Source organism: uncultured Sphingomonas sp., assembly GCF_964250165.1.
GTDB lineage: Bacteria > Pseudomonadota > Alphaproteobacteria > Sphingomonadales > Sphingomonadaceae > Sphingomonas.
This window is the reverse complement of sequence record NZ_CAXUEK010000017.1, coordinates 1-50390: the sequence shown is the minus strand read 5'-3', so window position 1 is coordinate 50390 and position 50390 is coordinate 1. Positions and strand designations below refer to the sequence as shown.

The following is a 50390-nucleotide window of genomic DNA, read 5'->3' as shown; positions in this document are numbered from 1 at the left end:
TCGGCTCGAAGCTCGCCGGCGTCGCGCCGGTGATGTCGTTGTCGATCTCGTCGAGGGTGTAGCCGACCGCCAGCTTCGCCGCGACCTTGGCGATCGGGAAGCCGGTCGCCTTGGACGCCAGCGCCGACGAGCGGCTGACGCGCGGGTTCATCTCGATGACGACCAGCCGCCCGTCCTTCGGATTGACCGCGAACTGGACGTTGGAACCGCCTGTTTCTACGCCGATTTCACGCAGCACCGCGATGCTGGCGTTGCGCATGATCTGATATTCCTTGTCGGTCAGCGTCAGCGCCGGCGCGACGGTGATCGAATCGCCGGTATGGACGCCCATCGGATCGACATTCTCGATCGCGCAGATGATGATGCAATTGTCCGCGCGGTCGCGGACCACCTCCATCTCATATTCCTTCCAGCCGAGCAGCGATTCCTCGATCAGCACCTCGCTAGTGGGGCTGGCGTCGAGCCCCTTGCGGACGATGTCGAGGAACTCCTCGCGGTTATAGGCGACGCCGCCGCCGGTGCCGCCGAGCGTGAAGGAGGGGCGTACGATCGCGGGCAGCCCGACCTTGTCCAGGCCCGCCAGCGCCTCGGCCTCGTTGTGCGCGATCGCGGACCTGGCGCTCTCCAGCCCGATCCGGTCCATCGCGTCGCGGAACTTGAGCCGATCCTCCGCCATGTCGATCGCGTCGGCGTCGGCGCCGATCATCTGCACGCCGAACCTGGCGAGCGTGCCGTCGCGGAACAGCGCCAGCGCGGTGTTGAGCGCGGTCTGGCCGCCCATCGTCGGCAGGACAGCGTCCGGCCGCTCGACCTCGATGATCCGCGCGACGACCGCGGGCGTGATCGGCTCCACGTACGTGGCGTCGGCCAGCTCGGGATCGGTCATGATCGTCGCCGGGTTGGAGTTGACCAGGACGATGCGATACCCCTCCTCGCGCAGGGCCTTGATCGCCTGCGTGCCTGAATAGTCGAACTCGCACGCCTGGCCGATGACGATCGGCCCCGCGCCGATGACGAGGATGGAGGAGATGTCGGTGCGCTTGGGCATGTATCTCAGGACTTCGAAGGGGCGGGAAGAGGCTGATTGTTTGATGGAAGCGGCGGGATCGGAGGAGAAAAGTAGGGAGTGTTGCGAGGAAACTTTGGGTTTCGACGACGCTCCGCTGCTATCATCGCCGTAAGTTTCCCTTCTAGCTCACCTTGCAAGGGCGTCGTCTCGGCGATGTAGGCTTCGGCTTGCACGGATGTGACCTGAGCGGACTGCTCAGTCATCACCTCTCGTGTGGCACGCTGAAGTGCAACGAACGCCGCTTTCGGCAAAGCCCCGAGGGCAATGTCTGACGGTGTGCCCTCTAATTGTGTGTGATCGGCAAAGCACGCAGCCGCCTCAAGTCCCCGATCGCCCACCATCACTGACCAATAAACCCGGCCGTCTTTCGACGTCGCAGCCAAAGTCTCGTGAGGTTGCACATTGATGTTGTATATCGGACCTAGGCACGGGTCGGTCGGTGGCCCGTCGAGATGAGTCCATGCTGACGTCTGCCTCGAACCCTTAACAGGAGAGCTTGCACCAGTCATGCACAACAGAGCTACTATTGCTGCTGAGCCAATCCGGGCTCTCATATCGCCGGCTGCCTCAGCATCCCCACAAACCGCTCGAACAGATAAAGACTATCCTGCGGCCCCGGGCTCGCCTCGGGGTGATACTGGACGCTGAACGCCCGCCCGCCGTCCAGCTCCAGCCCGGCGTTGCTGCCGTCGAACAGCGAGACGTGCGTCTCGGTCGCGCCCTCGGGCAGGCTCCCGCGTTCGACCGCGAAGCCGTGGTTCATGCTGGTGATCTCGACCGCGCCGTCGCTCAGCCGCTTGACCGGGTGGTTGGCGCCGCGGTGGCCCTGGAACATCTTGGTCGTGCGCCCGCCCACCGCCAGCCCGAGCAGCTGGTGGCCGAGGCAGATGCCGAACAGCGGCTTGCCCGTATCGAGCATCGCGCGGATCACCGGCACGGCATATTCGCCCGTCGCGGCCGGATCGCCGGGGCCGTTGGAGAGGAAGAAGCCGTCCGGCTGCAGCGCCATGATGTCGGCGAAGGAGGCGGTCGCGGGCACCACCGACACCCGCGCGCCGGCCAGCGCCAGGTGGCGGAAGATGGTGTGCTTCGAGCCGTAATCGACCGCGACGACGTGGGGGCGAGTTTCTCCCCTCCCGCTTGCGGGAGGGGTCGGGAAAGGGCTTGTCGAGAGGTCGGCTTCTGCGGACACGCCCTCCCCTAGCCCCTCCCGCAAGCGGGAGGGGGACTCGTCGCCGTAGCCGAACCCGAGCCGCCACACGCCGCCGTCCCAGCCGTAATGCGTCTGCGTCGACACCCCCTTCGCCAGGTCCATCCCCTCCAGCCCCGGCCAGGCGTCCGCCATCGCGCGCAGCAGGTCGAGGTCGAACAGGCCGTCGGCAGCGTGCGCGATCACGCCGGTCGGTGCGCCGCCCTCGCGGATCCGGCGCGTCAGCGCGCGCGTGTCGACGCCGGCAAGGCCGATCCGGGCGTGCCGCCTCATCCACCCGTCGAGCCGCTCGACCGCGCGGAAGTTCGACGGCGCGGTCGGCGCCTCGCGCACGATCATGCCCAGCGCGTGCGGGCCGTCCGCCTCGACGTCGTCGGGGTTGGCGCCGACATTGCCGATATGCGGGAAGGTGAAGCAGATCATCTGGCCCGCGAAGCTCGGGTCGGTCATGATCTCCTGATAGCCGGTCATCGCGGTGTGGAAGCAAACCTCCCCCACCGCCTGCCCTTCGGCGCCGAAGCCGTGGCCCCACACCACCTCGCCCGACGCCAGGACCAGGCAGCCGGTCGCGCCGTGGGGAGCTTTGGCGCGCGCGCGCGGAGAGACGGTGTCGGCCATAAGGAGGCTGGCACTCCGTTCGAGGTCACGATGTCACTAAGCCCCGGCCGCTAGCCCGCGCTTTTGTATAGGTCAACCGCACCTTCCGGTTCGCAAGAACCGGACTAAAGATGCCATCATGATTCGAGATACCATCAAGCACGCCCAGATCGCCGCCATGAAGGCCGGCGACAAGGAAAGCCGCACCGCCATCGGCCTGATCCAGGCCGCCGTGAAGAACCGCGACATCGAGGCGCGCACCCAGGCCAACCCACCCGACGACGACGCGCTGGTGGTCGAGGTGCTGCAGAAGATGGTGAAACAGCGCCGCGAGTCGATCGAGCTGTATCGCCAGGGCGGCCGCGAGGAGCTGGCGACGGCGGAGGAACGCGAGATCGCGGTGATCGAACGCTTTCTCCCTGCGCAGATGAGCGAGGCGGAGACGCGCACGGCGATCGCGGCGATCAAGGCCGAGCTCGGCGCGAGCGGCATGAAGGACATGGGCCGGGTGATGGCCGCGCTGAAGACGCGCCACGCGGCGAGCCTCGACATGAGCAAGGCGAGCGCGCTGGTGAAGGCGGCGTTGGGGTGAGGACTCCCGCTCCTCCACCGCGCTAGCGGGGGAGGGGGACCGCTCGCGAAGCGAGGGGTGGAGGGGGCTCGCGCGACGCTGAGGTTTGCGCGAAACCCACTCCGCCACGCGAGCGGGCTCGCGTGCCACCTCCCCCGCTATCGCCGTTGAGGAGCAAGGGAGGCGAGCGCGTCAAATAGTTGATGGCGGCTGGCGCGACATTGCAACAGACACGATGTGGTTCAGCACGGCTTCCAGCCGGCGAAACACGTCCTGGGCGGTGAACCGCAAGGTAAGGACGCCCTGCTCGGCAACCCACGCATCGCGGATCGCATCGCGTTCGGGCTGATCGCCGCGATCGTGGAATTCGCCATCGACTTCGATGGCCAACGCGGCGGGAGCGCAGTAAAAATCAAGGTCATAGACGCCGGCCGGATGCTGGCGACGGAAGTGGAATCCGGCCGGTGATTTGCGCAGTTCCCGCCAGAGCGCGACTTCGGCGGCGCTCATTGCTCGACGCGCTACCCGAGCGCGCCTTCTGGCGCCGTCGCTTCCTTTCAGGCGCATGGCGAGCCCCCTCCACCACCGCTCAGCGGCGGTCCCCCTCCCCCGCTAGCGCGGTGGAGGAGCAGGCGACAAGCCTACCGTACGGACGCGCTTTGCGGCATACCGAATCGTCGCCATGACCCTCACCCCCGCCTTCCTCGACGAGCTTCGCGCCCGCACCGGCCTTTCGGCGCTGATCGGGCGGACCGTGAAGCTCACCCGCGCCGGGCGCGAGGTGCGCGGGTGCTGCCCGTTCCACAACGAGAAGACGCCCTCCTTCTACGTCAATGACGACAAGGGCTTCTACCATTGCTTCGGCTGCTCCGCGCATGGCGACGCGATCCGGTGGATGACCGATCAGCGCGGGCTGCCGTTCATGGACGCGGTGAAGGAGCTTGCCCAGGCGGCCGGGCTGGAGGTGCCCGCGCCCGACCCGCGCGCCGCAGAGCGGCAGGAACGCGCCAAGGGCCTGCACGAGGCGATGCAGGCGGCGGCGGACTGGTTCGCGCAGCAGCTCGCCGGGCTGGACGGCGCCGAGGCGCGCGCGCTGCTGAAGCGCCGGGGCGTCACCGAGGCGACCGCCCGCGCCTTCCAGTTCGGCTTCGCCCCCGACGCGCGCGGCCGGCTGCGGGGGGCGTTGAAGGAGTATGGCGATCCGCTGCTGATCGAGGCCGGGCTGCTGATCCAGGTCGAGGAAAAGGAGCCGTACGACCGGTTCCGCGGCCGGCTGATGATCCCGATCCGCGACCCGCGGGGCCGGGTGATCGCGTTCGGCGGCCGCGTCATCGGAGAGGGCGAACCCAAATACCTCAACTCGCCCGACACGCCGCTGTTCGACAAGGGTCGCACGCTGTTCAATCTCGATCGCGCCGCCGCCGCCGCACGCGCGAAGGCGCGCGTGGTGGTGGTCGAGGGCTATATGGACGTGGTCGCGCTCGCCCAGGCCGGCGTCGCGGAAGCGGTCGCGCCGCTCGGCACCGCGCTGACCGAGACGCAGCTGGAGCGGCTGTGGCGGCTGGCCGACGTGCCGCTGCTCTGCCTGGACGGCGACGCCGCGGGTCAGAAGGCGGCGCTGCGGGCCGCGCACCGCGCGCTGCCGCTGCTCCAGCCCGGCCGCAGCATCGCCTTCGCGACGCTGCCGGCGGGGCAGGACCCGGACGATCTGGTCCGCGCCGGGGGGGCGACGGCGCTCGACGCGGTGCTGCGCCGGACGGAGCCGCTGGTCGAGCGGCTGTGGACCACGGAGCGCGACGCGCAGCCGCTCGACACGCCCGAGCAGCGGGCGGGCCTGCGCCAGCGGCTGACCGACCTCGCCGGCGGCATCGCGCATCCCGGCGTCCGCACCGAATACACCGCCGAGTTCCGCCGCCGCTTCGACGCCCAGTTCCACAGGGCGTTTGCCGCACCGCGTCGCGCCTTCGTGCCCCGCGGCCCGCAGCCGCCTGGAAACCGCATGGCGCGCGGCTGGAAGGAGCCGCTCGCGCCGGTGACCGCCGACGCCAGGGCCGTCCGGGACGGCGGCATCGACCGCATCCTCGCCAAGCCCGTGCTCGCCGGCCTGATCCGCCATCCGGGCGAGATCGCCCGGCATCTTGACGTGCTGGGCGGGCTGCGCTTCGCCGACGCGGAGCTCGACCGGCTCTGCGGCGCGCTGGTCGACCTCGCCGCCGCCGATCACCGCGACGCCGGCCAGCTGCGCATCGCACTAACGCGCCATGGCTGCGACGCCGCCGCGACCGCGCTGCTGCGCGGCGACGCGACGCCCTATTCCTTCACGCAGGCCGGCGGCGATCCCGTCCGCGCCGCCGCCGATCTGGACGAGGCGATCGCGATCATGGTCGCCGCCCCCGAGATCGAGGAAGCGCTCGCCGCGGCGACGCACGCGATGCAGCGCCATTTCGACGACGACGCGTTCGCGCGTCAGATCGGCCTCGTGCGCGAGAAGCAAGCCTTGGAAATGCGGCTTGCAAACCTATGTGATGCGGCCGAAGACGCGCGCGCGTCTCTCGCTTGAGGATCATTGATGGCGGCGAAAGCAACACTGGCGGCGGACACGGCCGAGGCGCCCGAGACGACGGATGCCCCCCTTCTGGACCTGTCCGACGCGCAGATCAAGAAGGTGATCGCCCGTGCCAAGAAGCGCGGCTACATCACCTATGACCAGCTCAACGAAGCGCTCCCCCAGGGCGAGATGACCTCCGACCAGATCGAGGACGTCAGCGCCGCGCTGTCCGAAATGGGCATCAACATCGTCGACAACGACGAGGCCGGCGAAGAAGGCGACGCCGAACCCGAAACGCCGGACGACGAGCCCGATGTCGCTGACGCCGAGCAGGACAATGCCCCCGCGCTGGAGACCAAGAAGAAGGAGACGATCGATCGCACCGACGATCCGGTCCGCATGTACCTGCGCGAGATGGGGGCGGTCGAGCTGCTGTCACGCGAGGGCGAGATCGCGATCGCCAAGCGCATCGAGGCCGGCCGCGACACGATGATCCTGGGGCTGTGCGAGAGCCCGATCACCTTCCACGCCATCATCGACTGGTCGACCCAGCTGAACGAAGGCTCGATGCAGCTGCGCGAGATCCTCGATCTCGACGCGATGCTCTCCAAGGGCCCGTCCGCCGAGCAGGTCGCGGCGTCCGAGGACGACGATACCGGCGAGATCAGCGAGCAGGCCGCCGGCCCGTCCTTCAAGGAGGAGGAGGACGTCAAGCACGAGGCGCCCGCCGACGAGGAGGAGGACGACCTCACCGAGCGCCGCGCGCCGCGCCCGTCCGACGACGAGGAGGAGGACAACACCCTCAGCCTCGCGCAGATGGAGGAGCAGCTCAAGCCGCAGGCGCTGGAACGCTTCGCCAACATCACGGGCCTCTACAAGAAGTTCAGCAAGGTCCAGCAGCACCGCCTCGACGCGATGGGCGCGGGCGGCGACCTATCGGCCGCGGACGAGCGCAAATACCAGAAGCTGCGCGAGGAGCTGACCGCCGAGGTCGAGAGCGTCCAGTTCCACAACGCCAAGATCGAGTATCTCGTCGACCAGCTCTACGCCTTCAACCGCCGCCTGACCGCGCTGGGCGGGCAGATGCTGCGCCTGGCCGAGCGCCACAAGGTGCCGCGCAAGGCGTTCCTCGACAGCTATGTCGGCCACGAGATGGACGACAGCTGGCTCGCCTCGGTGGGCAAGACCGACAAGAAATGGACGGCGTTCGCGACCAACGAGGGCGCGGCGGTGGACCGCATCCGCATCGAGATCAGCGAGATCGCGCAGCAGACCGGCATGGCGCTCGGCGAGTTCCGCCGCATCGTCAACACGGTGCAGAAGGCCGAGCGCGAGGCGCGCATCGCCAAGAAGGAGATGGTCGAGGCGAACCTGCGCCTCGTCATCTCGATCGCCAAGAAGTACACCAACCGCGGGCTGCAGTTCCTGGACCTGATCCAGGAGGGCAATATCGGCCTGATGAAGGCGGTCGACAAGTTCGAGTATCGCCGCGGCTACAAGTTCTCGACCTATGCGACGTGGTGGATCCGCCAGGCGATCACCCGCAGCATCGCCGACCAGGCGCGCACGATCCGCATCCCGGTGCACATGATCGAGACGATCAACAAGCTGGTCCGCACCAGCCGCCAGTTCCTCCACGAGCAGGGCCGCGAGCCCACGCCCGAGGAGATGGCGGAGCGCCTATCCATGCCCTTGGAGAAGGTCCGCAAGGTGATGAAGATCGCCAAGGAGCCGATCTCCCTCGAAACGCCGATCGGCGACGAGGAAGACAGCCACCTCGGCGACTTCATCGAGGACAAGAACGCGGTGATCCCCGTCGATGCCGCGATCCAGGCGAACCTGAAGGAGACGGTTACGCGCGTCCTGGCGTCACTGACGCCGCGCGAGGAGCGCGTGCTGCGGATGCGCTTCGGGATCGGCATGAATACCGACCACACGCTGGAAGAGGTCGGCCAGCAGTTCTCCGTGACGCGCGAGCGCATCCGCCAGATCGAGGCCAAGGCGCTCAGGAAGCTCAAGCATCCCTCGCGCAGCCGCAAGATGCGCAGCTTCCTGGATCAGTAGGCGGAGCGCGGGGGCCATTGTCCCCCGCCCGTCCCCACCTCTCGCGCACCTCGTCCAGACTGCGCGGAGGTCCCCCGGGGGTGCTACGCTGCCCGGATCAGCTGCCGGTTCATCAGGTCGGTGACCGCCATTCTTTCGGCCGGCGCAAGCTCGGGTCGCCAGAGATCGGCGATCAGGACGACCCGATCCTCCTGGCTCTTGTTCCAGGCTTCATGCTCGATCGTGTCGTCGAAGATCAGTGGCGTGCCGATCTCCCATTGGCGGGTTTCGCCACCGACGCGGAAGGCACAATCCGACGGCACGATCAGCGGGATGTGCAGGATGACATGGGCGTTGGTGATGCCAGTATGCGGTGCGATGTGCCCCCCGGCCTTCAACACGGAAAACCAGACGCTTGGCGCGATCAGCGCGATGGCGGGGCTCGCCAACCGGCGCACGAGGGCCATGGTCCTGGGACAGTGATCGGCGAACTCGTCGACCGTCCGGCCGCTGCGGATCAACGGTATCATCGACCAGCGTCGCACATCGGCGTTCAGGTCGGTCTGATCGGCATGTTGATAGACATTCCCGAAAGCGCCCGCCTTCGCGTCGATCAAGTCGAGGAATTCGCGGCGGATGCTGTCGGTCTCCGCCAGCAGGTCCTCGATGCCGGCAAACTCGTCCTTCTCGAAATACTCGCGATGCGGAAGGCCCGGGATGATGAACCTTGACGGATCCAGCGGGCCACGGGCGAAGTTTTCCAGCACGCTGGTGCGGAAACCGTCCACGCGCGCGCGCGCATGATCGTCCAGTCGCGCTTCGGGACGCTCGCCCCATCGGACGACGGACTGCTGCCAGTCCTGGTCCGCAGCGGCGCGCTCACGTGCCCGGTCGAGCTGATGTCTGATGGGGGGAGACAGCGCCGAGTCCGGTGGTGCGTAGCGCAAGGCGGCGCGATAGGTCCGACCGGCAAGGTCGAGGGCATCCGTGGCCTGCAGCAGGTCTGCGCGCATCAGCAGGGCGAGAAAGTTCGTCTGGTCTGCCTTGATCGCGGCCTCGGTTACGCTCAGCGCCGCCTCGATCTCGCCGAGGGCGCGCCGGACGACCGCCAGGCGAAGCAGGATCGCGCTGTCGTGCGACTGGCCGACCGCCTCTTCGAGCAGCGTCGCCGCCTGTTGCCGCTGACCCGCGCGCAGCGCCGCATCGGCACGAGCGACGATGGACGCGGTTGCGCTTGACGACTGCATGGCCGGCTCATGAACGTCCGATCGAAATGACACTACTGATCCAAATCAACTTTGCGAGGGATTTGGTGGATCCAGGCAGGACATGACGCGCCGCCAGCCCGACCGGCAACCATGGTCGCGGTCTGGCCAGCGGACGTCGCCCGCGCCTCAGGCCGCCGCGAGCCCGCCCTGCCCCGCCGCCGCACCGCGCCGGAACGGCAGCACCTGTCTGGCGATGATCGAGCGCCAGGCCCATTCGACCGGCGCGATGGCGAAGCGCTTCACCCACCAGTTCGCCAGCGCGAGCAGCAGCAGGTCCACCGCCGACGCCGTCAACATCAGTCCGGCCCAGCCCTGTCGGCCGTAGAGCGCCAGCCCCCAGGGCGGGTAGAGTACCCACAGGCACAGCAAGGTCTGCGCGACATAGATCGACAGCGCGGTGCGTCCCGCCGCCTCGAACGGCCGGAGCAGGCGCGCGCCGGCGGCGGTGCCGAACAGCAGGTTGACGAGCCCGAGATGGCCGAGCGTCGTCGCCAGCCGCGCATATTCGCCGGTCGCGTAGACCAGATAGGGCCAGTCGTCGAAGCGCGTGACGGCCCAGGCCTCGCCCGCGCGCAGGCTGAGCCCGATCAGATAGGCGAGCACGGTCAGCCGCAGGTAGACGGCGCGCGAGCGACCGCCCTGGATGATTTCCCAGCGATAGAGCGCGGCGCCGATCAGCATCGTGCCGGCCGCTTCCCAGATCGCGAACAGCTCGAATCCGCTCTGCTCCAGATAGATCATCACGTGCCAGGCGGACCCGATCCAGCGCGCCGGCCCGGCGGTGCGCGCCCGGTTCTCGGCGTCGATCTCCTTCTGGTCGGCGGCCTTGCCGCGCGCGCGGGCGGACCTGCGCTGCTCGAATTGCGCCAGCCGCTGGCGCTCGGGCTGGGTGAGCCCCGGGCCGTGATCGCGCTTGACCAGCAGCGCGGCGCCGTCGGCGCGACGATGCTGCGCCTGGATGATGGACGTCCCCGCCCCACCAATCTGCACCGTCGCCATGATGAGGCCGATCGCGAGCAGCGCGCGCGGCGGCAGCCGCCGGAACAGCATCGCGACCAGCGCCGCCAGGCCATAGGTGTGGAGGATGTCGCCCGGCCACAGCAGGACGAAGATGTGGACGAGCCCGAACAGGAACAGGACGATGTTGCGGAAGGCGTAGGCGCCGAGCACCCGCCCCTCGCCGAGCCGGGTGGCGGCGCGATCGGTCAGGATGACCATCCCGACCCCGAACAGCATCTCGAGCAGGCAGCGCGCGGTGCCGTTGGCGAGGACCTCGCGCAGCCACCACGCGATCCGGTCCGCGCCCGTCCAGCCCAGCGCGCGCGGGAACTCGCCGCTGCCGATCAGCGAGCCGCCCATGTCGTTGACGTTCATGAACAGGATGCCGAGGATCGCGATCCCGCGCAGGATGTCGAGCAGCGCCAGCCGCGGCGCGCCGTCCGGCTCCGCCGGGCTCGCGACCGCGGTGGTCATCACCAGGTCCGCCATGATCGCCCCTCCCTGCCGCCTGTGTTATCTCAACAACACAGCATCGGCAAGCAAGGGAGGCGACGGACTATTCGGCGGCGACGGTGCCCTTGGCCGGGCGCGTGTCCCGGCGTTCGGCGATCCGCGCCGACTTGCCGGTGCGGCCGCGCAGGTAATAGAGCTTGGCGCGGCGCACGGCGCCCTTGCGCACCACCTCGATCGTGTCGATCGACAGCGAGTAGAGTGGGAAGACGCGCTCGACGCCCTCGCCGAAGCTGATCTTGCGGACGGTGAAGGACGAGCCCATGCCCTTGTTGGCGCGGGCGATACAGACGCCCTCATAGGCCTGGACGCGGGTGCGCTCGCCCTCGACCACCTTGACGCCGACCTTGAGCGTGTCGCCGGGGCGGAACTCGGGAATGGGGCGCGCTTGGGTCAGCTTCTGGATCTGCTCGGCTTCGAGCTGCTGGATCAGGTTCATGGTCTATCCGTCCGTCTCGCGCCGCGCGCCAGAGGGCGACGGACCCCGAGCACCCCCATGGCGCTCCCAAAGGTCCGGCCGCCTTAGCCTTGTATCGGTCGCGGCCTGCTGCTTGCGCCAGGCCGCGATCCGCGCATGATCCCCAGACCGCAGCACCTCGGGGATCGAGCGCCCTTCCCATTCGACGGGTCGGGTATAATGCGGGTATTCGAGCAGCCCCGTTTCGAAGCTCTCGTCCACGCCGCTGGAGGGTGCGCCCATTACGCCGGGCAGGAGGCGAACGCAAGCGTCGAGCAGTGCCAGCGCCGCCGGTTCGCCCCCGGAGAGGACGATGTCGCCGAGCGATACCTGCTCGATGGCGCGCGCCGCGAACAGTCGCTCGTCGAAGCCCTCGAAGCGGCCGCAGAGCAGGATCACGCCCGGCCCGGCGGCGAGCGCCCGCACCCGCGCCTGGGTCAGCGGCGTGCCGCGCGGGGTGAGCGCGATCGCGGGGCGCCGCAGGTCTTCGGCGTCCGCGACGCTGTCGAGCGCGGCGGCGAGCACGTCCGCGCGCAGCACCATCCCCGCACCGCCGCCGGCCGGCGTATCGTCCACCGAACGGTGCCGATCGGTCGCGAAGTCACGGATCTGCACCGCTTCGCACGACCAGCGCCCCTCCCCCAGCGCCCGGCCGGCGAGCGACACGCCCAGCGGCCCGGGAAACATCTCGGGGTAGAGGGTGAGGACGGTCGCGGCGAAGGTCACCGGACCCAGTTTTCCACCTGCAGCTTTGGTATCTCGACAAAGTCGCGCTCGTTATCGGTCACGAGCGTCACATCCAGCGCCAGAGCATGGGCGGCGATCAATTGATCGTAGCTTGCCCGCCGGAACCCCAATGACGCGTACGCCGTGGCGGCGGCCCGGTCGAACTCCAGGACGGGCACCTCCTCCACGAACGCCCGCAAACGATCGATCGACGGCGGCTTGTCGCGTACCGACCCGTGCAGCACCTCGGCATAGACGATCGCCGACATCACGAGGTCGCCATCATCACACGCGGCCATTCTGCCGCGCAGGACGTTGTCGCCGGTACCAAGGGCCGCGGCAATGACGATATTGGAATCGAGCAGAAACTTCACGTTCCGCTGCCGTTCCTGGCCCTCCACTCCGGGTCTTCCCAGAGCAGCGGCCGATGTTCGAAGACGCGATCGTCGGACTGGATCGGCTGCAGCCCCGAGCCGGCGGCGCAGCCCCACACTTTGTCGATGTTGAACTTGCGTTTGGATCGTCCGACGGGCTCGAACGCGAACTTGCCTGCCTCCTCGCGCACCACCATCTCGGTCCCTTCCGCGATCCCCAAGGCCTTGGGCAGGCGCAGCGCGACCGAGTTGCCGGACTTGAACACCTTGGCCCTGTATTCGTTGGTCATCACGAACACTCCTGTAGATACAGGACGTATATACATCGAGGCGGCTGCGCAAGACGAATGGACGACTGCATCATCATCGGCGGCGGCCCGGCCGGGCTGACCGCGGCGATCTATCTGGCGCGCTTCCACCTGCGCATCCGGCTGTTCGACTGCGGCTCCAGCCGGGCGGCGCTGATACCGTGCACGCGCAACCATGCGGGCCATCCCGACGGCATCCCGGGCATCGACCTCCTGCTGCTGATGCGGCGGCAGGCGGAACGGTTCGGCGTCGTGCGCGAGGCGGCGGCGGTGGAAGCAATCGAGCTGGAGGACGGACGATTTACCGTGGTCGTCGGCGGCGCGCGCCACCCCGCGCGCGCCGTGCTGCTGGCGACGGGCGTGGTCAATCACCGGCCCGCGATGGACCCGGCGCTGCACGATCGGGCGCTCGCGGCGGGGCTGCTGCGCTACTGCCCGATCTGCGACGGCTATGAGGTGACCGACAAACGCGTCGGCGTGATCGGCACCGGCGATCACGGCATGCGCGAGGCGCTGTTCCTGCGCGGCTACACGCGCGACGTGACGCTGATCGCGCCGGACGGCGCGCATGGGCTCGATCCGGCGTGCGAAGCCAAGCTCGACGAAGCGGGCATCCGTCACGTCGATGGGCCGTGCGGCGGCTGGGCGATCGAGGGCGAGCGGCTGGCGCTCGACACCGCCGAGGGGCGGCAGGACTTCGACAGCATCTATCCCGCGCTCGGCTCGCACATCCGCTCCGAACTGGCGGTCGCGGCGGGCGCGCGGGCGAGCGACGAGGGCTGCCTGGAGGTCGACGACCACCAGCGTACCAGCGTCCCGGGCCTGTTCGCGGCCGGCGACGTGGTGAAGGGGCTGGACCAGATCAGCCACGCGATGGGCGAGGCCGGGGTGGCGGCGACGGCGATCCGCAACCTGCTGGCCGAGCAACGGCCATTGTGGCGGTGAGGACAAGGTCACCACTTCGCCCGCGACACGCCGGCCGGGGGGCCGCTGCCCTATGGACTTCGATGTCGGGCAAATGCCATAGGGTTTCATTCCGATCGAGAAGGTGTGGATCGCCTTCATCGCCGTTCGTCGTCGGGCGTGGCGGCGACTTCGCACGTTCAGACTAAACGGTTCTGGCGGATCACCTCCCGATACCACGCGGCGCTGAGCTTGGGAGTGCGTCGCTGCGTCGCGAAATCGACATGGTGGATGCCGAAACGCTTGCCATAGCCATCGGCCCATTCGAAATTGTCGAGCAGACTCCAGAGGAAGTAGCCGTGGAGCGGATAGCCCTCCGCGATCGAACGGTGGAACTGGCCGAGATAGTTGCGCAGATACATGACGCGATCGGCATCGTCGATGCGGCCATTGACCACGGGATCGTCCGCCGAAGCGCCGTTCTCCGATATGTAGAGCATCTCCGGCTTCCACAGGTCGCCGACAAGGCGGACGCCCCAATAGGCGGCCTCGGGACCGACGACGAGCCAGGGCGATGCCATGCGCGGCGACGAGGCCAGGTGGGGCACGATCGCATAGCCCTTCGGTCCATCGTCCGCTCGGACCCATTCGGGCGCGTAGATGTTGAGCGCCACGAAATCGAGCGGGCTGCCGATCGCGGCCATGTCGCCGGGCTTCACCTGCGGGGCGTCGGCACCCGCTTTGGCCAGATAGCTGTCGAGGTAACGTCCTTCCATGATCGCGGTCAGGAACATGGCGTTGTTCTCGCGGAAGGCCGTTCGCGCGGCGGCGACGTGCTCGGGCGTCTCGATCGCGGGCACGTAGACGGTGGCGTTGTCGGCAATCCCGACCTGAGTGCCGGCCCGCCCGTGCGCACGGATCGCCTGGACACCTAACCCATGCGCAAGCACGCCGTGATGGCGGACCTGGTTCACCTCCCGTGCGGCGAGCTTGAGGCCGGGCGCGTGGATGCCCGTGAGATGACCCAGGTCGGTGAAGCACCGCAACTCATTGACAGTCATGAAGCTACCCACGCGATCGGACAGCTTGCCCGCCATGAAACCCGCGTAGTCGGCATAGGCAAGGGCGGTGTCGCGGTTTTGCCATCCGCCGGGCAGGGCGGCCGGCAAATCCCAGTGGAACAGGGTGAGATACGGCTCGATGCCGGCGGCAAGCAGCTGGTCGACGACGCGGCTGTAATGATCCACGCCCTTCTGATTGGCGCGACCACGCCCCTCGGGAAAGATGCGCGACCACGCGACCGAAAAGCGGTAGCTGTTGACCCCCAACGCCTTCAGCAGCGCGACGTCCTCCGCGTGACGGTGATAGCTGTCGCAGGCGACGTCGCCCGTATCGCCGTTGGCGATCTTGCCGGGGGTGTGAGCGAACACGTCCCAGTTCGTCTTGCCGCGTCCATCCTCGTTGACCGCGCCTTCGATCTGATAGGCCGCGGTGGCGCAGCCCCATCGGAAATCATTCGGAAAGGCGCGACTGATCGGCTCCGCGAACGCCGGCCGGTCGCCAACGACGAGACCTGCGCCCAGCGCAAAGCCGCCACGAACAAAACCGCGCCGATCCATCAGCCCTCCTCCTTGTGAACGTTCACATTGGGGAGACTATGCCCTCGTGATGCTGGGGGCAAGTGCCCGAATGATGGTGCAAGGAAAGCCACGACGACCTGCGTTGTCCGGCATGATCGACCGTGGTCTGGACCGTCGAGATTGACGGGTCGCCACAGCCGCCTCCCCGGCGGCCGGAGTCCCGGTGCGAGCTTTGATGCTGGTCTCGACCTCCGCCTGGGAAGCAAAATAGTCCGGCGTCAACGCGCCGGACCCCGAGGTCAGGCGTCGATCCAGGCCGGATCGATCACCAGCCGCTCGGCGCTCCAGTCCGGCACGGCGGCCGATCGCAGCGGGGCCATGAGGCGCTTGCCGCCAACACGCCCGCCGCTAGGATAACGGCGAAGCCGGGGGGCGCGCGATGGCCGATCTGTTCATATCGTACAAGGCGGAGGACCGCGGGCGTATCGCGCCCTTGATCGCGGCGCTGGAGGCCGACGGCGTGGCCCTGTGGTGGGACGCGCATATCGGCGGCGGCTCCGCCTGGCGCGACGCCATCGAAAGCGAGTTGAACGCCGCCCGCTGCGTGCTCGTGGTGTGGAGCCAGCGCTCGACCGGGCCGGACGGCAGCTTCGTCCGTGACGAGGCGACGCGGGCGCTGCGCCGCGGTGTCTATCTCCCCGTTCGCATCGATTCGGTCGAGCCGCCGCTCGGCTTCGGCGAGACGCAGGCGCTGTCGCTGATCGGCTGGAAAGGGAACCGTACCGATCCCCGCTATGTCGCGGTGCTGGCGGCCGTGCAGGCATCGATTGCCGGCAAGCCGCGCCCGAAACCGGCCGCCTACCAGCCCAAGCGCAGCGTCGACCGGCGCGTCGTCCTCGGCGGCGGCGCAGCGGCGGTGGCCGTGGCCGGCGCGGGCGGCTGGTGGGCGCTGCGCCGAGGCAGCGCGCCCGGCGACAGCGTCGCCGTCATGCCCTTCGCGAACCTGAGCGGCGATCCCGCCCAGGCCTATTTTTCCGACGGCATCGCCGAGGAACTGCGCGACGCGTTGACGCGCATCGTCGGACTGAAGGTGGCGGCGCGGACTTCGTCCGAGCTGATGCGCGACGTCGATGCGGCGACCGCGGCGGCAAAGCTCGGCGTCGCCAACATCCTGACGGGCAGCGTCCGCCGCGGCGCCGGCACGATCCGCATCAATGCCGAGCTGGTCGACGGCCAGACCGGACTGGCTCGCTGGTCGCAAGCCTATGATCGGGGCATCGGCGACGCGCTGGCGATCCAGACCAACATCGCCGACAGGGTCGCCGACGCGCTGCAGATCGCGCTCGGGCGTGCACAGAAGGCACTGCTGTCGATCGGCGGCACGACCAACACGGCGGCGCAGGATGCCTTTCTGCGCGGTCGCAACCTGGTCCGGCAGAACAAGGTCGATCTGGGGCTGAAACAATTCGATGCGGCGATCGCCGCTGATCCCGCCTACGCCATGGCCCATGCCTTGCGGGCCTCATACACGGTCGACATAGCGCAACGAACGCTCAGCGGCGCCGCGCTCCGCAGCAAATTGTCCGAGGCGGAGACCGAAGCACGTCGCGCGATGGCGCTTGCTCCCGGCTGGGGCCTGCCATTCTCGGTCTTGGGCATTGTTCTACAGATTAGCCTCGATCTGCGGGGTGCTCGGGACGCCTTCGCCGCGGCGTACAAGGCGCTTCCCGGCGACGCTTCGGTGCTGCGCACCAAGAGCGGCTTCGACTCCCTGATGGGCGATGACGACGCGATCGCCCTCTGCCAACGCGCGCAGACGCTCGATCCCCTTCGGCCCGGGAATCCGCTCAATCTGGCTAATGTTCAACTCAACCTCGGACGATTCGACGATGCGATTGCCGCCGCGCGGGATGGCCTTGCGCGCTTTCCGAACAATGCCGAGGCGCTGGTAACGCTCGTGCAGGCGCTGCTGGCCAAGGGGCGGTCCGGCGAGGCGATCAAGGCTGCAGTGCTGGTGCCGCCCGACAACTTCGACCGTCCGTTCCTCGAAAGCGTGGCCACTGCCGCGACGGATCGTGCCGCATCCGATCGCGCGCTCGCGACGCTGGTCGAGAAGTTCGGCGATGTTGCGCAATATCAGATCGCCGAGGCGCATGCGTGGCGGCATGAGCCCGACCTCGCCTTCGCTGCCATCGCGCGCGCCTGGGACCTGCTCGATCCGGGGCTGCTGCAGTTGAAGACCGACCCGCTGCTCGCGCCGCTTCGCCCCGACCCGCGATTTGGTGAATGGCTCCGGAAGATCGGCTTCCCGCGATAACGTGAACCGGACGGCAGGCGCGCCCGTCATCGGGAGCTATGCCGCCAGAGCGGCGCCAGCCGCCCCGGATCAGGTCAGGCGTCGATCCAGGCCGGATCGATCACCAGCCGCTCGGCGGTCCATTCCGGCACGGCGATCGGTTGCAGGGGCGCCATGAAGCGGTTGCCGGTCGACCGCTCGATCTCGATCACGTCGCCCGCACCGAAATTCTCGATCGCGACGACCCGGCCCACGGCCGCGCCGTCCGGCGTGACGACCGGCAGGCCGATCAGGTCGGTGTGGTAATATTCGCCGTCGCCCAGCGGCGGCAGCGCGGCCCGGGCGACGGTCAGCGTCGTGCCGCGCAGTGCCTCGGCGGCGGTGCGGTCGCGCACCTCCGCGAAGCGCGCGATGTTACCCCGCAGCGCCGCGAGCGTCAGGGTGCCGTCGTTGAAGGGCGAGTAGCGCGCGAGATCGTCGGTGAAGAGCCGCAGCTTCACCTCGCCGCCGATGCCGTGCGCGCCGACTACCGCGGCGAGCGTCACGCCGGCGGGCCCGGCCCCGGCCGGATCAGCCGGCGGGAGAGCCGGGCTGCTCGCCGGGGGCGTCGTCGCCGCCCTCGGCGGGCGCTTCGGCCGAGACGCCGGCGTTCGGGAGCGTGGTGGCGTCCTCGTCGTCATCGGCGGCGGTGCGGGGATCGGGTGCGATCGGCGGGGTCGAGGCCATCATGCGCTCCTGCGGCTATGCCCCGATCGAACGCATGACGGCCCGAACGGATCATTGCTCGGCGGTCGCCTCGGCCACCTGATCGCCCTCGGCCGTTGGCTCCTCGGTCGCCGCCTCGACCTCGGTCGCGACCGTCGCTTCGGCCTCGGCCTGGCGTTGCGCCGCGAGCTTGGTCTCGCGCTCCTCGGCGCGCTCCTTGGCCTTGTCGCCCGGCGCGCCCTTGGTGGGATTGTTGCGGGCGACGCGCTCCTTCACGCCGGCGACATCGAGGAAGCGGGCGACGCGGTCGGTCGGCTGCGCGCCGACGCCCAGCCAGTGCTTCGCCCGATCGGCGTCGAGCTGGACGCGCTGCTCGGAGTCCTTGGCGAGCAGCGGGTTGTAGGTGCCGATCTTCTCCAGATACTTGCCGTCGCGAGGGGAGCGCGCGTCGGCGACGACGATCCGGTAATAGGGCCGCTTCTTGGAGCCGCCGCGCGACAGGCGAATGGAAAGAGCCATCGATAGTTTCCTTTGTTCTGCTTGAGCTTATTTCTTGGTCTTGGTCTTGGCGAAGTTCATGAAGCCGGGGGGCAGGTTCCGGCCGCCGGGCAGGCCGGGCAGACCGCCGCCCGGGCCGGCCATGCCCTTCATCATCTCGCCCAGCTCCGGCCCGCCCATCGCGTCGCCCAGCCCCCCGAGACCGCCGCCGGGACCGCCTTTGCCGAGCATGGCCATCATGCCCTTGATCCCGCCCATCTTCTTCAGGCGCTTCATCGCCGACGCCATCTCCTGATGCATCTTCATGAGCTTGTTGACCTCCTGCACCGTGGTGCCGGAGCCCTTGGCGATGCGGATCTTGCGCTTGGCGTTGATGAGCTCGGGCCTGGTGCGCTCCTTGAGCGTCATCGAGCCGATCATCGCCTCCATATGGACCAGGATCTTGTCGGAGCCGGGCACGGCGTTCATCGCCGCCTGCGCCTTCTTCATCCCCGGAATCATGCCGGCGAGCGCGCCCAGGCCGCCCATGCGCTTCATCTGGCCCAGCTGCGCGCGCAGGTCGTTCATGTCGAACTGACCCTTGGCGAGCTTGAGCGCCATGCGCTCGGCGTCCTCGGCCTGGATGCTCTCGGCCGCGCGCTCGACCAGCGACACGACGTCGCCCATGCCCAGGATGCGGCCGGCGACGCGCTCGGGATGGAACGCCTCCAGCGCGTCCATCTTCTCGCCGACGCCGACGAACTTGATCGGCTTGCCGGTGACCGCGCGCATCGACAGCGCCGCGCCGCCACGGGCGTCGCCGTCCATGCGGGTGAGAACGATGCCGGTAAGCGGCACCTGTTCGGAGAAATTGGTCGCGACGTTGACCGCGTCCTGACCGGTCAGCGCATCGACGACGAGCAGGATCTCCTGCGGCCGCGCGACATCGGCGACGGCCTTCATCTCGTCCATCAGCGCCTGGTCGACGTGCAGCCGGCCGGCGGTGTCGAGCAGGAGGACGTCGTAGCCCTGCAGCTTCGCGGCCTGGAGCGCGCGCCGGGCGATGTCCACCGGCTGCTGGCCGGCGACGATCGGCAGCGTCTGGACCTCGGCCTGCGTGCCCAGCGTCGCCAGCTGCTCCTGCGCGTTGGGACGATTGACGTCGAGCGACGCCATCATCACCTTCTTCGCGCCGCGCTCCTTCAGCCGGCGGGCGATCTTGGCGGTGGTGGTGGTCTTGCCCGAGCCCTGCAGCCCGACCATCATCACGATCGCGGGCGGGGTGACGTCCAGCTCCAGCTCGCTGGCGTCCGCACCGAGCGTCGCGATCAGCTCGTCATGGACGATCTTGACCACCTGCTGCCCCGGCGTGACCGAGCGCAGCACGTTCTGGCCGATCGCCGCCTCGGTGGCGCGATCGGTGAAGGCGCGCGCGACCGGCAGCGCCACGTCCGCTTCCAGCAGCGCCACGCGCACCTCGCGCATCGCCGCGCGCACGTCCGCCTCGGTCAACGCGCCACGGCCGCGCAACCGGTCGAAGACCCCGCCGAGACGGTCGCTCAGGCTATCGAACATCGCTTGCCAACTCCCATCGCCCGCGCCACGCAAAAAGCGCCGGCGGACGAAACCTCGTCGGCCGGCGTGCGCGCTCCGGCAAATCCGGGGGCGCGTGCTCCTACGTCCAGCGGGCTGAACGGCACGGCACCTACACACTTATTGCAGATTTCGCAACCGCATCTGCCAAGGAGAGGCATCCACCGCCGCGATGAGCTCGTCCGATACGCAGCCGCGTGGACTTCACCCCCGCCCGTCCCTAGAGCGCGCCACCATGCCCGCACCGGAGGTCATCACGCTCGGCTGCCGCCTCAACCTTGCCGAGAGCGAGGCGATCCGCGCGTTGCTGGGAGGGCACGACGCGGTGGTGGTGAACAGCTGCGCGGTGACCGACACGGCGGTGAAGCAGACGCGCGCGGCAATCCGGCGGGCGCGGCGGGCGCGGCCCGGCGCCGAGCTGATCGTCACCGGTTGCGCGGCGACGATCGATCCGGCGGGGTTCGGCGCGATGCCGGAGGTCGATCGCGTGGTCGCCAACGCCGCCAAGGCGCTGCCGGCGAGCTGGGGCGCGTGCGGGCCCGCGCCGACGGTCGCCTTCGCCGGCCATGCGCGCGCGCTGGTCGAGGTGCAGAACGGCTGCGACCATGCCTGCACCTTCTGCGTGATCCCGTCCGGGCGCGGGCCGAGCCGATCCGTGGCGGCGGACGCGGTGGTGGCGCGGGTGCGCGGGCTGGTCGCGGCCGGGCATCGCGAGGTGGTGCTGACCGGCGTCGACCTGACCAGCTACGGCCCCGATCTACCGGGCGCGCCGACGCTGGGCGCGCTGGTCGAACGGGTGCTCGCGGAGACCGGCGTGCCGCGACTGCGGCTGTCCTCGCTCGACGCCATCGAGATCGACGACCGGCTGTTCGGCCTCCTCACGAGCGAGGCGCGGATTATGCCGCACGTCCATCTGTCGCTGCAGGCAGGCAGCGATCTGGTGCTCAAGCGGATGAAGCGGCGGCATGGCCGGGCGCAGGCGGTGGCGCTGATCGAGCGGCTCAAGGCACGGCGCGCCATCGCGATCGGCGCGGACCTGATCGCGGGCTTCCCGACCGAGACCGCGGACCAAGCGGCCGACACGCTCGCGCTGCTCGACGACGGCGACATCGTCCATGCGCACATCTTCCCCTATTCGCCGCGGGCGGGGACCCCGGCGGCGCGCATGCCGCAGGTCGCGCCCGAGGTCCGCCGGGCGCGCGCGGCGCGGCTGCGCGAGGTGGCAGCGACGCGCAAGGCGGCGTGGCTGCGGACGCTGGTCGGCAGCGTGCAGGACGTGCTGGTGGAGCGGCCGGGCGACCGCGGGCATGCGCCGGGCTTCGCCGAGGTCCGCCTCCCCTCGCCCGGTCGCCCGGCGTCGACGGGAGAGGTTCTGGCCGTCCGGGTCATCGGCGCCGCGGACGGCCACCTGATCGGAATCCCGGCATGAGCGACGGGCGCGCCTGGCACGAGAAGCTGCTCGGCGGCTTCCGGCGGACGTCGGACCGGCTGGTCGGCAACCTCGCGGGGCTGGGCGCGGGCCGGCTCGACGACGCGCAGCTCGACGAGATCGAGGAGGCGCTGATCGCGTCCGACCTGGGGCCCGAGATCGCGGCCCGCATCCGCGCGCGGCTGGCCGAGGCGGCGGTCGAGCGGAACATGGAGGAATTGGGCGTCCGGCTGGTCGTCGCCGAGGAGGTGGAGCGCGCGCTCGCCCCCTTCGCCCGGCCGCTGGAGATCGCCGCCTTCCCGCGCCCGCAGGTCATCCTGGTGATCGGCGTCAACGGCTCGGGCAAGACTACCACCATCGCCAAGCTCGCGCACCTGTTCGCCGAGCAGGACTATCAGGTGATGCTGGCCGCCGGCGACACCTTCCGCGCCGCCGCGATCGGCCAGCTCGCCACCTGGGCCGAGCGCGCGGGCGTGCCGATCGTCGCGGGCAAGGAGGGCGGCGACGCGGCGGGCATCGTCTTCGAGGCGGTCAAGCAGGCGACGCAGATCGGCACGGACGTGCTGATCGTCGACACCGCCGGGCGGCTGCAGAACAAGCGCGAGCTGATGGACGAGCTAGCGAAGATCCGGCGCGTGCTGGGGCGGCTGGACGCCGCGAGCCCGCACGACGTGGTGCTGGTGCTCGACGCCACCACCGGCCAGAACGCGCTCAACCAGATCGAGGTGTTCCGCGACCTGGCCGGCGTGACCGGGCTGGTGATGACCAAGCTGGACGGCACCGCGCGCGGCGGCGTGCTGGTCGCCGCCGCCGAGCGTTACGGCCTGCCGGTCCACGCGATCGGCGTCGGCGAGGGGATGGGCGACCTGCGCCCCTTCGACCCGCGCGAGGTGAGCCGGATCATCGCCGGCGTGGAAGGGGTGCGGAAGTGAGCGAAGCGGAAATCCTCCCCGGGACGGGGAGGTGGGGCGCTAAAGGCGTGACGGAGGGAACTCGCCGCTCGCGACGGGGGACACCCCGCCGCCAGCGGCTGCGCCGGCGGTCCCCCTTTCCTTGCAGGGGAGGAATGGCATGACCCGCAAGACCTCGCCGCAGTTCCGCCTGGCGCTCGATTACGGGCCGCTGCTGGTGTTCTTCCTCGTCAACTTCCTCGGCCGCGGGCCGGCGCTGGCGCGGGTGGTCGAGGCGACGGTCGCGTTCATGGTGGCGATGGTCGTGGCGATCGTCGTGTCGCTGGTGAAGACGCGGCGCGTCTCGCCGATGCTGCTGATCTCGGGCGTGCTGGTCGTCGTGTTCGGCGGGCTGACCGTCTATTTCCATGACGACCGCTTCATCAAGATGAAGCCGACGCTGGTCTACGCGATCTTCGCGGCCGTGCTCGGGTTCGGCCTGGCGACCGGACGGCCGCTGCTGCAATCGCTGCTGGAGACCGCCTATCCGGGCCTCAACGCGGTCGGCTGGCGCAAGCTGACGCGGAACTGGACGGTGTTCTTCGTCGCCATGGCGGTCCTGAACGAGGCGGTATGGCGCAACAGCTCGACCGATTTCTGGGTCGGGTTCAAGCTCTGGGGCGTGATCCCGCTGACGCTGCTGTTCGCGGTCGCCAACGTGCCGATGCTGATGCGGCATGGGCTGCAGGCGGGCGGCGACGCCGTGGGCGACGTGCCGCCGGAGTGACACCGGCGGGGCCGACGCGGGAGTAAATCCCGCGTCGTCGGACAGGTTCGCTTTGCGACCTGCCGGCCGGCCTGGCGCGAGTTAGCCGGACGTAGCCGGCTACCGCGCTGCGGCGTCGAACCGCCTCCCCGCCTCGTCCCAGTTCACCACGTCCCACCACGCCTTGAGATAGCCGGGGCGGTCGTTCTTGTAGGTCAGGTAATAGGCGTGCTCCCACACGTCGTTGCCGAGGATGGGCGTGCCCTTGTCCTGCACCACGTCCATCAGCGGGTTGTCCTGGTTCGGCGTCGAGGTGACCTTGAGCGCGCCCGACCCGTCCTTGATGACCCAGGCCCAGCCCGAGCCGAACTGGCCGACGCCCTTGGCGTCGAAATCCTCCTTCAGCTTGTCGAGGCCGCCATAGGCGTCGATCGCGTCCTTCAGCGCGCCGGACGGCTGCGTCGAGTTCGCCGGCCCCATGATCCTCCAGAAGAAGTCATGGTTCCAATAGCCGCCGCCATTGTTGCGCACGAGCGGCGGCAGCGCGGAGATGTTGCCGAGAATGTCCTCGATGCTCTTGCCTCCCAGCGACGGATCGGCGGCGACGCCCTCGTTCAGCTTGTCGGTATAGGCCTTGTGGTGCTTGTCGTGGTGAAAGGTCATCGTCTCCCTGGAGATGACCGGCTCCAGCGCGTCATAGTCGTAGGGCAGCGGGGGGAGCTCGAAGGCCATGGCGTTCTCCTGTCAGAATTGCTCCACATCAACGCCGCCCCTCACGCCGTCGTTCCGATCAGGTCATGGCGGCGCAGCGCATGGCGCAGCTGGTCGTAGGTGAGGCCGAGCGCGTCGGCGGTGGTGCGCTGGTTGAAGCGGTTCTCGGCCAGCGCCTGGGCGAGCAGCTCGCGCTCGAAATTGGCGACGCGCGACTTGAAGTCGCTGGGGCCGGTGTCGCAGGCCACCACGGGCGGGTCCTCCCCCGTGGTGGTGCCCGCGGCCGGGCGAGACGCGGAGGGAGCGGCGGCGCTGCGCGGGCGGTGCGGCGAGGCGAACGGATCGACCTCGATCGAGTCCACCGGGCCGTCCCCATCCCAGCGATACACCGCGCGCTCGACGACGTTGCGCAGCTCGCGGACATTGCCCGGCCAGCGATGCTGCGTCAGCTGGTCCATCGCCGTCGGCCCGAAGCCCGGCCAGCGCGCCCAGCTCAGCTCGGCGGCCATGCGCCGCCCGAAGAACTCGGCGAGCACCGCGATGTCGCCCGATCGCGCGCGGAGCGGCGGCAGCGTCACCACCTCGAACGACAGCCGATCGAGCAGGTCGGCGCGGAACTCGAGCGCGTCGACCTTGTCGGGCAGGTGCTCGTTGGTGGCGGCGACGATGCGGACGTCGACGCGCAGCGGGCGCGACGAGCCGATACGGGTGATCTCGCCATATTCGACCGCGCGCAGCAGCCGCTCCTGCGCGCCCATCGACAGCGTGCCGAGCTCGTCCAGGAACAGCGTGCCGCCGTGCGCCTCCTCGAACCGCCCGGTGCGCGCCTTGGTGGCGCCGGTGAACGCACCCGCCTCGTGCCCGAACAGCTCGGCCTCGATCAGCGTCTCGGGCATGGCGGCGCAGTTCATCACCACCAGCGGCTGGTCCCAGCGTGGCGACAGGCGGTGCAGGCGCTCGGCGACCAGCTCCTTGCCGGTGCCGCGCTCGCCGACCACCAGCACCGGCCGATCGAGCGCGGCGGCGCGGCTGGCGCGTTCCAGCGCGTCGATGAACGCGCCGGACTGGCCGATGAACTGGGTGGTCCGCTCTGGCATGGGCCAAGCGATGGCGTGAAATCCCAACCCTTGGCAAGCCGTCACCTCCGCCTCGACGGCAGAAATCCCCTAAACCTCTGTCCGGCATGGTTTTCAAACTTGGCACGCCTGCTGCAATGCCTTGGCCAAGCCGCCGCGCCGCGGCGCGCACTGGAGGAGCAAGACGATGTTCAAGACCGACTGGACCCGCACCGCCGTCGCCATGGTCGCGACCGTGCTGATGAGCGCCGCCTGCCTGGCGGGCGCGATCGGCCCCGCCCAGCCCGGCGCAAGCAAGGCGGCGGTCGCGATGGCCGCGCGGTTCGTGGCATGATAATGGCCATGGAGGCCGAACGCCGCCCCGCGCGGCTGCCGGCGACGCCGTTTCGACCCGCCACCAGGAGCAACTTCGCCATGGGCATCTTTTCCCGGACCCGCGACATCGTCGCCGCCAACATGGCCGATCTGCTGGAAAAGGCGGAGGACCCGGCCAAGATGATCCGCATGATCATCCTGGAGATGGAGGAAACGCTGGTCGAGGTCCGCGCGTCCGCGGCCCGCACCATCGCCGACCAGAAGGAGATGCGCCGCCACGTCGCCAAGCTCGACGGGCTGCAGGCCAGCTGGACCGAGAAGGCGGAGCTGGCGCTCTCCAAGGGCCGCGAGGATCTGGCCAAGGCGGCGCTGACCGAGCGGCAGAAGGCGGCGGACATGGCGGACCAGCTCCGCGCCGAGACGGGCGTGCTCGACGACGCGCTGCGCGCGTCCGAGGAGGACATTGCCAAGCTGCAGAAGAAGCTGTCGGAAGCCCGCGCCAAGCAGGCCAACGTCCAGACCCGGCTGGAGAGCGCCAACAACCGCGCCCGCCTGCGCGAGATGTATTCCGGCCCCAAGACGCTGGAGGCGTTCAGCCGCTTCGACGTGCTGGAGCGCCGCGTCGACGATGCCGAGGGCCGCGCCGAAGCGATGGGCCTGGGCACGGTGAAAACGCTGGACGAGGAGATCGCCGAGCTGCGCGCCTCCGATCGCGTCGACGCCGAGCTGGAGGCGCTCAAGGCCCGGCTCGCCGGCCCGAAGAACAACAACGGCGCGGAGGGCTGAGATGGAAGACGTTCTTGTCCCCCTCATCGCGATCACCACGCTGTTCCTGGGGCTGCCCTGGCTGATCTTCCACTATGTCACCAAGTGGAAGCAGGCGCCCAAGATCACGGTCGAGGACGAGAAGCTGCTCGACGACATGTTCCTGCTCGCCCGCCGCCTGGAGGAGCGCGTGCAGACCGTGGAGCGGATCGCCGCTGCCGATCACCCCGACTGGAAGCCGGGGCTCGGCGCGCCCTCGTCCCCTGCCCCCTATCGCCTGGAGCGGAGCAACTGAGATGGCCATGAAGACCAAATTCTATCTGGACCGCGAGCACAAGAAGATCTGCGGCGTGTGTGCGGGAATCGCGGATTACACCGGCTTCGACGTCACGCTGATCCGGGTCGCGCTGGTGCTGCTGGCGCTGTCGACGAGCGGCTCGGTGCTGCTCGGCTATTTCCTGGTCGCGTGGCTCGCCAACGAGCGGCCGGCGGGGCTGTACGATACGCCGGAGGACGCCAAGTTCTGGCAGGGCGTGCGCGCCAGCCCGAAGCGTTCGACCGCCGAGGTCCGCTCCTCGTTCCGCGATCTGGACCGGCGGCTCGCCGATCTGGAGACGCTCTACACCAGCCGCAACACGCAGCTCGCGTCGGAGATCGACAGCCTGCGCTGAGGCGCGCATCACGCATGAGGGATTGACTGGACATGCACGATCTCGGTTTCCTGGTGCCGATCGGCATCGTGAGCGCGATCATGGCGCGCGGCGCCTTCACCACCTGGGTCAAGGCCAAGCACGGCTACCCGCTGGACAGCCGCCGCCGCGACCGGGGCCGCGGCTCGGCCTACCCCGGCGATGCCGGCCCCGACGGCGACCGCAAGATCGTCCTGCTGTCGAACGAGAACGAGCGGCTGCACGGCCAGGTGAGCCGGCTGGAGGAGCGGATCGCGGTACTCGAGCGGATCGCCACCGATCCCGCCGAGCGCACCGCCCGCGAGATCGACGCGTTGCGCTGAGGAGGACATCATGCACGAGCTGCAGGACAACGGCTTTCTGATCCTCCTGCTGGCGCTGATCGTCGTCGGCATCCCCGTCATCGGCGGGCTGCTGCACGAGACCTACAAGATCAAGCTCAAGCACCGGGAGAAGATGGCAGGCGCGCTCAATGCGCAGGCGGCGGAGAAGGCGGCGCAATATGCTGCGCGCACCGAGCGGCTGGAACGTCGCGTCCGCGTGCTGGAGCGCATCGCGCTAGACCGCGGCGCCGACATCGCCGGCGAGATCGACGCGCTGCGCGACGAGCGACCCGTCCACTGATCGCCACCCGACAACAGAAGGGCCGTTCGCCATGACCATCGGCGTGTTCGAATTCGTCATCATCCTGGTGCTGATCGGCACGGTCGGCAAGATCATCCAGGCCCGGTACCAGGCGCACCCGGCCCGGCCCGTGCCCGAGGACCACGCGGAGGTGACGCGCGCCCGCGAGGAGGTGCGCCAGCTCAAGGAGCGCATCCAGGTGCTGGAGCGCGTCATCACCGACAACCACGGCAGCAACGAGCTCGACCGCGAGATCGAGCGGCTGCGCGACCGCTGAGGAGGAGGCGGATCATGACCGACCCTTATGTGACCCTCACCGTCGCGGCGGCGTCGCTCGCCGGGCTGGCGATGCTGACCAGCGCGGGCCTGGCGGGCTGGCGCGGCTGGCTGCAGTTCAAGCGTTCCGAGCTCGAGCGGTTCGGCCGCGCGGACGCCCCGACGCCGGGCGCGGGGCAGCGCATCGAGATGGCGGACCTGAGGGAGCGCATCCGCAAGCTGGAAGCGATCGCGGCGGGGGTCGAACTGTAGGCGCCGTAACCCATCGTCACCCCGGCTCACGGCCGGCATGACGGAATTGTTGAAGCCGCGCGACAGGATGCCTACCGCAGCGCCATGCCCACGCTCGCCGACATCCAGGAGGAATACGGCTTCCTCGACCCCGACGACCGCTACCGCCTGCTGATCGATCTCGGGCGCGCGCTGGCGCCGATGCCGGCGGCGCTGAAGACCGACGCGACGCTGGTGCGCGGCTGCTCGGCATCGGTGTGGGTCTATGCAACCCAGGCCGCCGAGCGCGGCCTGCATTTCGTCGCCGACAGCAATGCCGCGATCACCAAGGGGCTGGTGGCGCTGGTGCTGCTGACCGTCCAGGACCAGCCGCCCGCCGCGATCCTCGCCACCGATATCGAGGGCGCGCTGGCGCCGTTCGACCTCAAGGCGCAGCTGAGCAGCAACCGGACGCAGGGCATCCCCAACATGATCGCGCTGATCCGCGAGACCGCGGGGCGGCTGGCGGGGTGAAGTTCCTTCTTTGAGCGCTTGTAGAAGAACCGGGTCTGTCGGCGACCAATTCATCACCGTTATCCCCGCGCAGGCGGAGATCCATTTGCGCCATCTGCGGCAGAGATCGACCCGACATGATTACGGATCCCCGCCTTCGCGGGGATGACGGTAATAGGTCAATCGACCGCCCTTACGTCGCCCGCGCCTCCTCGGCCGTCCGCAGCACGTCATACGCCGCCTGCACCTGCCGGAACCGCTCCGCCGCCTGCGGATCGTCGCCGGCGACGTCGGGATGATGCGCCTTGGCCAGCAATCGCCAGGCGGCGCGAACCTGGTCGAAGCCGGCGTCCGGCTCCAGCCCGAGCACGCCGAGCGCGCGCATCTCGTCGCGGCTGCGGGTGCCGTCGCCCGGGCCGGCCCATTCGTAATGCCGCGCATTGGCGTAACCGTCCGCGGTGCGCCGGTCGGCAGCTTCGCGCGCCGCGGCCTCCTCGGCGGTCAGGCCCTCGAAATAGTTCCAGCCGCGGTTGTACTCGCCCGCATGCTCGGCGCAGAACCACCAGCGTTCGGGGCTGTTGGGCGATTTCGGCGCGGGGCAATCGCCCGGCCGATCGCAGCCGTGCCGGTCGCACAGCCGCACCTGCGTCGCCTCGCGCGAGGAGCCATAGCCGCGCCAGCGGGGAAAGCCCCAGTCGTTCGAGCGGGAGGTGCGCGCCATGCGGGCGCATCTAGGGGTAAAGGATGAAGCCCGGAAGGCCGTCACGCGAGTAAATCGCGTGACGTCGGACGGCCTTGTGGCCGCCTGCCGGCCGCGCGGCTGCGCTGCACGCACCGGCGGGTAGCTTGCGCTACCCGCCTGCCGCACGGCGCCAGACGGTCTGTAAGCCGGGTTCTGTCCACGCCCTGAGGCGATGGGCGACCATTCCTCTAGGCCCGCCGTTACCGGCGGGCTCCAGCAACCAACCCGGGCCTCGGGCGGGAATACGCCGAATGAGGCCCCTATTCGGTCTTGCTCCCGGTGGGGTTTGCCATGCCGCCCCTGTCACCAGGCGCGCGGTGCGCTCTTGCCGCACCCTTTCACCGTGGCGGGGCCGAAGCCGTCGCCGTCTGCTCTCTGTGGCACTGTCCCTCGGGTCACCCCGGGCGGGCGTTACCCGCCACCGTCATTCCATGGAGCCCGGACTTTCCTCGCGCGGCGCGACGCCGCCCGCGGTCGCCCGACCGTCTGGCCAGGCGGCCCTACTCTTCCCCCTGCGGCTTGGGAAGCAGCAAGGCGAGCAGCAGCATGCGGCACTCGGCGTCGATCTCGCCGTCGATCAGCTCGGGGCGGAAGCGGCGCTGGAAGGCCATGATCGCGGCCATCGGCTCGGCCACCTCGTAGCCGAACCGCTCGAGCGCCAGCAGGAACCCGGCCTGCGTCCATTCCGGGTCGAGCAGGTTCCGCGCCGGTCGCGGCAGCGCCAGGCGCAGGCGCGCCAGCCGGCCCCACGGAAACAGCTCGCCGGGGTCGCGCTTGCGGGTCGGCGCGACGTCCGAATGGCCGACCACGTTGCCGCGCGTGACGCCGTGGCGCTCCTTGATGTCGGCGAGCAGCGGGATCAGCGCGTCGATCTGTGCCGACGGGAACGCGCGATAGCCGAACTCGTGGCCGGGATTGACCAGCTCGATGCCGACGCTGTGGGAATTGATGTCGCCAAGCCCGCGCCAGTGCGATCGCCCGGCGTGCCAGGCGCGCTTGTCCTCGTCGACCATATGGTGGACGGTGCCGTCCTCGTCGATCAGGTAATGCACCGAGACCTTGGCGACGGGATCGCAAAGCCGTGCCAGCGCCGCCGCGGCCGTATCCATCCCCGTATAATGCAGGACGATCATCGACACCGCGGTCGCGCGCTCGTCGAAATTGGGCGAGGGCGTGGGGATCATCGCTCCACGCCCGTGCCGCGCCGACGGCGCAATGTAAACCGTCAGGCAGCGCGCCGCGCCGGCTCGGCCACCTTCTCGTACAGCCCGCGAAACCGCCGCGAGGGCGCGAACAGCTGCGTCTGCCCGATCACGGTCTCGCCGGCGCCGAGCACCAGGAGGCCACCGGGCCGCAGCGCGGTGGCAAGCCGGGCGAACACCTCCGCCTTCGCCGCCGGCGCGAAATACAACAGCACGTTGCGGCACAGCACCAGATCGAACCGTCCCGGTGGCACATGATCGGCGACCAGGTTGCAGCGGCGGAACTGGACCGCGCGGGTCAGCTCGGGGCTGGCCGTCCACTCGTCGTCACGGCCGTCGAACCACCGCATCAGCCGCCCGATCGGCAGCCCGCGCTGCACCTCGAACTGAGTGTAACGCCCCTCCCGCGCACGCGCGAGCGCCGTCTCGGAGACATCGGTCGCGACGATCTCGGGCATCAGCGCGCCCGGCGCGGAGCGCTCGGCGAACAGCATGGCGAGCGACAGCGGCTCCTGTCCGGTCGCGCAGCCCGCGCTCCACAGGCGCGGGCGGCGCCCCGCCGCCTCGACGGCGGCGCACGCCTCGAGGATCAGGTCGAAGACGGGCGCATCGCGGAAGAAACTGGACTCGCTGTTGACCAGCGCGTCGACGATGCGGTCGGCGAGCAGCGGCACATCGCCCACCATCATCGTCTCGACCAGCGCATCGAGCGAGGCGAGGTCATGATCGCGCAGGATCGGCTTCAAGGCGATGTCGAGCCGCCAGGCGCGGTTGGCGGCGAGCTGCTGGCCGGTGCGCGCCTCCAGCAGCGCGGTCAGCATGGCGAGCGTGGTCGGAGACGCCGTATAGGTCATGGCCGGCGGCGCTCCGCCAGCAGGCGACCGATCGCGGGCGGCGGCAGCATCGCATCGGCCAGCCCCGCCTGCACCACCGCCCCGGGCATCCCCCAGACGACCGAGCTGGCCTCGTCCTGCACCACCACGGCGGCACCCGCGTGGCGGAGCGTCCGGGCGCCCTCCTCGCCGTCGCGCCCCATGCCGGACAGCACGACGCCGATCGCCCGATGGCCGAAGGTGGCGCCGACGGACGCGAACATCGGGTCGACCGATGGCATGCAGCCGCTCGGGACCTTCTCGCGCGACAGCCTGATGGCGGCGCCTCCTTCGCCGATCGGCACACAGCGCATATGCGCGTCGCCGGGCGCCACGATCAGGCGGCCGGGGCGGATGCGCAGGTGATCGGTCGCGACGTCGCACGGGCGGTCGGCCAGCAATGCCAGCTGCGCGGCGTAATAGGGCATGAAGGTCGCCGGCAAATGCTGCGTCACCAGGATCGGCAGCGTGAAGGCGGCGGGCAGCTCGCGCAGCAGCTGGGCCAGGGCATGGATGCCGCCGGTCGACGCCCCGATCGCGACCACGTCGTAGGCGTCGCGCGCCGGCCGCAAGGGCGCCACGGGACGAGGCGCGGGCGCCGAGGCCGGGGCGGGCAAGGGCGCGGGCTGGGTCAGCCGTGCGAGCTTGGCGAGCAGCGTCGCGCCGAACGCGGCCGAAAGGCGCCCGGGGATCGGCTTCTCCAGCGTGTCGGCGGCGCCGAAGGCGAGCGCCTGCACCGTCGTCGCGGCGCCCTCGGCGGCCGCCGAAGAGACGATCAGCACCTTGGCCCTGCCGCCCGCCGCGATCAGGTCCGGCAGCGCGCTGATTCCGTCCACGCCGGGCAAGTGGATGTCGAGCAGGATGATGTCGACCGTCTCGCGCGCCAGGAAGCGGAGCGCGTCGGCCACGTGCGTGGCGACGCCGGTGACCGCGAAGTCGGCGCTGGCGTCGATCACCCGGCCGATCACCGCGCGCACGACCGCCGAATCGTCCACGATCAGCACGCGCGCGGCGGTGCGCGGCTGCGGCGCGGAGCGGGCGACGGCGGGCAGCACGGTCCGGGAACGACTCAGGCGACGCCAACGATCCGAAGCTTCGACTGCAGCGTGTCGCGGTCGAACGGCTTCATCACATATTCGTCCGCGCCCGCTTCGATCGCCGCGCGGATGTGGCCCATGCCGTTCTCGGTCGTGCAGAACACCACCTTGGGGCGCCCGGCGACGTCGGAGTCGCGCAGCGCGCGCAGGAACTCCATGCCGCTCATCACCGGCATGTTCCAGTCGAGCAGCACGACGTCGGGCGCGGCCGCCCGGCACGCATCCAGCGCCTCGCGGCCGTCGCACGCCTCGCTGACGGTGAAGTCCAGCGTCTCCAGGATGTGTCGCGCGACCTTGCGGATCACCTTGGAGTCGTCGACGACGAGACAGGTCTTCATGTCAGCAGTGCCTTGGCGAGAGATGGACCATGAAGCCTATGACCGCCAATCCGTAAGCACCACGTTAAGCGCGGGCCGGCTCAGGCGGCGAGCGATGCCAGCCCGGGAATGATTCGCACCAGGTCCAGGATCAGCACCGGCTCGCCGTCGCGCTCGACCATCGCTTCGCCCGCGCGCGCCCAGCCGCCCCGTAGCGCCAGGCCCGGCGACAGCGGCAGCCGATCGAACGAGGCGACATCCTCCAGCGCGTCGACGAGCACCGCATAGGCATGTCCCTCCACCCGCGTGATCACCGCACGACGGGCGTCCGCCGGCATCGGCGCGAGCCCCAGCGCCAGGCCCGTGTCGATCACCGTCACGACGCGGCTCCTGAGCGCGGCGAGCCCGCGCACCGTCCGCTCGGCCCGCGGCACGGCCACGGTGTCGCCCAGATCGACGACCGAATCGACCTGCGCGCTCTCGATCGCGACCGGGCGGCCGGCGACATGGGCGATCAGGAACAGCTCCATCAGCGGCGCTCCCCCGCGATCCGGCCGGCGACCGCGGCGAGCAGCCCCGCGCGGTCGTATCGATAAAGGCCCTGGCCCACCTCGCGGCTGAGGCGCAGCGCGGCCGGATCGTCGGTCGCGGCGTCGGCCATCGCCAGCGTCACGGCCGCGGTCTCCCCCGGTGCGAGCCGATCGGCGCAGCGATAGCCCGCACCCTCCAGCACCGGCCGCAGGAACGCCGCCATCCAGCCCGAGCCGTCGTCGGCCAGCAGGCAGAGCGGCCGCTCGACGAGCGTCCGGCCACCACCGGCGAACAATGCATGCACGTCGACCACCTCGACCTGTTCGCCCCCGAGCAGCACGACGCCCGCGACCGCGCCGCCGTCACCGGGCGCCAGTTCGGAAGGCAGCGTCACGATCTCGATCGGTTCGGCCACGGCATAGGCGAGCTCCGTCGCGCCGTCGCTCAGCCGCAGCACCGCGAGCGTGGCGCGCTCGCCGATCGGGCCGGTGAGGTGCAGCGGCATGAGCTGATCGCCGAGCGTGAGGTGGAGCCGGCCCGCGGTGCGCCGCACCGCGCCGGGGAACACCGTCTCCACGCGATCGACCGCGGCGAGCGCCACCAGCCGGCGCTCGCCGTCCAGATCCTCGAACAACAGCGCGGGGACGCCGGGGGCCGCCGCCGCCGCCTCCTCCTCGCCGTCGTCCGTCGCGCGCGTCAGCGCCAGCCCGGCGACCGCGGCGATGCCCGCCCCGTCCAGCAGCAGCATCGGCAGGCCGCTGTCCGGCAGCGTCTGGCCGGCGTAACAGCCGGTCGCCATCACCGCGGGCGCGGCGGGCTTTACCACCACCTCCTCGGTGTCGATCACCGTATCCACCGCCAGCGCATAGTTCCCGTCGCGGGTCGCCACGATGGCCAGCACGCCACCGCGTCCGGCCGCCGCACCGCCCGCCACGCCCAGCACTTCGCCGAGCGCGACCAGCGCCAGCCGACGGCCGCGCACGCTGGCGACCGGCGCATCACCGATCTGGTCGAGCCGCACGCCGTCCGCGGCGACGCTGACGATCTCCTCCACCGCCTGCCGCGGCAGCGCGAAGCGGTGCGCGCCGACGCCGACCACGATCGTCGGCAGGATCGACAGCGTCAGCGGCACGTGGATCGTGAGCGCCAGCCCCTCGCCCGGCTTGTTGCACAGGTCGATGCGGCCGCCGATCTGCTCGATATTCGCCCGGACGACGTCCATGCCGACCCCGCGCCCGGAGATGGCACTCACCTCGTCGCGGCTCGACAGGCCGGGCTCGAACACCAGAGCGAGGCGCTGCGCCTCCGTCATGGCGGTCAGGGCCGCGTGGCCGTGCAGGCCCTTGGCGAGCGCCTTGGCGGCAAGGCGCGCGACGTCGATCCCGCGGCCGTCGTCCTCAACCTCGATCAGGATGCGGTTGCCGGACTGCCGCGCGCAGATCGTCAACCGACCCGTCTCGCGCTTGCCCGCGGCGCGGCGCTCGTCCGGTGTCTCCAGGCCGTGGTCGATCGCGTTGCGGATGATGTGGACCAGGGGATCGCGCATCAGCTCGATCATCTCGCGATCGAGCTCGACGTCCGTGCCCTCCACGATCAGTGCCACCTGCTTGCCCAGCTCGGCGGCGGTGTCGCGCACCATGCGCGGCACGGCGGAGAACAGCGCCTCCACCTTCTGCATGCGGGTGCGCGTGACCGAATCGCGCATGTCGGCGACCGTGCCCGACAGCCGCTCCAGCGCGGCTTCGACGCGCGGGTCCGGAGCGTGGGCACGCAGCGCGCGGGCGAGTTCGTTGCGCGCGAGCACCATGTCGGACATGCCGCCCATCATCCGGTCGAGCAGGTCGACATGGAGCCGGACGCTGCGCGACGCCGCGCGCGCGGCGCCGGGCGCCGTCGGCGGAGGCGCGGCGGCGAGGGCCGGGTGCGCGTCTTCGCCCAACGCGGCGATCAGCAGGTCGTCGCTGCTGTCGTCCAGGCTGATGCCGGAATCGATCGCTTCCACCAGCTCGCCGATGCGGTCCACCACCGCCAGCACGGCGTTGACCAGCCGCGTGTCGGGCGCCCGGGTGCCGTCGCGCACGGCCGCGAGCACGTCCTCGGCGGCATGGCTCAACCGGGCGAGGCGCGGCAGATCGAGGAAGCCGCAGCTGCCCTTCACGGTGTGGACGAAGCGGAAGATCGCATCGAGCCGGTTGCGGTCGGCCGGATCGGCCTCCCACGCGACGATCTCGCCGGCGAGCGCCTCCAGCGTCTCGCGCGTCTCGGCGATGAATTCCTGCAACAGGTCGTCCATTGCGAGCGGAGTAGGGCGTGGGCGGTAAAGATGCCGTTTAGGCTTTGGCGCGCCCGCGGCCAGCGATGCGGGATGCGGGACGCGCCCGGCCGGCCCGCGGCGCTCCACGCCGTCCGGCGATGCGGAGCGCCGCGGCGAGCTGCGGTTCGTTCGCTGGCGGGATCGGCTATCCCCGCAACGCCGCCCCGAACACGACCACATTCGCCGCCGGCTCCGACACCTGCACCGCGCCCGCCAGGCTGTAGATCAGCCACGCGGCCGCGGTGCGCGTCGTCACGCCGTCGTCGCCCTCGCCATCGCCGTCGGTCAGGGTGCGGCGGATATCGGGGTCGAGGACCAGGCGCGGCCCTTCCGCGCGGATCACGATCTCCACCTGGCCGCCTTCCTCCTCCGCGCCGACGGTCAGGTCGCCGCCGCGGACCAGCGCATCGGCCGCGATCACCGCCAGGTTGAGCAGCGCCTTGGCGGCGGGCTTGGGCAGCTGCGCCGCGTCGACCAGCCAGTGCAGCGCGATCCGCTTGTGATCGGCGAGCAGTCCCTCGATCGCGGCCTGCGCCTCGCGCGCATCGATCTGTTCGCCGAAGCCGCCCGCCGCCCCGAACGCGAGACGGAAGAACTTCAGCTTGTTCGCCGACGTCCGCGCGCTTTCGGCGAGCAGGTCCATGCAGCGCTGGCGCATCGCCGGGTCGGTCTCGTCGGCGAGCAGCTCCAGCCCGTTGTTGAGCGCGCCGACGGGGGAGAGCAGGTCGTGGCACAGGCGCGAGCAGAGCAGGCTGGCGAACTCGACCGGACTGGGGGGCATTGGGGCAACTCTCCTTGGGCCGGCCCTTGTGGCGGACCGGATCGGGGGCGGCAACCCGCCGACCCCGCCCGCTCAGAACTCGATCGCGCCGCCGGTGAGGAGCTCGAGGTCGGGCGTGTCGCAGTTCAGGCCGACGCCGACGAGCGCGTCGAGCTGGAACCGCTTGAACGGCTGCCACGCCACCGATCCCGCGGCGACCGCGCGCGTCTCGTGCCCGGCCGGGTCGGCGTCCCGGGTCACCTGAACCTCGGCGTTGAGCGTCACCTTGTCCGACACGTCGAGCCCCAGGCCGAGCACCTCGTTGACGAGGAGATGGCGCCCCGCGCCGTCCTCGTCCGGCGCCGCCTCGACGTCGTTGGTGAGCTGCAGGTTGAGCGCGTCGGTCAGGTCATAGGTGACCGGCACCACCAGCCCCGCGCCCCAGGTCCCCGCCCCGATCGGCTGGCGGCCGACCGGCAGCGTCACCGAGGGCTCGATCGCGAAGGACAGCCCCTTGCCGTCCGGATGGCGCAGGTTCTGGCGCAGCCCGATCTGCACGTCGCCGACGCGGCCGGCGCTGCTGATGAGCCCCGTCGCCTTGTCGCGCACGCGATCATGGCCGTAGGGCGTCCAGGCGACCTGCAGCTCGGCGGATCGCGTCAGGCCGAAGCGCGCCTGGAAATCGCCGACCAGCACGGTGTCCTCGCGGCTGTCGGCGGTCTCGTCCTTGGTCCAGTCGACGGCGGAGACCTCGAACTGGACATGGCCGGGCTCGGTGGTGCAGCCGGACTCGCCCAGGCTGGGCCGGTTGGGGCAGAAGCGCGGCCCGTCGTCGGCCTGGGCGAGCGCGGGGGCGGCGACGCCGAGCAGCGCCACGGTCAGGATCGTCTTCATGCCACTCCTTACCCGTCGGGCCATCACCGCAACGTCACCCAGGTGGGCGCGTGATCGCTGGCCTTTTCGCGGCCGCGATAGGCCTTGTCGACGCCGGCGTCCGCCAGCCGGTCCGCCGCCTGCGGGCTGAGCAGCAGGTGGTCGATGCGGAACCCTGCGTCGCGCTGCCACGCGCCGGCCTGATAATCCCAGAACGTCCACACCCCCCCGCTCGGCGCGCGCGTGCGCAAAGCGTCCGTCCAGCCCTGCGCCAAGAGACGGCGATAGGCCTGCCGGCTCGCCGGCTGCATCAGCGCGTCGTCGGCCATCGCGCGCACGGAGAAGCTGTCGTCGTCGTGCGCGATGACGTTGAAGTCGCCCGCCAGCACCGCCGGCCGTTCCTCGGCGAGCAGCGCCCGCGCGCGGTCCGCCAGCCGTTCCATCCAGCGCAGCTTGTAGTCGAACTTGGGGCCGGGCTGCGGATTGCCGTTGGGCAAATAGAGGGAGGCGACGACCAAGCCGCCGACCTCGCATTCCAGATAGCGGCTGTGCGCGTCCTCCGGCTCGCCCGCCAGCCCCCGCGTGCGCTCGACGGGCGCGGCGCCCTTTGCCAGCACCGCGACGCCGTTGAAGCCCTTCTGCCCGTGCCAGACCGCGCCGTAGCCCGCGGCCTCGATCTCGGCGGCGGGAAAGTTGGCGTCCTCGCACTTCAGTTCCTGGAGGCAGACGATGTCCGGCTGCTGCTCGGCGAGATACTCCAGCAGCCGCGGCAGCCGCGCCTTGATGCCGTTGACGTTGTAGGTGACCAGCTTCACGCGCGCCTGTTTACAGCCGCGCCGCGCCGGCGGAAGCCCTCAGACCGAGAAGCTGGCGCCGCAGCCGCATCCGGACGCGGCCTGCGGGTTCTCGACCTTGAACGCCGCGCCGCCCAGCGACTCCACGAAATCCACCGACGCGCCGCGCACCAGCTCCAGGCTCATCGCGTCGACCAGCAGCCGCACGCCGTCCGTCTCCGCGATCGTATCGTCGGTGTCGGCAGTGTCGGCCAAGCCGAACTTATACTGGAAGCCCGAACAGCCGCCGCCGTCGACCGAGAGCCGCAGCATCGCGGGCTTGCCCTGTCGCGCGGCGATCGCCGCCACGCGCGCCGCAGCGGAGGGCGTCAGCGCGATGTCGGGAGCAAGCGTCGCCATGCGTCGTAGATAGGCGGGGCCACAGCGCCTCGCAAGCGTCGCGGCAAAGCCGCGCCCTGACGTCGGACGGGCTCGCTACCCGATCCGCCGGCCGGGCCGGCCGGTGCCGCGCGCAGCGCCGCTGCGGGCGTGCCGGCTGCGCCTCAATCCTGCGGCGCGGGGCCGTCGGTGGCGACCGGGATCGCGTGGACCGCGTCGTCCTTGGCGGCGAGCAGGTAATCGCCGGTGGTCAGGAACGGCACCGGGTTCACCGCGTGGCCGTCGATCCGCACCTCGTAATGCAGGTGCGGGCCGGTCGAGCGCCCGGTCGAGCCGACCAGGCCGATCAGCTGCCCGCGCGTCACGTGCGCGCCCGGCACGACCAGCAGCTTCGACATATGGCCGTAGCGCGTGGCGATGCCCTTGCCATGATCGATCTCGACCATGTTGCCATAGCCGCCCAGCCGCTCGGCATGGATGATCGTCCCGTCGGCGGTGGCGTAGATCGGCGTGCCGGTGGGATTGGGGATGTCGACGCCCGCGTGCATCCGCGCGGCGCCGGTGAAGGGATCGGAGCGGATGCCGAAATTGCTGGTGAAGTTCATCCGGTCTACCGGCTGCGACGAGGGGATGGCGATGCCGGCGATCCCCGGCGTATCCAGCCGCTTCCAGGTCTGGAACAACGCGCGCGTCTGACTATCGGCCGCGGCCTCCGCCGCCCGGGTCTCGACCACCGCGGCCGCCGCCGGCGTCACCGCGCTCGTCGCCGTGGCGGCGGGATCGGCGGCATGGGCCGCACCCGCCAGACCGAGCAGGCTCGCGAAACCCCAGGCGAATTTCGTCATCGGCACCAAACCCCCATCCGTCGACCGCTCGCATCGCGGCGGCCTGGCGATCCCTTTCGGTCCGCGACACCGCCGCGTCCCGATGGTCCGGGAAGTGCCGGAATCGCGGTTAACAAGGCAATAGCACGCGCCGGGCGGCGGGCCGGGCCGGGCGGCCGGCACGGCGAACCGTTGAAAACCGGGCAGCGCAGCGCGCCGGCCCGCGGCCCACGGGCCCATTCCGGGCGTGAACCGGGCCGCGCGCAGCTGCGCGGCGCCTCGGTCAGGGCGCCTTGCCGTCGCGCTCCAGCTGCTCGCACCAAGCAAGCTGCGCGGCGCGCGCCTGGCGTTTGCGCTACCGGGCCATGCTCGCCAGCGTGCGCAGGATGGATGCGTCGGTCTGCTCGGGCGTCGCCGCCGCGGGTCGCGCGCCCCTGCCCCAGGTGGCGGCGGCGGTGGCGCGCTCGTGCTCCCGCGCCAGCCGCACCAGCGCGTCCGAAAAGCGCCGGCGGTGGCCGACGACCACGCCGCCGTTGAACACCGGCTCGTCCCAGCCCTCGATCGCCCGGGCGCGCACCGCTTCGTGGAGCGACGGGCCGCCTTCGACCAGGGCCTGCTGGCAGGCGGCGCGGAACGCGGGGGAGCGCCGCCGCAGGCGCAGCGCCGATTCGCGCGAAAGGCCGACGCGCGCGGCGGCGGCGGCGACGGTGCCGGTGTCCGCGAGCGCCTGGCAAAAGGCGCGCTGGCGCTGCTGGGTCCAGCCGTCGCGCCGCGTCCGCAGCATCGCTGGCGCGGGCGGCTCGCCGGTCGCGCCGGTCGCCGCCTGCGCCGCTTCCACCCGCTCGCGCTCCGTGTCGGCGACCGTCCCGGCCCAGGCCGCCGCGAAGTCCGGCCGCCGGTCCCGGCGCTGGTAGCACACGCTCGGGCTCCGCCCGATCGCCGCCGCCGCCCGCTGCACCTCCCCCGTCAGCCGCAACGCGAGCAGGAACGCCCGCTCCGTATCCGCCGCCCCCACGCTGAGGGCAGGGCAGGTAGAGCAGGTCACGCGCTGTAGGACAGCGATTTCTGGAAGGACGAAAGACGCCAGCGTGTCGGCGGCGATGGCGGCTGCTATCGCGCATACTCCGCCGTCGCCGAAGCGACTTGCCGATGCCGATGGCATACGGCCTGAACCGCGGTTTTGACGCCCGCAAGACGCGGAAAAAAGCGTGGAGGGCCCGGCGGCGTCAGAACCGGCCGGTCATGGTGCCGACCCGAGCCGCGGAGTCAGCGGTCACGGCTCGCCAGATTGCGCTCAAACTGTGCATCGGATTATCGCATCGCGCCGAGCGCGGTTGCCTGCGGTCGTTGTCTCGATGCAAGACCTTTGAGTTTTGCATCAGTATGTTCAAATCGCGGAGCAGCCTTATTGCCTAGGGATGGGCTTAGTCCGAAACAGTGCTAATCAGGATAAAACAGTGGGGCTATATAATGTCTTTGAGAAAGTGGATTTTTGCAGTTTCGCTAGTAAGCGCCACGCCCGCGCTTTCAGCCGATCAGTCCGCGCAGCTACCCGCCTTTGAGTTCAAAGGCATTCGTGCCGATCAAATAATCGAAAAGCCCCGAGAAGCAGGCTTAAATGGCTGCTCTAAAAATGGAGTTGATTGGACATGTATAACGTCCTCTCCACTAGCTGGTAGTTGGTCTGTTTCTACATACCAATTTATTAGTGGCTACCTTCGGACTTTGAACGTGTCAGCACCACGCTCCAACTACGAAGGTCTTCAAACTGCCTTTGAAGCAAAATATGGTAAACCTTGCCAGACAGTGCAAAGCAAGTGGCAGAACCGCGCTGGCGCATCTCTTGATAATACTGAAACAACATGGTGTTTTAGCACCGGCAAGCTAACTCTATATGCTATTGGTGATAGGATTACTAATTCTCAGGCGATTTACGCTGATGTGAGCCTATTGAAAGAAAATCAGAAGCCTATCGTTGATTTCTGACATGAATTATCGAAAGCTTCGTGAACATTGATATGGCAAACCTGTGGGATGGGATCGGCATTCGGAGCGCTCTAGGGGATCACCATCCCTTTTATGTCTACGTATTATGCCGTCCCTGCGGGGAACCCTTTTACGTCGGGAAAGGGGTAAAGTTTCGCTGCCTCCAGCACGAAGCTGATGCTCGAACGACAAAGGCGTTGACGCACAAGCTCAACGTCATTCGGAGTCTTCATCGTCAAGGTCAGTCCGTAGGTTACCGGATCGATAGTTCATACGCTGACGAAGCCAGTGCATTGGCACGCGAACGAGCGCTAATCGCCGAAATCGGAAGACATGACCTAAAGCTGGGGCCGCTTACCAACCAAACTGATGGCGGGGAAGGGACCTCCAACCCCTCTGAAGAAAGCCGCCAGCGAAGGCGCAATTCATTGTGGGGTGAAGCAGATGATCCAGAACGCCAAGTCATAAATCAATGGTTTCAGAAACTTACCCCTGTTAAATCAGTGCCTATTAAACCTGTCGCTACTTTCACGCGCGCAGCCGGCCTTTGGAAGAACGATGACACAATCGGTATGAAGCCGAGACAGGCGGGCGCAATCGTTGCCACTGCTCTTGCAAACGAAATTCTACTTGAACCAAACTGCCTTCTACCGCGCCGACTAGAAGTCGATGGTGTAGAATACATCATCGAAAACGGTGTTGGCCGTGACATGGTTTCAAATGGGATGATAGAAATCTATGAAGCGACAGTAGCGCGAGAAACACTAAAGTTAACAACATTTGGCTATGCTTTTGTTATAAAAACTTTTGGTTCTGCGACTTTGATTGACGCGGGTGTGTTGCTTCCTTCCACGATATGATGTCAACATTTTAGCGAACAATTCGTAAAGCCTATTTTCACCGAGGACCTCCACGGATCGGGCCAAAGTGGTATTGCGAAAAACGCGCGTTTTGTGTAACACCTCCTTGATTGCCAAGGAGAGCAAGATGATACAGGTGGCTGCGACGGAGTTCGCCCGCAATTTCGGTCGCTATCGCGAGGAAGCCCAGCGCGAACCGGTCGCCGTGGTGGCGCACAACCGGGTCACCGGCTATTTTGTGTCGGCCCGCGACTATGACGAATATCAGCGGCTCAAGGCGACAGCTCCTACCGCCCTGGCGGTAGAGGAGCTGGACGGCGCGACGTTGAAGGCGCTGGCGGCCTCACGCATGGATCAGCGCCACGATCATCTCAATGCGCTGATGGATTGAGCCTTTGTCGCTTCCGACCCCGGAACCGGGCCTGGTCATCCCCCATGCCTATCTGTGGCGGCACGAATATCGCAAAGGATAGGAGGAAGGCCGCAAGGTCCGCCCAAGCGTCATCGTGCTGGCGGTGCAAAGCCCCAAGGGCAGCGCCCCGCGCGTGACGGTCGCGCCGATCACGCACACGCCGCCAAGGAAAGATGGGCCAGCGAAGGACGCGGAGGCGATCGGGCTGCCGCCCCGCGTCAAGCAGGCGCTCGACCTCGATGACAGTCGATCCTGGATCATACTGGATGAAGTGAACCAGTTCGCCTGGCCCGGCTATGACATTCGGCCCATTCCGGGAGCAAGGATCGCTTCGCCTACGGCTTCATCCCGCCCAAACTCTACGATACCGTCATCGGCCGCATCCTCGAGCTGGCCGCCGCACGGCGCGTCGCCGAGACCTCGCGCGACTAAGACCGGCGTTCCGCTCGCGTCCAGAAAGACGCCCTTCTCCCGAACGCCCCATCCGCCAACACCACCCCTTCCCCCTCCTACACCCCGCTGCTAAGGCCCGGCACGATCCCGGTTTTCACGACACGCGAGCGCGCATCCCGCGGCCTTTCCGGCCCGCCGCCCTCGCGGCAGAGCAGGAAGGACGCGCATGACCGCCATCGGCCAGGACACGCTGGGCGCCCGCCAGACCCTTGAGGCCGGCGGCAAATCGTATGACTATTTCAGCCTGGGCAAGGCTGCCGAGCGGTTCGGCTCGATCGACCGGCTGCCCTTCTCGATGAAGGTGCTGCTGGAGAACATGCTCCGCTTCGAGGACGGCAAGACCGTCACCGAGACGGACATCCAGGCGATCGTCGACTGGCAGCGGGAGCGCCGCTCCGATCGCGAGATCCAGTATCGCCCCGCGCGCGTGCTGATGCAGGACTTCACGGGCGTGCCCTGCGTCGTCGATCTCGCCGCGATGCGCGATGCGATCACCAAGCTGGGCGGCGACGCGGCCAAGATCAATCCGCAGGTCCCCGTCCACCTCGTCATCGACCACTCGGTCATGGTCGACGAGTTCGGCACGCCCCAGGCGCTCAACGACAACATGGCGCTGGAATATGCCCGCAACGGCGAGCGCTACGAGTTCCTGAAATGGGGCTCCAAGGCGCTCGACAGCTTCCAAGTCGTGCCGCCGGGCACCGGCATCTGCCATCAGGTGAACCTGGAATATATCGGCCGCGGGGTCTGGTCGTCGACGACCGAGGACGGCCGCGAGATCGCCTATCCCGACACGCTGGTCGGCACCGACAGCCACACGACGATGGTCAACGGCCTGGGCGTGCTCGGCTGGGGCGTCGGCGGGATCGAGGCGGAGGCGGCGATGCTCGGCCAGCCGGTATCGATGCTGATTCCCGAGGTGGTCGGCTTCCGGCTGACCGGCAAGCTGAACGAAGGCATCACCGCCACCGATCTCGTGCTGACCGTCACGCAGATGCTGCGCGCCAAGGGCGTGGTCGGCCGCTTCGTCGAGTTCTACGGGCCGGGGCTGGAGCACATGACGCTCGCCGATCGCGCCACCATCGCCAACATGGCGCCCGAATACGGCGCGACCTGCGGCTTCTTCCCGATCGACGAGCGCACGATGGAGTATCTGCGCCTCACCGCGCGCCCGGCCGAGACGATCGCGCTGGTGGAGGCCTATGCCAAGGCGCAGGGGCTGTGGCGGCATGGCGACACGCCCGATCCCGTCTTCACCGACACGCTGGAGCTCGACATGGCGACGGTGGTGCCGAGCCTCGCCGGGCCGAAGCGGCCGCAGGACAAGGTGTCGCTCAACAAGGTCGACGAGGTGTTCAACGGCGATCTCGTCAAGCTCTACGAGCGCGACGGCCACACCCGCGTGGCCGTCGAGGGGCGCGACCACGACATCGGCGACGGCGACGTGGTCATTGCCGCGATCACCAGCTGCACCAACACGTCGAACCCGTCGGTGCTCGTCGCTGCGGGCCTCGTCGCCCGGAAAGCGCGCGCGCGCGGCCTGACGCCCAAGCCCTGGGTCAAGACCTCGCTCGCGCCGGGTTCGCAGGTCGTGACCGACTATCTGGACCGCGCCGGGCTGACCGAGGACCTGAACGCGATCGGCTTCAACCTGGTCGGCTATGGCTGCACCACCTGCATCGGCAATTCCGGGCCGCTCGCCGAGCCGATTTCGGCCGCGATCAACGAGAACGGGCTGGTCGCCGCCAGCGTCCTGTCGGGCAACCGCAATTTCGAAGGGCGCGTCTCGCCCGACGTTCGCGCCAACTTCCTGGCCTCGCCGCCGCTGGTGGTCGCCTATGCGTTGAAGGGCACGGTCTGCACCGACATGGTCGAGACCCCGATCGGCCAGGGCACCGACGGCGCGGACGTGTATCTCCGGGACATCTGGCCCTCCAATGCCGAGGTCGCGGCGGTGATGGCCGCGAACATCGACGACGGCATGTTCCGCGCCCGCTACGGCGACGTCTATGCCGGCGACGACAAGTGGCGCGCGATCGAGGTGCTCGGCTCGGACACCTATCACTGGCCGGCCGGCTCCACCTACATCCATAACCCGCCCTATTTCGACGGCATGGAGATGACGCCGGCGCCGGTCGGCGACATCCGCGACGCGCGGCCGCTGGCGGTGCTGGGCGACTCGATCACGACCGACCACATCTCGCCCGCCGGCTCGATCAAGGCGGACAGCCCGGCCGGCACTTATCTGCAGGAGCGCCAGGTCGGCCGCGCCGACTTCAACAGCTATGGCGCGCGCCGCGGCAACGACGAGATCATGGTGCGCGGCACCTTCGCCAACATCCGCATCCGCAACGAGATGGTCGTTGGTATCGAGGGGGGAATGACTCGCTATCTCCCCTCCGGCGAAGTCATGCCGATCTACGACGCCGCGATGCGCTACAAGGCGGACGGCACGCCCCTGGTGATCGTCGCCGGCAAGGAATACGGCACCGGCTCCAGTCGCGACTGGGCGGCGAAGGGCACCAACCTGCTCGGCGTCCGCGCCGTGATCGCCGAGAGCTTCGAGCGCATCCACCGCTCCAACCTGGTCGGCATGGGCGTGCTGCCGCTTCAGTTCGCGGAAGGGGTGGACCGCAAGTCGCTGAACCTGGATGGGTCGGAAACCTACACGATCGAGAACGTGGCAGGCCTGCGTCCGCGGCAGGACGTGCAGGTGACGCTCACCCGCGCCGACGGCACGACCGAGACGATCGGCACCAGGTGCCGCATCGATACCGTGAACGAGCTGGAGTATTTCCTGAACGGCGGCATCCTGCACTATGTGCTGCGCAAGCTCGCCGCCTGAAAAATCGGGGCGGCTCCGCGAAGAGCCGCCCCGCAGTTCGGGGTGTCGCCGCACAGGGGGGGAGGAGGCGGCGACGAACTGCTGTTAGCTCGGGTTTGTCGCAGAAATATGTCAGCCTGTTTCACGTAATCGCGCGCCGGCGGGCATAGGCGAAATAGACGATCAACCCGAGCGCGTTCCAGGCGAAGAAGAAGCGCTGGGTCAGCCCGGACAGGCTGGTGAAGAGATACAGGCAGCCGCCGATCGCCAGCGGCGCGACCACCCAGGCGGCGGGGACGCGGAACGGTCGCCGGGCCGCCGGCTCGCGTCGCCGCAGCACCAGCACGCACAAGGCGACGGCCGCAAAGGCGCACAGCGTGCCGGCGTTGGCGAGGCTCGCGATCAGGTCGAGCGGCGCGAGGCCGGCGATGATGCCGACGAACACCGCCGTCAGCCAGGTGATCCGCGCCGGCGTGCCGCGCCGCGAGACCGCGGCTAGCGCGGGCGGCAGGAACCCGTCGCGCGCCATTACCAGGAAGATGCGGCTCTGCCCGTAGAGGAAGGCGAGCAGCACCGTCGGCAGCGCGATCGCCGCGGCCAACGCCACGACGGTGGCCACCCCGCCCCGCCCCAGCTCCGCCAGGATCAGCGCCAGCGGCTCGGCGCTCTTGCCGAAGCGCGTGTAGCTCACCGCGCCCACCGCTGCCGCGCCGACCACCATGTAGATCACGGTGCAGGCCGCCATCGATCCGACGATGCCGATCGCGAGGTCCCGCTCGGGGCGCTTGGTCTCCTCCGCAGCGGTCGAGATCGCGTCGAAGCCGTAAAAGGCGAAGAAGATGATCGCGGCAGCCCCCATCATGCCGCGCTTGGCGCCGTCCGGGCCGGTCGCCGCCCCATAGCCGAACGGCGCGAACGGATGGAGGTTGGCGGACTGGAAGTGCGGCAGCGCGACGACCACGAACAGCGCCAGCGTGACGATCTTGAGCGCCACGAGGGCCGTGTTGATGCGGGCGCTCTCGCGCGTGCCGAGCGTCAGCAGGCCGGCGACGACCGCGATGATGAACACCGCCGGCAAGTTGACGACGCCGCCCGCGCCCGGCCCCGCCGCAAGCGCGTGCGGCACGCTCAGCCCCAGCCAGTCGAGGAAGCGCGCGGCATAGCCGGACCAGCCGACCGCCACCGTCGCCACCACCAGTGAATATTCGAGGATCAGGCTCCAGCCGACCACCCAGGCGACGATCTCGCCCAGCACCGCATAGCTGTAGGTATAGGCGCTGCCCGACGCCGGGATCGCGGTCGCCATCTCGGCATAGCAGAGCGCGGCACAGGCGCAGATCCCGCCCGCGACCGCGAAGCTGAGCAGCACCGCTGGCCCGGCGCGGTCGGACGCGACGCCGATCAGCGTCAGGATGCCGGTGCCGACGATCGCGCCCACGCCGAGCGCGACGAGATGCGGCCAGGACAGCGTGCGCGCCAGCCGCCGCTCGGCGGGCTGTTCGGTGATGATCTTGCGGCGGAACAGCCCCGCGCCGCTCACCAGACGTGCACCCGCTGCGCCGGCGGCAGATAGAGCCGCTCGCCGGGCGCCACGCCGAACGCCGGATACCACGCGTCGAGATTGCGCACGGTCTCGACCCGCCACATCGCGGGCGCATGGACGTCGGTGGCGATGCGGCTGCGCAGCGCCTTCTCGCGCATCTTGGTGCGCCAGCTCTGCGCGAAGGCGAGGAAGAAACGCTGGTCGCCGGTCAGCCCGTCGATCACCGGCGCGGGCTTGCCGCCGAGCGACGTGTGATACGCCTCGTAGGCGGCGGTCAGCCCCGCCACGTCGGCGATGTTCTCGCCCAGCTCCTGGCTGCCGTTGAGGTGCAGCCCGGGCAGCGCCTCATAGGCCGAGAACTGATCGGCGAGCGCCTTACCCTGCGCCTCGAAATGCGCGAGGTCGGCGGGCGTCCACCAATTGTGCAGCCAACCGGTCGAGTCGAAGTCCGCGCCCAGATTGTCGAAGCTGTGGCTGATCTCGTGCCCGATCACGCCGTAATTGGCGGCCGCGTCGAAGCGCGCGTCGAAATAGGGCGTCTCCAGGATCGCGGCGGGGAAGTTCAGCGCGTTCTGCAGCGGCAGGTTGACCGCGTTCACCGTCTGCGGCGTCATCCACCATTCGCCGCGATCGACCGGACGGCCGATCTTGGCGATCTGGTGGTGGTACTCGAACAGCCGCGCGCGCTGCAGATTGCCGAGCGCGTCGTCGGGCTTGACCACCAGGCCGGCATAGTCCCGCGATCGGTCGCCATAGCCGACGCCGACGATCAGCACCTGCAGCTTGCGCCGCGCCTCCGCCCTGGTCGCGGGCGCCAGCCAGTCGAGGCCCGCCAGCCGATGATCGAAGGCGGCGACGATGTTCTTCACCATGCCCTGGATCTCGGCGCGCGAGCGCGCCGGGAAATAGCGACGGGCGTAGAGCTGGCCGACCGCGTCGCCGAGCGCGCCGTTGACGGCGGCGATCCCGCGCTTCTCGCGGGGCAGCTGCGCGGGCGTGCCGTTCAGCGTCCGGCCGTAAAAGGCGAAGCGGGCGTCGTCATACGCCTTCGGCAGCACGGCGGTGAGCTGGTTGATGCGGTGGAAGGCGAGCCAGTCCTTCCATACCGCCAGCGGCTCGCTGGCGACCAGCGCCGACAGGCCGGTGATCGCGCCCGGCTGCCAGACGGCGAAGTCCTGCTGGTTCGGCAACCCCGCCGCCGCCCAGAAGGCGGTCCAGTCCAGCCCCGGCGCCCGGGTGGCGAATTCGACGCGGCGCCACGACTGCACGCGGTGCGCGTCCTGGCTTTCCTCTATCCCGAACTGCGCCCGGGCGATCCGGTCCTCCAGCGCGACCACCGCCGCGGCGCGCGCGCTCGCGTCGGGGACGCCGGCCAGCTGCATGATCTGGGCGACATAGCGGCCATAGGCGGCGCGCAGCTCGACCATGTCGGGCTTGTCGGAGAGGTAATAGTCGCGGTCCGGCAGGCCGAGGCCGCCCTGCATCAGATAGGGCACCGTCACCGTCGGCCGGTTCAGATCCTGCGTCACGAACAGGCCGAACAGGTTCTCGGTCGCGAAATTGGTATTGTTGATCGGATCGGTGTCGGCGCGCAGCGTGGCGCCGATCGCGCTCGCCAGCGCGTGCTTGTCCGCGATCGCGGCGATTGCGGCGAGCTGCGGCTGGAGCGGCGCGAGCCCGCGCGCCTCGATGCCGGCGGTATCGGCATAGGCGGCGTAATAGTCCGCGATGCGCCGGGCATCGGTGCCGGCCGCGGCGCCGGCCTGGCCCTGGATGATCGCGGCGTTGCGCCGTTCCGCGACGAGCGACACGTCATAGCCGACGCCGACCTGGGAGCGGTCCGCCGGGATCTCCGCCTTGGCCCGCCAGGCGCCGTTGGCGTAGCGGTCGAAGCCGTCGCCGGGCTTCACCGACCGGTCGACCGCCGCCGGGTCGACCCCGGACAATGCTCCCGTCTGCGCCAGGCCGGCGGTCGCGGCGCCCAGCGCCAGCAGCAACGCGATACGCTTCATGCAGGTCCAACTCCTCTGGTGAGGACCTGCTACACCGGCCCGATCAGACCGTGAAGCTCTCCCCGCAGCCGCAGCTGCCGGTCGCATTGGGGTTCTGGAAGACGAAGCCGGCGGTGAAATCGTCCTCCACCCAGTCCATCGTCGAGCCGATCAGGTAGAGGATCGAGCCGCCGTCGACGAACAGCGTGCCGCCGGGCGTGTCGATGCGCTCGTCCATCGGGTTCGCGGCGGTGACATAGTCGACCGAATAGGCGAGCCCCGAGCAGCCGCGGCGCGGGGTGGAAAGCTTGACGCCGATCGCGTCGGCGGACGCGCGCGCCATCAGGTCGGCGATCCGCGCCTCGGCACCGGGCGTGAGGTGCAGTGCGGCGGGACGGGAGCGCAGCGTGGTTGCCATGGCGTAGTCTCCCCCCTCCCGCTTGCGGGAGGGGTTGGGGGAAGGCCTGTCTCCTCGAACCTAAAGCCTAGGGGGACAGGCCCTCCCCTAGCCCCTCCCGCAAGCGGGAGGGGAACTATAGCATCCCCAGTTCGAGCCGGGCCTCGTCGGACATCTTGGCCGGGTCCCAGGGCGGGTCCCAGACCAGGTTGACCTCGCAGGTGGCGACCCCCGGCACGGCGGCGACGCGCAGCTCGACCTCGGCGGGCATCGACTCCGCGACCGGGCAGTGCGGCGTCGTGAGCGTCATGGTGACCGCGACATGGCCGCCCTCCCCCACCTCGACGCCGTAGATCAGGCCGAGCTCGTAGATGTTCACCGGGATTTCGGGATCGTAGATCTCCCGCAGCGCCTCGAGAACGCCTTCGTAGAGCTCGCCGCCCGGCTCCTCCGGCGCATCCGCACGCGGCGGCTGCGTGAGAAAGCCCTGAAGGTAATCGCGCTTGCGCTCGAACGTCTCGCCGACCGACTCCGGCGCGGTCTCGACCCGCGCCTTGGGCGGGGGGGCGACGCCGTCGACCTCTTCCACCTCGTAACTCATCCGAATATCCTCGTTACCCGTTCGACGCCCGCCGCGAGCGCCGCGATGTCGGCCGGGCCATTATAGACGCCGAAGCTCGCCCGCGCCGTCGCATCGACGCCCAGCGCCGCCATCAGCGGCT

54 protein-coding genes, 1 other RNA gene and 2 pseudogenes are annotated in these 50390 nt (G+C 69.3%); 22 read left to right on the top strand and 35 right to left on the bottom strand.

All coding sequences use genetic code 11. The features are described from left to right. Positions 1-1048: carbamoyl-phosphate synthase large subunit (gene carB, locus ACFE64_RS05800; RefSeq protein WP_375391509.1), on the bottom strand; the 1048-nt coding region annotated here is incomplete at its 3' end. 571 nt (positions 1049-1619) lie between these two features. After that, positions 1620-2897, bottom strand: a complete 1278-nt coding sequence (gene carA / locus ACFE64_RS05795) for a glutamine-hydrolyzing carbamoyl-phosphate synthase small subunit (RefSeq protein WP_375391508.1) — start codon at positions 2895-2897, stop codon at positions 1620-1622. 118 nt (positions 2898-3015) lie between these two features. Between carA and ACFE64_RS05790 the strand changes: the two genes are divergently transcribed. Continuing rightward, positions 3016-3468, top strand: a complete 453-nt coding sequence (locus tag ACFE64_RS05790) for a GatB/YqeY domain-containing protein (protein ID WP_375391507.1) — start codon at positions 3016-3018, stop codon at positions 3466-3468. A gap of 171 nt (positions 3469-3639) precedes the next feature. Here ACFE64_RS05790 and ACFE64_RS05785 read toward each other — a convergent pair whose 3' ends face one another. After that, positions 3640-4014, bottom strand: a complete 375-nt coding sequence (locus ACFE64_RS05785; RefSeq protein ID WP_375391506.1) for an endonuclease domain-containing protein — start codon at positions 4012-4014, stop codon at positions 3640-3642. A 115-nt stretch (positions 4015-4129) separates the two neighbouring features. On the opposite strand from ACFE64_RS05785, the gene dnaG reads away from it, so the two are divergent. Beyond that, positions 4130-6007 carry a DNA primase gene (gene dnaG / locus ACFE64_RS05780; RefSeq protein WP_375391505.1) on the top strand — a complete coding sequence of 626 codons (1878 nt, stop codon included), beginning with the start codon at positions 4130-4132 and terminating at the stop codon, positions 6005-6007. 9 nt (positions 6008-6016) lie between these two features. Beyond that, positions 6017-8059 (top strand): RNA polymerase sigma factor RpoD, encoded by a 2043-nt coding sequence (rpoD, locus tag ACFE64_RS05775; protein ID WP_375391504.1) that lies wholly within the window; start codon positions 6017-6019, stop codon positions 8057-8059. An 83-nt stretch (positions 8060-8142) separates the two neighbouring features. On the opposite strand, the gene ACFE64_RS05770 is transcribed toward rpoD, so the two are convergent. The 6 genes from ACFE64_RS05770 to ACFE64_RS05745 form a co-directional block, all read right to left on the bottom strand. Then, positions 8143-9285: an aspartyl/asparaginyl beta-hydroxylase domain-containing protein gene (locus ACFE64_RS05770; RefSeq protein WP_375391503.1), complete on the bottom strand. Its 1143-nt coding sequence runs from the start codon at positions 9283-9285 to the stop codon at positions 8143-8145. Between the two features lie 147 nt (positions 9286-9432). Continuing rightward, complete coding sequence (locus tag ACFE64_RS05765; protein WP_375391502.1) at positions 9433-10794, bottom strand: DUF418 domain-containing protein; 1362 nt, start codon at positions 10792-10794, stop codon at positions 9433-9435. A 67-nt stretch (positions 10795-10861) separates the two neighbouring features. Continuing rightward, positions 10862-11254 carry a 50S ribosomal protein L19 gene (gene rplS / locus ACFE64_RS05760; RefSeq protein WP_375391501.1) on the bottom strand — a complete coding sequence of 131 codons (393 nt, stop codon included), beginning with the start codon at positions 11252-11254 and terminating at the stop codon, positions 10862-10864. Positions 11255-11257: 3 nt separating this feature from the next. Then, the gene (gene trmD / locus ACFE64_RS05755) at positions 11258-11998 is read right to left on the bottom strand and encodes a tRNA (guanosine(37)-N1)-methyltransferase TrmD (protein ID WP_375391500.1); all 741 of its coding nucleotides are present in this window, start codon (positions 11996-11998) and stop codon (positions 11258-11260) included. Then, positions 11995-12372, bottom strand: coding sequence for a type II toxin-antitoxin system VapC family toxin (locus ACFE64_RS05750; RefSeq protein WP_375391499.1), 378 nt, complete (start codon positions 12370-12372; stop codon positions 11995-11997). The genes trmD and ACFE64_RS05750 overlap by 4 nt, the downstream gene beginning before the upstream one ends. Then, positions 12369-12662 carry a hypothetical protein gene (locus ACFE64_RS05745; RefSeq protein WP_375391498.1) on the bottom strand — a complete coding sequence of 98 codons (294 nt, stop codon included), beginning with the start codon at positions 12660-12662 and terminating at the stop codon, positions 12369-12371. The genes ACFE64_RS05750 and ACFE64_RS05745 overlap by 4 nt, the downstream gene beginning before the upstream one ends. Positions 12663-12719: 57 nt before the next feature. On the opposite strand from ACFE64_RS05745, the gene ACFE64_RS05740 reads away from it, so the two are divergent. Continuing rightward, complete coding sequence (locus tag ACFE64_RS05740) at positions 12720-13625, top strand: NAD(P)/FAD-dependent oxidoreductase (RefSeq protein ID WP_375391497.1); 906 nt, start codon at positions 12720-12722, stop codon at positions 13623-13625. A 158-nt stretch (positions 13626-13783) separates the two neighbouring features. Here the strand turns inward: ACFE64_RS05740 and ACFE64_RS05735 are convergent, their stop codons facing one another. Further along, positions 13784-15202 (bottom strand): GH1 family beta-glucosidase, encoded by a 1419-nt coding sequence (locus ACFE64_RS05735; protein WP_375391496.1) that lies wholly within the window; start codon positions 15200-15202, stop codon positions 13784-13786. Positions 15203-15602: 400 nt separating this feature from the next. Between ACFE64_RS05735 and ACFE64_RS05730 the strand changes: the two are divergent. Both ACFE64_RS05730 and ACFE64_RS05725 read left to right on the top strand, forming a co-directional pair. Further along, positions 15603-15914, top strand: a pseudogene (locus tag ACFE64_RS05730) (toll/interleukin-1 receptor domain-containing protein); the annotation flags it as partial. Between the two features lie 51 nt (positions 15915-15965). Then, positions 15966-17480: a tetratricopeptide repeat protein gene (locus ACFE64_RS05725; RefSeq protein ID WP_375391513.1), complete on the top strand. Its 1515-nt coding sequence runs from the start codon at positions 15966-15968 to the stop codon at positions 17478-17480. A gap of 74 nt (positions 17481-17554) precedes the next feature. Here ACFE64_RS05725 and rimM read toward each other — a convergent pair whose 3' ends face one another. Genes rimM through ffh form a run of 4 tightly spaced genes read right to left on the bottom strand, consistent with a single transcriptional unit; the run spans position 17555 to position 20216 of the window. After that, on the bottom strand, positions 17555-18004 hold the full coding sequence (rimM, locus tag ACFE64_RS05720) for a ribosome maturation factor RimM (protein WP_375391495.1): 450 nt from the start codon (positions 18002-18004) through the stop codon (positions 17555-17557). Between the two features lie 25 nt (positions 18005-18029). After that, positions 18030-18185, bottom strand: a complete 156-nt coding sequence (locus tag ACFE64_RS05715; RefSeq protein WP_375391494.1) for a hypothetical protein — start codon at positions 18183-18185, stop codon at positions 18030-18032. Between the two features lie 51 nt (positions 18186-18236). Next, positions 18237-18683, bottom strand: a complete 447-nt coding sequence (gene rpsP / locus ACFE64_RS05710; RefSeq protein WP_375391493.1) for a 30S ribosomal protein S16 — start codon at positions 18681-18683, stop codon at positions 18237-18239. Positions 18684-18710: 27 nt separating this feature from the next. After that, entirely contained in the window at positions 18711-20216 is a 1506-nt protein-coding gene (gene ffh, locus ACFE64_RS05705; RefSeq protein WP_375391492.1) for a signal recognition particle protein, read from the bottom strand. 253 nt (positions 20217-20469) lie between these two features. Between ffh and ACFE64_RS05700 the strand changes: the two genes are divergently transcribed. The 3 genes from ACFE64_RS05700 to ACFE64_RS05690 all read left to right on the top strand — a co-directional run bounded on the left by ACFE64_RS05700 (position 20470) and on the right by ACFE64_RS05690 (position 23340). After that, a complete protein-coding gene (locus ACFE64_RS05700; RefSeq protein WP_375391491.1) occupies positions 20470-21663 on the top strand; it encodes a MiaB/RimO family radical SAM methylthiotransferase in 1194 nt (397 codons plus the stop codon). Then, positions 21660-22595, top strand: coding sequence for a signal recognition particle-docking protein FtsY (gene ftsY, locus ACFE64_RS05695; RefSeq protein WP_375391490.1), 936 nt, complete (start codon positions 21660-21662; stop codon positions 22593-22595). Before ACFE64_RS05700 ends, ftsY begins: the two co-directional genes overlap by 4 nt. Before the next feature lie 139 nt (positions 22596-22734). Continuing rightward, positions 22735-23340, top strand: coding sequence for a septation protein A (locus tag ACFE64_RS05690; RefSeq protein WP_375391489.1), 606 nt, complete (start codon positions 22735-22737; stop codon positions 23338-23340). Positions 23341-23439: 99 nt separating this feature from the next. Here ACFE64_RS05690 and ACFE64_RS05685 read toward each other — a convergent pair whose 3' ends face one another. Next, entirely contained in the window at positions 23440-24051 is a 612-nt protein-coding gene (locus ACFE64_RS05685; protein ID WP_375391488.1) for a superoxide dismutase, read from the bottom strand. A gap of 41 nt (positions 24052-24092) precedes the next feature. Then, the gene (pspF, locus tag ACFE64_RS05680) at positions 24093-25127 is read right to left on the bottom strand and encodes a phage shock protein operon transcriptional activator (RefSeq protein ID WP_375391487.1); all 1035 of its coding nucleotides are present in this window, start codon (positions 25125-25127) and stop codon (positions 24093-24095) included. A gap of 166 nt (positions 25128-25293) precedes the next feature. Between pspF and ACFE64_RS05675 the strand changes: the two genes are divergently transcribed. The 9 genes from ACFE64_RS05675 to ACFE64_RS05635 all read left to right on the top strand — a co-directional run bounded on the left by ACFE64_RS05675 (position 25294) and on the right by ACFE64_RS05635 (position 28519). Further along, a complete protein-coding gene (locus tag ACFE64_RS05675; protein WP_375391486.1) occupies positions 25294-25440 on the top strand; it encodes a hypothetical protein in 147 nt (48 codons plus the stop codon). Between the two features lie 80 nt (positions 25441-25520). Next, a complete protein-coding gene (gene pspA / locus ACFE64_RS05670) occupies positions 25521-26207 on the top strand; it encodes a phage shock protein PspA (RefSeq protein ID WP_375391512.1) in 687 nt (228 codons plus the stop codon). A gap of 1 nt (position 26208) precedes the next feature. Next, positions 26209-26481, top strand: coding sequence for an envelope stress response membrane protein PspB (pspB, locus tag ACFE64_RS05665; RefSeq protein WP_375391485.1), 273 nt, complete (start codon positions 26209-26211; stop codon positions 26479-26481). 1 nt (position 26482) lies between these two features. After that, the gene (pspC, locus tag ACFE64_RS05660; protein ID WP_375391484.1) at positions 26483-26857 is read left to right on the top strand and encodes an envelope stress response membrane protein PspC; all 375 of its coding nucleotides are present in this window, start codon (positions 26483-26485) and stop codon (positions 26855-26857) included. Between the two features lie 32 nt (positions 26858-26889). Beyond that, entirely contained in the window at positions 26890-27198 is a 309-nt protein-coding gene (locus ACFE64_RS05655; RefSeq protein WP_375391483.1) for a hypothetical protein, read from the top strand. A 10-nt stretch (positions 27199-27208) separates the two neighbouring features. After that, entirely contained in the window at positions 27209-27499 is a 291-nt protein-coding gene (locus tag ACFE64_RS05650) for a hypothetical protein (protein WP_375391482.1), read from the top strand. A 31-nt stretch (positions 27500-27530) separates the two neighbouring features. Next, positions 27531-27776 (top strand): hypothetical protein, encoded by a 246-nt coding sequence (locus ACFE64_RS05645; RefSeq protein ID WP_375391481.1) that lies wholly within the window; start codon positions 27531-27533, stop codon positions 27774-27776. A 14-nt stretch (positions 27777-27790) separates the two neighbouring features. Then, complete coding sequence (locus tag ACFE64_RS05640; RefSeq protein WP_375391480.1) at positions 27791-28027, top strand: hypothetical protein; 237 nt, start codon at positions 27791-27793, stop codon at positions 28025-28027. Positions 28028-28111: 84 nt separating this feature from the next. Beyond that, positions 28112-28519: a SufE family protein gene (locus ACFE64_RS05635; protein WP_375391479.1), complete on the top strand. Its 408-nt coding sequence runs from the start codon at positions 28112-28114 to the stop codon at positions 28517-28519. A 172-nt stretch (positions 28520-28691) separates the two neighbouring features. Here ACFE64_RS05635 and ACFE64_RS05630 read toward each other — a convergent pair whose 3' ends face one another. The 14 genes from ACFE64_RS05630 to ACFE64_RS05565 all read right to left on the bottom strand — a co-directional run bounded on the left by ACFE64_RS05630 (position 28692) and on the right by ACFE64_RS05565 (position 40217). Beyond that, positions 28692-29219 (bottom strand): J domain-containing protein, encoded by a 528-nt coding sequence (locus ACFE64_RS05630; protein WP_375391478.1) that lies wholly within the window; start codon positions 29217-29219, stop codon positions 28692-28694. 147 nt (positions 29220-29366) lie between these two features. Next, positions 29367-29730: RNase P RNA component class A (gene rnpB / locus ACFE64_RS05625), an RNA gene on the bottom strand. A gap of 10 nt (positions 29731-29740) precedes the next feature. Beyond that, positions 29741-30424: an N-acetylmuramoyl-L-alanine amidase gene (locus ACFE64_RS05620; RefSeq protein ID WP_375391477.1), complete on the bottom strand. Its 684-nt coding sequence runs from the start codon at positions 30422-30424 to the stop codon at positions 29741-29743. A gap of 41 nt (positions 30425-30465) precedes the next feature. Beyond that, on the bottom strand, positions 30466-31296 hold the full coding sequence (locus ACFE64_RS05615) for a CheR family methyltransferase (RefSeq protein WP_375391476.1): 831 nt from the start codon (positions 31294-31296) through the stop codon (positions 30466-30468). Then, a complete protein-coding gene (locus ACFE64_RS05610) occupies positions 31293-32369 on the bottom strand; it encodes a chemotaxis protein CheB (RefSeq protein WP_375391475.1) in 1077 nt (358 codons plus the stop codon). The genes ACFE64_RS05615 and ACFE64_RS05610 overlap by 4 nt, the downstream gene beginning before the upstream one ends. Positions 32370-32383: 14 nt before the next feature. Next, positions 32384-32749, bottom strand: a complete 366-nt coding sequence (locus ACFE64_RS05605) for a response regulator (RefSeq protein WP_375391474.1) — start codon at positions 32747-32749, stop codon at positions 32384-32386. An 80-nt stretch (positions 32750-32829) separates the two neighbouring features. Further along, positions 32830-33258, bottom strand: coding sequence for a chemotaxis protein CheW (locus ACFE64_RS05600; RefSeq protein WP_375391473.1), 429 nt, complete (start codon positions 33256-33258; stop codon positions 32830-32832). Then, complete coding sequence (locus ACFE64_RS05595) at positions 33258-35552, bottom strand: chemotaxis protein CheA (protein ID WP_375391472.1); 2295 nt, start codon at positions 35550-35552, stop codon at positions 33258-33260. Before ACFE64_RS05595 ends, ACFE64_RS05600 begins: the two co-directional genes overlap by 1 nt. Before the next feature lie 166 nt (positions 35553-35718). Beyond that, entirely contained in the window at positions 35719-36354 is a 636-nt protein-coding gene (locus tag ACFE64_RS05590) for a histidine phosphotransferase family protein (RefSeq protein ID WP_375391471.1), read from the bottom strand. Positions 36355-36426: 72 nt separating this feature from the next. Then, positions 36427-37227: a transporter gene (locus ACFE64_RS05585; protein WP_375391470.1), complete on the bottom strand. Its 801-nt coding sequence runs from the start codon at positions 37225-37227 to the stop codon at positions 36427-36429. Between the two features lie 23 nt (positions 37228-37250). Beyond that, a complete protein-coding gene (gene xth, locus ACFE64_RS05580) occupies positions 37251-38021 on the bottom strand; it encodes an exodeoxyribonuclease III (RefSeq protein WP_375391469.1) in 771 nt (256 codons plus the stop codon). 39 nt (positions 38022-38060) lie between these two features. Next, positions 38061-38399: an iron-sulfur cluster insertion protein ErpA gene (erpA, locus tag ACFE64_RS05575; RefSeq protein ID WP_375391468.1), complete on the bottom strand. Its 339-nt coding sequence runs from the start codon at positions 38397-38399 to the stop codon at positions 38061-38063. Between the two features lie 143 nt (positions 38400-38542). Beyond that, positions 38543-39223 (bottom strand): M23 family metallopeptidase, encoded by a 681-nt coding sequence (locus ACFE64_RS05570; RefSeq protein WP_375391511.1) that lies wholly within the window; start codon positions 39221-39223, stop codon positions 38543-38545. 334 nt (positions 39224-39557) lie between these two features. Then, entirely contained in the window at positions 39558-40217 is a 660-nt protein-coding gene (locus ACFE64_RS05565; RefSeq protein WP_375391467.1) for a hypothetical protein, read from the bottom strand. A gap of 461 nt (positions 40218-40678) precedes the next feature. Between ACFE64_RS05565 and ACFE64_RS05560 the strand changes: the two genes are divergently transcribed. From ACFE64_RS05560 to acnA, 4 genes are all read left to right on the top strand, one after another. Further along, positions 40679-41188 carry a hypothetical protein gene (locus ACFE64_RS05560; RefSeq protein ID WP_375391466.1) on the top strand — a complete coding sequence of 170 codons (510 nt, stop codon included), beginning with the start codon at positions 40679-40681 and terminating at the stop codon, positions 41186-41188. Positions 41189-41220: 32 nt separating this feature from the next. Next, positions 41221-42048, top strand: a complete 828-nt coding sequence (locus tag ACFE64_RS05555; protein WP_375391510.1) for a GIY-YIG nuclease family protein — start codon at positions 41221-41223, stop codon at positions 42046-42048. Between the two features lie 127 nt (positions 42049-42175). After that, the gene (locus ACFE64_RS05550; RefSeq protein ID WP_375391465.1) at positions 42176-42439 is read left to right on the top strand and encodes a hypothetical protein; all 264 of its coding nucleotides are present in this window, start codon (positions 42176-42178) and stop codon (positions 42437-42439) included. Between the two features lie 640 nt (positions 42440-43079). Next, entirely contained in the window at positions 43080-45758 is a 2679-nt protein-coding gene (acnA, locus tag ACFE64_RS05545; protein ID WP_375391464.1) for an aconitate hydratase AcnA, read from the top strand. Between the two features lie 121 nt (positions 45759-45879). On the opposite strand, the gene ACFE64_RS05540 is transcribed toward acnA, so the two are convergent. From ACFE64_RS05540 to ACFE64_RS05520, 5 genes and pseudogenes are all read right to left on the bottom strand, one after another. Next, entirely contained in the window at positions 45880-47277 is a 1398-nt protein-coding gene (locus tag ACFE64_RS05540; RefSeq protein WP_375391463.1) for an amino acid permease, read from the bottom strand. Further along, complete coding sequence (locus ACFE64_RS05535) at positions 47274-49292, bottom strand: M13 family metallopeptidase (RefSeq protein WP_375391462.1); 2019 nt, start codon at positions 49290-49292, stop codon at positions 47274-47276. Before ACFE64_RS05535 ends, ACFE64_RS05540 begins: the two co-directional genes overlap by 4 nt. A gap of 43 nt (positions 49293-49335) precedes the next feature. Beyond that, on the bottom strand, positions 49336-49689 hold the full coding sequence (locus ACFE64_RS05530) for a HesB/IscA family protein (protein WP_375391461.1): 354 nt from the start codon (positions 49687-49689) through the stop codon (positions 49336-49338). 115 nt (positions 49690-49804) lie between these two features. Further along, positions 49805-50269, bottom strand: coding sequence for an SUF system Fe-S cluster assembly protein (locus ACFE64_RS05525; RefSeq protein WP_375391460.1), 465 nt, complete (start codon positions 50267-50269; stop codon positions 49805-49807). After that, positions 50266-50390: pseudogene (locus ACFE64_RS05520) on the bottom strand (cysteine desulfurase); the annotation flags it as partial. The pseudogene ACFE64_RS05520 and the gene ACFE64_RS05525, both read right to left, overlap by 4 nt.

Excerpts from the sequence above, each read along its gene's own strand:
- ACFE64_RS05650 (WP_375391482.1), top strand. The coding sequence starts at position 27,209 with ATGCACGAGCTGCAGGACAACGGCTTTCTGATCCTCCTGCTGGCGCTG.
- ACFE64_RS05790 (WP_375391507.1), top strand. The coding sequence starts at position 3,016 with ATGATTCGAGATACCATCAAGCACGCCCAGATCGCCGCCATGAAGGCC.
- ACFE64_RS05735 (WP_375391496.1), bottom strand. The coding sequence starts at position 15,202 with ATGGATCGGCGCGGTTTTGTTCGTGGCGGCTTTGCGCTGGGCGCAGGT.
- ACFE64_RS05590 (WP_375391471.1), bottom strand. The coding sequence starts at position 36,354 with ATGCCCCCCAGTCCGGTCGAGTTCGCCAGCCTGCTCTGCTCGCGCCTG.
- ACFE64_RS05645 (WP_375391481.1), top strand. The coding sequence starts at position 27,531 with ATGACCATCGGCGTGTTCGAATTCGTCATCATCCTGGTGCTGATCGGC.
- ACFE64_RS05635 (WP_375391479.1), top strand. The coding sequence starts at position 28,112 with ATGCCCACGCTCGCCGACATCCAGGAGGAATACGGCTTCCTCGACCCC.
- ACFE64_RS05655 (WP_375391483.1), top strand. The coding sequence starts at position 26,890 with ATGCACGATCTCGGTTTCCTGGTGCCGATCGGCATCGTGAGCGCGATC.
- ACFE64_RS05600 (WP_375391473.1), bottom strand. The coding sequence starts at position 33,258 with ATGGAGCTGTTCCTGATCGCCCATGTCGCCGGCCGCCCGGTCGCGATC.
- ACFE64_RS05640 (WP_375391480.1), top strand. The coding sequence starts at position 27,791 with ATGACCGACCCTTATGTGACCCTCACCGTCGCGGCGGCGTCGCTCGCC.
- ACFE64_RS05630 (WP_375391478.1), bottom strand. The coding sequence starts at position 29,219 with ATGGCGCGCACCTCCCGCTCGAACGACTGGGGCTTTCCCCGCTGGCGC.
- ACFE64_RS05535 (WP_375391462.1), bottom strand. The coding sequence starts at position 49,292 with ATGAAGCGTATCGCGTTGCTGCTGGCGCTGGGCGCCGCGACCGCCGGC.
- ACFE64_RS05605 (WP_375391474.1), bottom strand. The coding sequence starts at position 32,749 with ATGAAGACCTGTCTCGTCGTCGACGACTCCAAGGTGATCCGCAAGGTC.
- pspC (WP_375391484.1), top strand. The coding sequence starts at position 26,483 with ATGGCCATGAAGACCAAATTCTATCTGGACCGCGAGCACAAGAAGATC.
- ACFE64_RS05740 (WP_375391497.1), top strand. The coding sequence starts at position 12,720 with ATGGACGACTGCATCATCATCGGCGGCGGCCCGGCCGGGCTGACCGCG.
- ACFE64_RS05525 (WP_375391460.1), bottom strand. The coding sequence starts at position 50,269 with ATGAGTTACGAGGTGGAAGAGGTCGACGGCGTCGCCCCCCCGCCCAAG.
- rpoD (WP_375391504.1), top strand. The coding sequence starts at position 6,017 with ATGGCGGCGAAAGCAACACTGGCGGCGGACACGGCCGAGGCGCCCGAG.
- ACFE64_RS05595 (WP_375391472.1), bottom strand. The coding sequence starts at position 35,552 with ATGGACGACCTGTTGCAGGAATTCATCGCCGAGACGCGCGAGACGCTG.
- rpsP (WP_375391493.1), bottom strand. The coding sequence starts at position 18,683 with ATGGCTCTTTCCATTCGCCTGTCGCGCGGCGGCTCCAAGAAGCGGCCC.
- rplS (WP_375391501.1), bottom strand. The coding sequence starts at position 11,254 with ATGAACCTGATCCAGCAGCTCGAAGCCGAGCAGATCCAGAAGCTGACC.
- ACFE64_RS05690 (WP_375391489.1), top strand. The coding sequence starts at position 22,735 with ATGACCCGCAAGACCTCGCCGCAGTTCCGCCTGGCGCTCGATTACGGG.
- ACFE64_RS05570 (WP_375391511.1), bottom strand. The coding sequence starts at position 39,223 with ATGACGAAATTCGCCTGGGGTTTCGCGAGCCTGCTCGGTCTGGCGGGT.
- ACFE64_RS05770 (WP_375391503.1), bottom strand. The coding sequence starts at position 9,285 with ATGCAGTCGTCAAGCGCAACCGCGTCCATCGTCGCTCGTGCCGATGCG.
- carA (WP_375391508.1), bottom strand. The coding sequence starts at position 2,897 with ATGGCCGACACCGTCTCTCCGCGCGCGCGCGCCAAAGCTCCCCACGGC.
- ACFE64_RS05700 (WP_375391491.1), top strand. The coding sequence starts at position 20,470 with ATGCCCGCACCGGAGGTCATCACGCTCGGCTGCCGCCTCAACCTTGCC.
- erpA (WP_375391468.1), bottom strand. The coding sequence starts at position 38,399 with ATGGCGACGCTTGCTCCCGACATCGCGCTGACGCCCTCCGCTGCGGCG.
- ACFE64_RS05765 (WP_375391502.1), bottom strand. The coding sequence starts at position 10,794 with ATGGCGGACCTGGTGATGACCACCGCGGTCGCGAGCCCGGCGGAGCCG.
- ACFE64_RS05555 (WP_375391510.1), top strand. The coding sequence starts at position 41,221 with ATGGCAAACCTGTGGGATGGGATCGGCATTCGGAGCGCTCTAGGGGAT.
- acnA (WP_375391464.1), top strand. The coding sequence starts at position 43,080 with ATGACCGCCATCGGCCAGGACACGCTGGGCGCCCGCCAGACCCTTGAG.
- ACFE64_RS05685 (WP_375391488.1), bottom strand. The coding sequence starts at position 24,051 with ATGGCCTTCGAGCTCCCCCCGCTGCCCTACGACTATGACGCGCTGGAG.
- pspB (WP_375391485.1), top strand. The coding sequence starts at position 26,209 with ATGGAAGACGTTCTTGTCCCCCTCATCGCGATCACCACGCTGTTCCTG.
- ACFE64_RS05675 (WP_375391486.1), top strand. The coding sequence starts at position 25,294 with ATGTTCAAGACCGACTGGACCCGCACCGCCGTCGCCATGGTCGCGACC.
- ACFE64_RS05745 (WP_375391498.1), bottom strand. The coding sequence starts at position 12,662 with ATGACCAACGAATACAGGGCCAAGGTGTTCAAGTCCGGCAACTCGGTC.
- ACFE64_RS05530 (WP_375391461.1), bottom strand. The coding sequence starts at position 49,689 with ATGGCAACCACGCTGCGCTCCCGTCCCGCCGCACTGCACCTCACGCCC.
- ffh (WP_375391492.1), bottom strand. The coding sequence starts at position 20,216 with ATGTTCGATAGCCTGAGCGACCGTCTCGGCGGGGTCTTCGACCGGTTG.
- ACFE64_RS05550 (WP_375391465.1), top strand. The coding sequence starts at position 42,176 with ATGATACAGGTGGCTGCGACGGAGTTCGCCCGCAATTTCGGTCGCTAT.
- dnaG (WP_375391505.1), top strand. The coding sequence starts at position 4,130 with ATGACCCTCACCCCCGCCTTCCTCGACGAGCTTCGCGCCCGCACCGGC.
- ACFE64_RS05585 (WP_375391470.1), bottom strand. The coding sequence starts at position 37,227 with ATGAAGACGATCCTGACCGTGGCGCTGCTCGGCGTCGCCGCCCCCGCG.
- ftsY (WP_375391490.1), top strand. The coding sequence starts at position 21,660 with ATGAGCGACGGGCGCGCCTGGCACGAGAAGCTGCTCGGCGGCTTCCGG.
- ACFE64_RS05715 (WP_375391494.1), bottom strand. The coding sequence starts at position 18,185 with ATGGCCTCGACCCCGCCGATCGCACCCGATCCCCGCACCGCCGCCGAT.
- ACFE64_RS05615 (WP_375391476.1), bottom strand. The coding sequence starts at position 31,296 with ATGACCTATACGGCGTCTCCGACCACGCTCGCCATGCTGACCGCGCTG.
- pspF (WP_375391487.1), bottom strand. The coding sequence starts at position 25,127 with ATGCCAGAGCGGACCACCCAGTTCATCGGCCAGTCCGGCGCGTTCATC.
- ACFE64_RS05785 (WP_375391506.1), bottom strand. The coding sequence starts at position 4,014 with ATGCGCCTGAAAGGAAGCGACGGCGCCAGAAGGCGCGCTCGGGTAGCG.
- ACFE64_RS05620 (WP_375391477.1), bottom strand. The coding sequence starts at position 30,424 with ATGATCCCCACGCCCTCGCCCAATTTCGACGAGCGCGCGACCGCGGTG.
- pspA (WP_375391512.1), top strand. The coding sequence starts at position 25,521 with ATGGGCATCTTTTCCCGGACCCGCGACATCGTCGCCGCCAACATGGCC.